The sequence below is a fragment of the Aureimonas sp. N4 genome, assembly GCF_001463925.1.
Taxonomy (GTDB): domain Bacteria; phylum Pseudomonadota; class Alphaproteobacteria; order Rhizobiales; family Rhizobiaceae; genus Aureimonas; species Aureimonas ureilytica_A.
Genome location: NZ_BBWS01000031.1, coordinates 1 through 44,353 on the forward strand (window position 1 = coordinate 1; position 44,353 = coordinate 44,353).

At 66.5% G+C, this 44,353-nt stretch carries 44 protein-coding genes and 1 pseudogene; 14 read left to right on the forward strand and 31 right to left on the reverse strand.

What is annotated here, in order from left to right:
* The 4 genes and pseudogenes from AUL28_RS09900 to AUL28_RS09915 all read right to left on the reverse strand — a co-directional run.
* A pseudogene (locus tag AUL28_RS09900) lies at positions 1-581 on the reverse strand (hypothetical protein); the annotation flags it as partial.
* Positions 582-720: 139 nt separating this feature from the next.
* The gene (locus AUL28_RS09905; RefSeq protein ID WP_062232054.1) at positions 721-2,118 is read right to left on the reverse strand and encodes a L,D-transpeptidase family protein; all 1,398 of its coding nucleotides are present in this window, start codon (positions 2,116-2,118) and stop codon (positions 721-723) included.
* A gap of 147 nt (positions 2,119-2,265) precedes the next feature.
* The gene (locus AUL28_RS09910; protein ID WP_062218082.1) at positions 2,266-3,654 is read right to left on the reverse strand and encodes a chloride channel protein; all 1,389 of its coding nucleotides are present in this window, start codon (positions 3,652-3,654) and stop codon (positions 2,266-2,268) included.
* Positions 3,655-3,810: 156 nt separating this feature from the next.
* On the reverse strand, positions 3,811-4,647 hold the full coding sequence (locus AUL28_RS09915; protein ID WP_062232056.1) for an aldo/keto reductase: 837 nt from the start codon (positions 4,645-4,647) through the stop codon (positions 3,811-3,813).
* Positions 4,648-4,766: 119 nt separating this feature from the next.
* Here AUL28_RS09915 and AUL28_RS09920 point away from each other — a divergent pair, with 119 nt between their 5' ends.
* Positions 4,767-5,150, forward strand: a complete 384-nt coding sequence (locus tag AUL28_RS09920; RefSeq protein WP_244493481.1) for a PRC-barrel domain-containing protein — start codon at positions 4,767-4,769, stop codon at positions 5,148-5,150.
* Between the two features lie 71 nt (positions 5,151-5,221).
* Here AUL28_RS09920 and clpB read toward each other — a convergent pair whose 3' ends face one another.
* The 6 genes from clpB to AUL28_RS09950 form a co-directional block, all read right to left on the reverse strand.
* Complete coding sequence (gene clpB / locus AUL28_RS09925) at positions 5,222-7,837, reverse strand: ATP-dependent chaperone ClpB (RefSeq protein ID WP_062232058.1); 2,616 nt, start codon at positions 7,835-7,837, stop codon at positions 5,222-5,224.
* A 242-nt stretch (positions 7,838-8,079) separates the two neighbouring features.
* Positions 8,080-9,426: a DUF4167 domain-containing protein gene (locus tag AUL28_RS09930; RefSeq protein WP_082640379.1), complete on the reverse strand. Its 1,347-nt coding sequence runs from the start codon at positions 9,424-9,426 to the stop codon at positions 8,080-8,082.
* A 347-nt stretch (positions 9,427-9,773) separates the two neighbouring features.
* The gene (gene prmC, locus AUL28_RS09935; protein ID WP_062232063.1) at positions 9,774-10,670 is read right to left on the reverse strand and encodes a peptide chain release factor N(5)-glutamine methyltransferase; all 897 of its coding nucleotides are present in this window, start codon (positions 10,668-10,670) and stop codon (positions 9,774-9,776) included.
* Between the two features lie 8 nt (positions 10,671-10,678).
* A complete protein-coding gene (prfA, locus tag AUL28_RS09940; protein WP_062232065.1) occupies positions 10,679-11,752 on the reverse strand; it encodes a peptide chain release factor 1 in 1,074 nt (357 codons plus the stop codon).
* A gap of 76 nt (positions 11,753-11,828) precedes the next feature.
* Positions 11,829-14,096: a phosphoenolpyruvate--protein phosphotransferase gene (gene ptsP / locus AUL28_RS09945; RefSeq protein WP_062232068.1), complete on the reverse strand. Its 2,268-nt coding sequence runs from the start codon at positions 14,094-14,096 to the stop codon at positions 11,829-11,831.
* A gap of 91 nt (positions 14,097-14,187) precedes the next feature.
* The gene (locus AUL28_RS09950) at positions 14,188-15,441 is read right to left on the reverse strand and encodes an aspartate kinase (protein WP_058598661.1); all 1,254 of its coding nucleotides are present in this window, start codon (positions 15,439-15,441) and stop codon (positions 14,188-14,190) included.
* 242 nt (positions 15,442-15,683) lie between these two features.
* Between AUL28_RS09950 and ubiG the strand changes: the two genes are divergently transcribed.
* From ubiG to AUL28_RS09965, 3 genes are all read left to right on the forward strand, one after another.
* Positions 15,684-16,430, forward strand: a complete 747-nt coding sequence (ubiG, locus tag AUL28_RS09955; RefSeq protein ID WP_058598660.1) for a bifunctional 2-polyprenyl-6-hydroxyphenol methylase/3-demethylubiquinol 3-O-methyltransferase UbiG — start codon at positions 15,684-15,686, stop codon at positions 16,428-16,430.
* A gap of 119 nt (positions 16,431-16,549) precedes the next feature.
* Positions 16,550-17,026, forward strand: coding sequence for a hypothetical protein (locus AUL28_RS09960; RefSeq protein ID WP_156419949.1), 477 nt, complete (start codon positions 16,550-16,552; stop codon positions 17,024-17,026).
* A 294-nt stretch (positions 17,027-17,320) separates the two neighbouring features.
* Entirely contained in the window at positions 17,321-17,803 is a 483-nt protein-coding gene (locus AUL28_RS09965; RefSeq protein WP_058598658.1) for a Dps family protein, read from the forward strand.
* 124 nt (positions 17,804-17,927) lie between these two features.
* Here AUL28_RS09965 and AUL28_RS09970 read toward each other — a convergent pair whose 3' ends face one another.
* The 6 genes from AUL28_RS09970 to AUL28_RS09995 are packed head-to-tail and all read right to left on the reverse strand — an operon-like array spanning position 17,928 to position 21,007.
* Positions 17,928-18,215, reverse strand: coding sequence for a DUF1289 domain-containing protein (locus AUL28_RS09970; protein ID WP_062232072.1), 288 nt, complete (start codon positions 18,213-18,215; stop codon positions 17,928-17,930).
* A 34-nt stretch (positions 18,216-18,249) separates the two neighbouring features.
* Complete coding sequence (locus tag AUL28_RS09975) at positions 18,250-18,570, reverse strand: DUF1289 domain-containing protein (RefSeq protein ID WP_058598656.1); 321 nt, start codon at positions 18,568-18,570, stop codon at positions 18,250-18,252.
* A gap of 58 nt (positions 18,571-18,628) precedes the next feature.
* Positions 18,629-19,075, reverse strand: coding sequence for a DUF1178 family protein (locus AUL28_RS09980; RefSeq protein ID WP_058634875.1), 447 nt, complete (start codon positions 19,073-19,075; stop codon positions 18,629-18,631).
* On the reverse strand, positions 19,072-19,935 hold the full coding sequence (locus tag AUL28_RS09985; protein ID WP_062232074.1) for a carbon-nitrogen hydrolase family protein: 864 nt from the start codon (positions 19,933-19,935) through the stop codon (positions 19,072-19,074). The genes AUL28_RS09980 and AUL28_RS09985 overlap by 4 nt, the downstream gene beginning before the upstream one ends.
* Before the next feature lie 12 nt (positions 19,936-19,947).
* Positions 19,948-20,205, reverse strand: a complete 258-nt coding sequence (grxC, locus tag AUL28_RS09990; protein ID WP_058598653.1) for a glutaredoxin 3 — start codon at positions 20,203-20,205, stop codon at positions 19,948-19,950.
* 55 nt (positions 20,206-20,260) lie between these two features.
* Positions 20,261-21,007: a ComF family protein gene (locus AUL28_RS09995; RefSeq protein ID WP_082640381.1), complete on the reverse strand. Its 747-nt coding sequence runs from the start codon at positions 21,005-21,007 to the stop codon at positions 20,261-20,263.
* A 208-nt stretch (positions 21,008-21,215) separates the two neighbouring features.
* Here AUL28_RS09995 and AUL28_RS10000 point away from each other — a divergent pair, with 208 nt between their 5' ends.
* A complete protein-coding gene (locus AUL28_RS10000) occupies positions 21,216-22,100 on the forward strand; it encodes a methyltransferase domain-containing protein (protein ID WP_062218119.1) in 885 nt (294 codons plus the stop codon).
* Positions 22,101-22,117: 17 nt separating this feature from the next.
* On the opposite strand, the gene AUL28_RS10005 is transcribed toward AUL28_RS10000, so the two are convergent.
* The 6 genes from AUL28_RS10005 to AUL28_RS10030 all read right to left on the reverse strand — a co-directional run bounded on the left by AUL28_RS10005 (position 22,118) and on the right by AUL28_RS10030 (position 26,316).
* Positions 22,118-22,321 carry a Flp family type IVb pilin gene (locus AUL28_RS10005; RefSeq protein ID WP_082640377.1) on the reverse strand — a complete coding sequence of 68 codons (204 nt, stop codon included), beginning with the start codon at positions 22,319-22,321 and terminating at the stop codon, positions 22,118-22,120.
* Positions 22,315-22,590, reverse strand: coding sequence for a hypothetical protein (locus AUL28_RS10010; RefSeq protein ID WP_058634873.1), 276 nt, complete (start codon positions 22,588-22,590; stop codon positions 22,315-22,317). Before AUL28_RS10010 ends, AUL28_RS10005 begins: the two co-directional genes overlap by 7 nt.
* Positions 22,591-22,697: 107 nt before the next feature.
* Positions 22,698-23,105, reverse strand: a complete 408-nt coding sequence (gene mutT / locus AUL28_RS10015) for an 8-oxo-dGTP diphosphatase MutT (protein ID WP_058598650.1) — start codon at positions 23,103-23,105, stop codon at positions 22,698-22,700.
* A gap of 32 nt (positions 23,106-23,137) precedes the next feature.
* On the reverse strand, positions 23,138-23,926 hold the full coding sequence (locus AUL28_RS10020) for a GNAT family N-acetyltransferase (protein WP_062232076.1): 789 nt from the start codon (positions 23,924-23,926) through the stop codon (positions 23,138-23,140).
* Positions 23,907-25,139 (reverse strand): bifunctional glutamate N-acetyltransferase/amino-acid acetyltransferase ArgJ, encoded by a 1,233-nt coding sequence (gene argJ / locus AUL28_RS10025; protein WP_062232077.1) that lies wholly within the window; start codon positions 25,137-25,139, stop codon positions 23,907-23,909. Before argJ ends, AUL28_RS10020 begins: the two co-directional genes overlap by 20 nt.
* Positions 25,140-25,311: 172 nt before the next feature.
* Positions 25,312-26,316, reverse strand: coding sequence for a peptidylprolyl isomerase (locus AUL28_RS10030; RefSeq protein WP_062232079.1), 1,005 nt, complete (start codon positions 26,314-26,316; stop codon positions 25,312-25,314).
* Between the two features lie 293 nt (positions 26,317-26,609).
* Between AUL28_RS10030 and secA the strand changes: the two genes are divergently transcribed.
* Both secA and AUL28_RS10040 read left to right on the forward strand, forming a co-directional pair.
* On the forward strand, positions 26,610-29,345 hold the full coding sequence (gene secA / locus AUL28_RS10035; RefSeq protein ID WP_062232081.1) for a preprotein translocase subunit SecA: 2,736 nt from the start codon (positions 26,610-26,612) through the stop codon (positions 29,343-29,345).
* A gap of 193 nt (positions 29,346-29,538) precedes the next feature.
* Complete coding sequence (locus AUL28_RS10040; RefSeq protein WP_062232083.1) at positions 29,539-30,051, forward strand: GNAT family N-acetyltransferase; 513 nt, start codon at positions 29,539-29,541, stop codon at positions 30,049-30,051.
* A 3-nt stretch (positions 30,052-30,054) separates the two neighbouring features.
* Here the strand turns inward: AUL28_RS10040 and AUL28_RS10045 are convergent, their stop codons facing one another.
* The 4 genes from AUL28_RS10045 to AUL28_RS10060 all read right to left on the reverse strand — a co-directional run bounded on the left by AUL28_RS10045 (position 30,055) and on the right by AUL28_RS10060 (position 33,748).
* Complete coding sequence (locus tag AUL28_RS10045; RefSeq protein ID WP_062232085.1) at positions 30,055-31,095, reverse strand: L,D-transpeptidase family protein; 1,041 nt, start codon at positions 31,093-31,095, stop codon at positions 30,055-30,057.
* Positions 31,096-31,450: 355 nt separating this feature from the next.
* Positions 31,451-32,410, reverse strand: coding sequence for an acetyl-CoA carboxylase carboxyltransferase subunit alpha (locus AUL28_RS10050; RefSeq protein ID WP_062232087.1), 960 nt, complete (start codon positions 32,408-32,410; stop codon positions 31,451-31,453).
* 172 nt (positions 32,411-32,582) lie between these two features.
* Complete coding sequence (gene xerD / locus AUL28_RS10055) at positions 32,583-33,536, reverse strand: site-specific tyrosine recombinase XerD (RefSeq protein ID WP_062232097.1); 954 nt, start codon at positions 33,534-33,536, stop codon at positions 32,583-32,585.
* 5 nt (positions 33,537-33,541) lie between these two features.
* Entirely contained in the window at positions 33,542-33,748 is a 207-nt protein-coding gene (locus AUL28_RS10060; protein ID WP_062218144.1) for a hypothetical protein, read from the reverse strand.
* A gap of 213 nt (positions 33,749-33,961) precedes the next feature.
* Here AUL28_RS10060 and AUL28_RS10065 point away from each other — a divergent pair, with 213 nt between their 5' ends.
* Positions 33,962-34,546, forward strand: coding sequence for a shikimate kinase (locus AUL28_RS10065; protein WP_058634863.1), 585 nt, complete (start codon positions 33,962-33,964; stop codon positions 34,544-34,546).
* Positions 34,543-35,670: a 3-dehydroquinate synthase gene (aroB, locus tag AUL28_RS10070; protein ID WP_062232089.1), complete on the forward strand. Its 1,128-nt coding sequence runs from the start codon at positions 34,543-34,545 to the stop codon at positions 35,668-35,670. Before AUL28_RS10065 ends, aroB begins: the two co-directional genes overlap by 4 nt.
* A 50-nt stretch (positions 35,671-35,720) precedes the next feature.
* Here the strand turns inward: aroB and AUL28_RS10075 are convergent, their stop codons facing one another.
* Both AUL28_RS10075 and AUL28_RS10080 read right to left on the reverse strand, forming a co-directional pair.
* Entirely contained in the window at positions 35,721-36,434 is a 714-nt protein-coding gene (locus AUL28_RS10075) for a YoaK family protein (RefSeq protein WP_062232091.1), read from the reverse strand.
* A 19-nt stretch (positions 36,435-36,453) separates the two neighbouring features.
* Complete coding sequence (locus AUL28_RS10080) at positions 36,454-36,756, reverse strand: BolA family protein (protein ID WP_058634860.1); 303 nt, start codon at positions 36,754-36,756, stop codon at positions 36,454-36,456.
* Positions 36,757-36,907: 151 nt separating this feature from the next.
* Between AUL28_RS10080 and AUL28_RS10085 the strand changes: the two genes are divergently transcribed.
* The 4 genes from AUL28_RS10085 (at position 36,908) to AUL28_RS10100 (ending at position 41,577) form a co-directional block, all read left to right on the forward strand.
* Complete coding sequence (locus AUL28_RS10085; RefSeq protein WP_058634859.1) at positions 36,908-37,543, forward strand: J domain-containing protein; 636 nt, start codon at positions 36,908-36,910, stop codon at positions 37,541-37,543.
* Positions 37,544-37,665: 122 nt separating this feature from the next.
* Positions 37,666-38,652: a cobaltochelatase subunit CobS gene (cobS, locus tag AUL28_RS10090; RefSeq protein ID WP_058598635.1), complete on the forward strand. Its 987-nt coding sequence runs from the start codon at positions 37,666-37,668 to the stop codon at positions 38,650-38,652.
* Positions 38,653-38,656: 4 nt separating this feature from the next.
* A complete protein-coding gene (gene cobT, locus AUL28_RS10095; RefSeq protein WP_062218155.1) occupies positions 38,657-40,564 on the forward strand; it encodes a cobaltochelatase subunit CobT in 1,908 nt (635 codons plus the stop codon).
* Positions 40,561-41,577, forward strand: coding sequence for an esterase-like activity of phytase family protein (locus AUL28_RS10100; RefSeq protein ID WP_062232093.1), 1,017 nt, complete (start codon positions 40,561-40,563; stop codon positions 41,575-41,577). Before cobT ends, AUL28_RS10100 begins: the two co-directional genes overlap by 4 nt.
* A 19-nt stretch (positions 41,578-41,596) precedes the next feature.
* On the opposite strand, the gene AUL28_RS10105 is transcribed toward AUL28_RS10100, so the two are convergent.
* The gene (locus AUL28_RS10105) at positions 41,597-42,289 is read right to left on the reverse strand and encodes a queuosine precursor transporter (protein ID WP_058598632.1); all 693 of its coding nucleotides are present in this window, start codon (positions 42,287-42,289) and stop codon (positions 41,597-41,599) included.
* Between the two features lie 159 nt (positions 42,290-42,448).
* Entirely contained in the window at positions 42,449-42,748 is a 300-nt protein-coding gene (gene rpmB / locus AUL28_RS10110; protein WP_058598670.1) for a 50S ribosomal protein L28, read from the reverse strand.
* Between the two features lie 271 nt (positions 42,749-43,019).
* Here rpmB and AUL28_RS10115 point away from each other — a divergent pair, with 271 nt between their 5' ends.
* On the forward strand, positions 43,020-43,799 hold the full coding sequence (locus AUL28_RS10115; RefSeq protein WP_062232095.1) for a DUF3108 domain-containing protein: 780 nt from the start codon (positions 43,020-43,022) through the stop codon (positions 43,797-43,799).
* Between the two features lie 105 nt (positions 43,800-43,904).
* Here AUL28_RS10115 and AUL28_RS10120 read toward each other — a convergent pair.
* On the reverse strand, positions 43,905-44,353 hold a 449-nt coding region (locus AUL28_RS10120; protein ID WP_192843432.1), incomplete at its 5' end, for a PhzF family phenazine biosynthesis protein.

Below are 44,353 nucleotides of genomic sequence, written 5' to 3' on the forward strand. Positions count from 1 at the left end.
GCCGGCGTCACCGCCATGTCGGGAACGGCGGGCGCGCCGGGCTCGGGCTCGGTGCGCGCCTTGTCCGGCGGCACATAGGCCGGCTGAGGCTGCGGCTTCGCGGCGGGTGCCTCCTTTGTGGGGTCAGCGGTCTTGTCGGCATCCGGCGCGGGTTTTGCGCCCTCGGCGGGAGATGGCGCTTGACCGCCCGGCTCGGCCGGTTTGGCCTCTTCGGAGAGCTGCGCGCCGGGCTTGGTCTCCGGCACAGGCGCTTGTGGCGCGGGCGTCTCGGAACCCGCCGGAGCCGTATCGGCCGGCGCGGGTTCGGGTCTGGCTTCCGGGATAGGCACGGTGGCTGGGTTCGGCTCGGCGGGAGCCGCTGCATCGCCGCGCGGGTCGCCCGTCGCAGCGCTCCCCGAGTTCACCGTTGCCGGCGTGCCCGCCCGAGCCGGGGCAGCCGATGGAACGGGCGGCTTTTCCTGTGCCCGAGCCGCCGGCGCAGCACCCAGCATCGAACCCGCCGCCAACGCCAGAGCCAGCCCGCGAAGAGTCCGCACGAAGGCCCATCCGCGCGCCTCGGCCCGCATGATCGTCAGTCCCATGGAATCCCCCTCCACCTCGCGCCTCCAACGAGCGCGGCCACGCCGGGGTTCCAGCGAAAGGAGGGTTCGCGCGACCCCGCAAACGAAAAAGCCCCGCCTGTTCGAGCGGGGCTTCGGATCGTCTTCAAGGGCCTTGCGGTCAGTCGATGAACTCGACCACCGTTCCGGGCTTCACCATCTTGGCGAGTTCCGTCGCGTCCCAGTTCGTCAGTCGCACGCAGCCATGGCTGTTGGTCTTGCCGATCTTGGAGGGCTCGGGCGTGCCGTGAATGCCGTAGGTCGGCTTCGACAGGGCGATCCAGATCGTGCCGACCGGGCCGTTGGGGCCGGGGGGAATGGTCAGGATCTTGTCGTTATTGCCCTGCTTGAAGTTGATCTTCGGATTGTAGGTGTAGTTCGGATTGAAGGCGATGCGCTTGACCTCCACCGTGCCCGAGGGCGAAGGCGTCGAGGTCGAGCCGATCGAGGAGGGATAGGCGGCGACGAGATGGCCGCTCGCATCGTAGGCGCGGACCTGCTCGCGGCCCTTGTCGGCAATGATGCGCGTCACCTCACCCGTCACGCCGGGACCCACGGCCATGACCTTGATGATCGTGCCCGGCCGATTGAAGTCCGCGCCCGGATTGATCTCCTTCAGATAGTCCTCGTCCATGTGGAAGCGCTCGCCGAGCATTTCCGTGACGCGCGTATAGGACATGGCCGGCAATGCGGCCTTGTGGGCGTAGTCCTCGGGGATCGAGGCGAGATAGGGGCCTGCCACGTCCTCGTTGGTGATCGTATAGGAGGTGACGGCCGGGCCGCCCGTCTCCATCAGCTCTTCCATTAAGGCGCGCGCGTCGGTCGCGTCGATCGTGCGGCCGGTCTTCTCGGTATAGGCGGCGACGGCCTTGTCCACGTTGGAGCCGAGGCGACCGTCGATCACGCCCGGCGAAATGCCGGCGCGGCTCAGCAGAACCTGAAGCGCGGCGATCTCGGCCTTGGCGTTCTTGCCCTTGGGGCCGACCACCTTGGGCGCGGGATGGCGCTCGATCATGGTGGAGCCCTCGTGCCCGAGGCCGGAGCCGGGCGGCACGTTGCCGTAGCCGCTACCATCGGGCGCGAGAGAGCCGTTTATGGATTGGTCCGGCGGCGCGTAGCCGTCCGTGCCCGGCGCGGGCAGCGGCGCGAACTCGACCGGGCCATCGTTCCAGCCATTGTTGCCGCCCCGCGCATAGGGATCTTCGGCGCGGGCATATTCGTTGCCATTGCCGGCATAGGGATCGTCTTGGGCACCGTTGCCGCGCGGCACCTGATATTCGACGCCCGGCGGGGCGCGGTCGCGGCGGCGCTCCACGCTGCGGGGGCGCTCCACCGCGATGACGCGGCCGTAGGAATCCACGGTGACGATATTGCCGTTCTCGTCCACGAAGCTTTCGGTGCCGGGCCCGTAATCCTCGTATTGAGCGCCATAGCCCTGCTGCGCGTTGGCCGGAGCATGGGACGCGCACAGGCCCGCCAGCGCCAGAGCGGCCGCGACCCAGAGTCTCGTCTTCACCATATCTCGCGTCCTTTCCCGACCGACGGCGTATGCTGCGCAACGCGTCCGAGAGCAGATAGGGCGTCAGACTGGCGCGAAGATGGTTAACAAGTTGTGAACGAAACAAGACGGCGGCTGGGCGATTTCCCGTGCCGCCGCGTTCTGATCTCACCCTGCACGGCCGTTCTTTGCCTGCCCCGCCTCCTGCTCGGCGGCGCGGCTTCGCCGCAGGATCTCGGCGACGAAGTTGCGAGACAGGGTGTGATAGAGCGGTTCGCCGGAAATGAGGCGGGCCGTGCCGAAACCGATCATGGAGGCCACCAGAAGCGGCATGACGTTGTCGCGCGTCGCCGTCATCTCCAGAATGATGACGAAGGCCGTCATGGGTGCCTGCACCACGCCGGCGAAATAACCGGCCATGCCGAGCGTCGCCGCCAGCCCCATGCTGCTGGTTCCAACCAACAGGCCGAGCGAAGCGCCGAGCCCGGCTCCAACCGACAGCGAGGGCGCGAAGAGGCCGCCCGGAATGCTGGAGGCCATGGACAGGAGCGTCGCGAGAAACTTCCACACGAAGTAGAACGGATCGGCGCCCTGCCCTTCGATCGCGCCACGTGCGATCTCGTAGCCCGTGCCATAGGTCGTGCCGCCCGACAGCAAGCCGACCAGAGCGACGCCGAGGCCGCAGGCGCCCGCCACCGCCACCAGACGCCACAGCTGCCCACGCGCCCAAAGGCGGAAACGCCGCATGATGCCGAGCGCCGCCTTGCTGAACAGCGCTCCGAACGCGCCGCCCACCACGCCGCACAGCAGCACCAGAAACCAGTCGCGCGCATCGTGCACGAGGCCGGTGAACTCGCCGAAATAGGAATAGTCGCCGGTGAGAGCCAGCGAGGCGAGACCCGCGAGTATGACGGCCGACATGACCAGCGCATTGGTGCGCGCCTCGTAGCCACGGCCCATTTCCTCGATGGCGAAGACGACGCCCGCTAGCGGCGTGTTGAAGGCGGCGGCGATGCCGGCGGCCGAGCCCGCGAGGATCAAGCCGCGCGCATGGGCCATGCCGCCGATGCGGCCGGCGGCCAGCATGATGGCCGCCCCGACCTGAACCGTCGGCCCTTCGCGCCCGACCGATCCGCCGACGAACAGCGCGAAGATGGTCAACAGAATCTTGCCGACCGCGCCCTTCAGCGACAGCAAAAGGCCGCGCTCGTCGTCCCGCTCCATGTGGCGCGCGGCGATGGCCTGGGGAATGCCGCTGCCTTGCGTGAAGGGAAAGAAGCGAGTGGCCAAATAGGCCGAGAGCGCGAAGCCGAGCGGCGGCAGCAGCGCGCGCAGCATGAGCCCCCATCCTCCCGGCGCGCCCGCCAGGGCGGAGAAGGCGCGCTGCGCTTCGTCGGACGCTTTGGCGAAGACGACGCTGACGAGGCCGATGGCGATCGCACCGGCCCAGAAGATCAGGCGGGGGCGCCAGACCCGCCTCGACAACCAGACCGCGCGCGAACGGCGCAGGGTGCGAAGGTGGCGAAGACGACGGGCCGTGCGGGCGTTCGAGGACATCGGCGGCTCTGATCTGGCGGGGCTGCAAGCGCGGAACGCGCGTCCCGCAAGTGCCCCGTCACGTCGCGCGGGATGAAACCGGCGTCAACCCTTCGTGATCGCCCGTCCCATCACATTCGGTCTCGAACGCCGTTTTCTATTCCGTTCGTCACCCGGTCAGATGATCGCGAGCGGCATCTTGCGCTCGGGCGGCGGAAACGCCTCGTCCAGAAGCGCCCAGTCTTCCGCGTCGAGCCGGATGTCGATGGCCTCGGCATTCTCGCGCACATGCTCCAGCGAACTCGCCTTCGGGATCGCGATCGTGCCGGGGCGGCGCAGCGTGAAGGCCAGCGCGATCTGGGCCGGGGTCTTGTCGTGCCGGTCGGCCACTTCCAGAAGTTCGGGCCGGCGCAGGAGCGAGCCGCCCTGCCCGATCGGCGAATAGGCCATGGTCGCGACGATCCGCTCTTCCAGCCAGGGCAGAAGGTCGAACTCCGTGCCGCGATGGTCGAGATTGAGAAGAATCTGATTCACGGCGCAGCGATCTCCGCCCTCCACCTCCATCAGCTCGTCCATGTCGGACACGTCGAAATTCGACACCCCCCAACGCAGGATCTTGCCGGCGTCGATGAGATCCTCCATCGCCGCGACGGTGTCGCCCAGCGGAAAACGGCCACGCCAATGCAGGAGATAGAGGTCGAGCCGGTCGGTGCCGAGCCGCTCCAGGCTCGCCTCGCAGGCCGCGATCGTTCCGCGTCGCGAGGCATGGCTCGGCGCAACCTTGGACACGAGAAACACCTCGTCGCGCCGCCCGGCGATGGCTTCGCCGACCAGTTCCTCCGACGCGCCGTCGCCGTAGATTTCGGCCGTATCGATCAGATTCATGCCGAGATCGAGCCCGAGCCGGAGAGCGGCCAGCTCCTCATTCAGCCGCGCGCTCGTCTCGCCCATCATCCACGTGCCTTGCCCGAGCGCCGGGACGCTCGTTCCGTCGGCCAGTTCCACCACTCTCATGTCTTGGGTCCTTTCGCGGGGATGCCGTCGGCCCTTCACCTAACGCCCATGCCCGCCAACGGGAACAGGCGCCCTGTCCGGGCGTTGATAGAAAATGTTCAATTCAGGGAGTGGCCAAGATGTCTTCGACAATGGGAACCGGACCGATCTCCGAGTTGCAGGTCGGGGCCGACAACATCGAGGCGAGCCGGGTCAACGGAACGCGCGTCTACAACACGGATGGCGACAATCTCGGTCATATTTATGATGTCGTGATCGGCAAGCGGGACGGGCGCGTAAAGTACGCGATCATGTCCTTCGGCGGGTTCCTCGGCATTGGCGAGGACTACCATCCGATACCTTGGGACGTTCTGAAATACGACGAACGCCAGGGCGGCTATGTGGTCGGCATCACGATCGACCAGTTGAAGAACGCACCGCGTTACGCCTCCGACACCTCGCCGGATTGGGTCGATCCCGCCTATGGCAAGCGTATCGACGATTATTACGGCGTGTCCTACTGACGTTCACGACATTCCGAACCAAAAGGGGGCGGCTCACCGAGCCGCCCCTTTTTTTGATATTACGGCGCAGATCAGGCTGCGACGAGATCGCCGCTAGCCGCCGATTTGGAACCGACGACGTAGAAGTTCAGGCGGTCGGTTCCGCCCGAAATCTTCACATGGTCCTCGTCCTTCACCTGCCCCATCAAGATGCGCTCGGCGAGCGGGTCCTGCACCTCGCGCTGGATGACGCGCTTCAAAGGACGCGCGCCATAGGCAGGGTCGTAGCCACGCTCGGCCAGCCAGTCGCGCGCGCTGTCGTCCAGTTCGAGCACAATCTTGCGCTCTTCCAGAAGCTTCTCCAGACGCTTCATCTGGATGTCCACGATCGCGCCCATGTCCGCTCGCTTCAGGCGGTGGAACAGGACGATTTCGTCCACGCGGTTCAGGAATTCCGGGCGGAAGGCCGTGCGCACCACGTCCATCACTTGGCCCCGAACAGCGTCCACCTCTTCATCGTCGCGAAGGGCGACGAGATATTCGGAGCCGAGATTCGAGGTCATGACGATCAGCGTGTTGCGGAAGTCCACCGTGCGGCCCTGCCCGTCGGTCAAACGCCCGTCGTCCAGCACCTGCAGCAGGATGTTGAAGACGTCCGGGTGCGCCTTTTCGATCTCGTCGAACAGGATCACCTGATAGGGCCGACGCCGGACGGCCTCCGTCAAGACGCCGCCTTCCTCGTAGCCGACATAGCCCGGAGGGGCACCGATCAGCCGAGCCACGGAGTGCTTCTCCATGAATTCCGACATGTCGATGCGCACCATCGCCGTGTCCTCGTCGAAGAGGAACGTGGCGAGCGCCTTGGTCAGCTCCGTCTTGCCGACGCCCGTAGGGCCGAGGAACATGAACGAGCCGATCGGGCGGTTGGGGTCCTGCAAGCCGGCACGCGCCCGGCGCACGGCCTTGGACACGGCCTGCACGGCCTCGCCCTGCCCCACGACGCGCTTGGCGATCGAGTCTTCCATCGAGAGGAGCTTCTCGCGCTCGCCCTGCATCATCCGGTCCACCGGAATGCCGGTCCAGCGAGAGACGACCTGCCCGATATGGTCGGCCGTCACGGTTTCCTCGACCATGGAAACCTTGCCGTCGGCCGCCTCCGCCTCCGTCAGCTCGCGCTCCAGCTGCGGGATCTCGCCATAGGCGAGTTCACCCGCGCGCTGATACTCGCCCTTGCGCTGCGCGATGGCGAGTTCGTTGCGCGCCTCGTCCAGACGCTTCTTGAGGTCGGCCGCAAGCCCGAGCTTGGACTTCTCGGCCTGCCACGAGGTCGTGAGCCGATCGGACTCTTCCTCCAGATTGGCGAGTTCCGCTTCGAGCCGCTCCAGACGCGAACGCGAGCCGTCGTCATGCTCCTTTTTCAACGCCTCGCGTTCGATCTTGAGCTGCACGACGCGCCGGTCGATTTCGTCCAGCGCTTCCGGTTTGGAATCGACGGCCATGCGCAGGCGCGCCGCGCCCTCGTCCACGAGGTCGATCGCCTTGTCCGGCAGGAAGCGGTCGGTGATGTAGCGGTTCGAGAGCTGCGCGGCGGCCACCAGAGCCGAGTCCGAGATGCGCACCTTGTGGTGCTGCTCGTACTTCTCCTTCAAGCCGCGCAGAATGGAGATCGTGTCCTCCACCGTCGGCTCGGACACGAAGACGGGCTGGAAGCGGCGGGCGAGCGCCGGGTCCTTCTCGACATGCTTGCGATATTCATCGAGCGTCGTGGCGCCGACGCAGTGCAGCTCGCCGCGCGCCAAGGCGGGCTTCAGGAGGTTGGACGCGTCCATCGCGCCATCCGCCTTGCCTGCGCCGACCAGCGTGTGCATCTCGTCGATGAAGAGGATGATGCCCCCTTCCGCCGCCGTCACTTCGGACAGAACCGCCTTCAGCCGCTCCTCGAACTCGCCGCGATATTTCGCGCCGGCGATCAGCGCGCCCATGTCGAGCGCCATCAGCTGCTTGTCGCGCAAGCTTTCGGGCACGTCCCCGTTGACGAGGCGTAGCGCCAGACCTTCGGCGATCGCCGTCTTGCCGACGCCGGGCTCGCCGATCAGAACCGGATTGTTCTTGGTGCGGCGGGACAGAACCTGGATCGTGCGGCGGATTTCGTCGTCGCGCCCGATCACCGGGTCGAGACGGCCCTCGCGCGCGTCCTTGGTGAGATCGCGGGCATATTTCTTGAGCGCGTCATAGCCCTGCTCGGCGGAGGCCGAGTCGGCCGTGCGGCCCTTACGCAGTTCATTGATCGCGGCGTTCAGCGCCTGCGGATTGACGCCGGCCTTCGACAGAATCTCGGCCGTCTTGGCACTTTTTTCCATGGCGAGGGCCAGAAGCAGGCGCTCGACCGTCACGAAACTGTCGCCGGCCTTCTTGGCGATCTCCTCGGCGGTCGCGAAGACCTTGGCGGTCGGCGCGGCGAGATAAATCTGCCCATTGCCGCCCGAGACGCGCGGCAGCGCATCCAGCGCCGCGTCGACGCCGAGGCGCACATCCTTCGACCGGCCGCCCGCGCGATCGATCAGGCCCGAAGCCAGACCTTCGTTGTCGTCCACCAGCACCTTCAACAGATGCTCCGGCAAAAACTGTTGATGGTCACGCGAGAGAGCCATGGTCTGCGCGGCCTGCATGAAGCCGCGAACCCGCTCCGTATAGCGTTCCATATCCATTCGTTTCGTCTCCTTATCAGCTCTCCACCCGCTCGGCGGCATGGAGCCCGTATCCTGGGAGTCGGCTGCCATCCGGCCAGCCGCTGATAGAGCATATGGTGGCGTTTCAGCCCGATCAAAGAGGGGGTCGGCCCCGCCCAAGGCCTCCTTCCCATCTTTTTTCACAGCGCTGTGAAGGAACCCGAAACGCGAAAAGGCCCGGCGGATGAGCCGGGCCTTTCGATGCGGATAGAGACGTGCGGTCAGTCGTGCGAGGCGAGTTCCAGATCGGATGCGCCACCCTCGCCTTCGCCGCCTTCGCCCTTTTTCTTGCGCGGGCGGCCGGGCTTGCGCTTGGCGGCCGCATCGGCAGCCTCGGCCTCCGATGAAGCGGCCGGAGCGGCGGCAGCGCGCGGACGGCGCTTGGGCTCCTCCGTGCTGGCGGGCGCCACAGCGGCCTCACCCTCGCTCGGCGCGGCCTCGCGGCGCGCGCGGGGACGGCGCTTGGGCTCGTCCGCGGCGGCTTCGCTGGCGGGCGACACTGGCTCGGACACCGGAGCCGCAGGGGCGACGGTCGCAGCGGGAGCCGGCACGGGATTCGTCTCGACCGGCGCGGGCACGGGAGCCGCGTGGTGCGTCTCGACGCTCTCGGGACGCGGCGCGGCCGGAGCCTCGCCCGAAGCCTGCACTTCGCCGGCCTGCGCCGGGGCACCCTCGGGGCGCTGGTCGTCGCGGCGGCGATCGTCGAACCGGCCGAAGCGCTCTTCGAAGCGGCGCTCGCCGCTGCGATCGTTGCGCTCGCCTCGCTCGTTGAAGCGCGGGCGGTCGCCGCGGTCGCCGCGGTCTCTACGGTTTTCGCGATTGTCCCGGTTGTCGCGGCGCTGGCCCTCGAAACGCTGCCCTTCGCCCTGCGGCGCGGCGCGGTTCTCCTCGCCTTCCGGCGTGGCGAAAGGCTGCGGCCCGGTGCCCGCAGGCCCCTGCTGCTGGCGGTCGCGGTAGCCATTGTCGTTGCGATCGCGGTTGTACGGCCGGTCGCCACGCTCCCCGCGCTCGCCACGAAATTCACGGCGCTCGCCGCGATCGTTCCGCTCGCCGCGATTGTCGCGGTTCTGGCCGTCCCGGCTTTGGCCATCCCGGTTCTGGCCGTCGCGGGACTGGTAATCCCGGTTTTGATGCTCGCGGTTCTGCCCGTCGCGGTTCTGACGCTCGCCGCCATGGCCGTTGAAGCCCTGACCGCCTTGGCGCTCGGCCTGCGGGGCCGCCGGCATCTCGCCACCGGCACCCTCTTCCAGATCGTCCTCGAACTCGTCGAAGTCGCGCTCGGGCTGCGAAGGCTTGAACTCACCCATCGCGGCGGCGACGATCCGGCCGTAATGTTCGGCGTGCTGGAGATAGTTCTCGGCCATCACCCGGTCGCCGGACGCGGCGGCGTCGCGCGCCAGCGTCGTGTACTTGTCGGCGATGTGCTGGGCGGTGCCGCGAATCTTGACGTCGGGACCGTTCGACTCAAAGGAGCGGGACAGAGGATTGGGGCCTTTGCGTCCGCCGTTGCCGCTACCGCCGCGCCCGCGCATCCGCTGCTTGTTCTGCTGCTGCTGTCCTGGCCTCATGACCATCCTGTCATCTGGATATCCGGCTCTGCGAGCCGGTTGGGCTCCATATCGCGAAAGCGCGCTCGGCGGCTTCGCTCGGGTCTTCTAGGGAGTATCTGCCGGGCGAACGGGTAGGTTCGGCCGGCATTCCTCATCTGATGAAGTGTGCGGTCCGTTGCGGCGATCCCCTTCGCCGCTGTGACGGACGGGACGGAGCTTCTTCGAGCGTCCCGCAACCCGGATGGGGGCAATTCCCGTCCGAACGGAGGGGACGTCCCCCTCGGTCATTCCGTCTTTCAGGAACTTGTGTAGTGATCCGCGCGCGATCTCACAAGGGGTTCGCTTGTGTCGCCTCCAAGTTCACGTCAGTTTCCTGCCGATTTCCCCTGTTTTTCCAACGCATCGTCGCCGCAAAACCACAGGGCGCGCGCGATGCCGGACAGGTCCGCGCGGGTTTCGCGCCAGCTCAGGCCCGCTTGGCGTGCCAGCGCCCGCACGTCCCCCTCCTGCGCGATGCCGATTTCGAGGAGCAAATCGCCGCCCGGTTTGAGCTTGGGCGCAGCCGTCGCACAGAGCGCGCGATAGGCCGTCAACCCGTCCGTGCCCCCATCCAGCGCCAGCATCGGGTCGTGCTCGCGCACGCCCGCATCCAGCGTCTCGATGTCGGCGGAGGGAATATAAGGCGGATTGCTGACGATCGCTGTGAGCGAGCCGGGCGCGAGCGCCGCCAGATAATCGCCCCGCAGCGGCCAGAAGCGCGCGCCGACGCCTGCCCCTTCCGCATTGCGCCGCGCCGTTTCGAGCGCGCCCTCGGAGAGATCCACCGCCACGCAGCGGCTTTGCGGAAACAGCGCCAGAAGCGAAACGGCGATGGCGCCCGTGCCCGTGCCGATATCGGCGAACACGAACTCGTCCTCACCGCGCGCGCGAAAGGCGCTCGCCGCCAGTTCCACCAGGATTTCCGTGTCGGGACGAGGCTCCAGCGTTTCGGGCGAAAGCTCGAACTCGTGATCGTAGAAGAACCGCCGCCCGAGAATACGCCCCACCGGCTCGCCCGCGAGCCGGCGCGCGGCGCGCTCGGCGAGCCGTGCCGCCGCCTCGGCTGCGACTGGTTCCCCCTCGCGCAGGATCAGTCCGGCGCTGTCGAGGCCGAGCGTGTCACAAAGAAGAAGCCGCGTGTCGAGATCGGGCGTTGCCAGCCCCGCCTGCCGGAAGGCCTGCCGGAGGCCGCGATGAAGCGCGCCGAGGCTGCTCTCGCTCATGGCCTTCGTCAGGAGCCCATGGCGGCGAGCCGCGCCGCCTGATCGTCGGCCACCAGCGCGTCCACCAGCTCGTCCATCTCACCCTCGATCACCCGGTCGAGCTTGTAGAGCGTCAGGTTGATGCGGTGGTCGGTGACGCGCCCCTGCGGAAAATTATAGGTGCGGATGCGCTCGGAGCGGTCGCCCGAGCCGATCTGCGCCTTGCGGTCGGCGGAGCGCTCGGCATCCAGGCGCGAGCGCTCCATGTCGAACAAGCGCGCGCGCAGAACCTGCATGGCTCTGGCGCGGTTCTGGTGCTGCGACTTTTCCGAGGAGGTCACGACGATGCCGGTCGGCAGATGCGTGATGCGCACGGCCGAGTCGGTCGTGTTGACGTGCTGCCCGCCAGCGCCCGACGAGCGCATCGTGTCGATGCGGATGTCTTCGGCGCGGATGTCGATGTCGACCTCCTCCGCCTCCGGCAGCACCGCGACCGTCGCGGCCGATGTGTGGATGCGCCCTTGCGACTCGGTGGCTGGCACGCGCTGCACCCGGTGAACGCCGGACTCGAATTTCAGACGCGAGAACACGCCGACGCCCTTCACGGAGGCGACGACTTCGCGGTAGCCGCCCGCCTCGCCGTCCGAGGCTTCGAGCACCTCGACCTTCCAGCCGCGACCATCGGCATAGCGCTGATACATGCGGAAGAGATCGCCCGCGAACAGACCGGCCTCCGAGCCGCCCGTGCCGGCGCGGATTTCGAGGATCGCGCCCTTGGCGTCCGCCGCGTCTTTGGGCAGGAGCAGGATCAGAAGCTCGGCCGACAGCGTTTCCAGCCGGGTCTCCACCTCGCCGATCTCGCTCGCGGCGAGATCACGCATGTCGCGGTCGGAGGCGGGATCGTTCAGCATATCACGTAGATCGGCCAGCTCCTGCTCTGCGGCGCGATAGGTGCGGATGCCCGCGACGACGTCTTCCAGGCCGGACCATTCGGTCGCGAGCCGCTTATAGGTCTCATGATCGGGCCCGGAGGCCATTTCGGCCTGCAGCTGGTCCGCCCGCCTCAGGATCTCCGTCATGGTGTTTTCGGGGAGAATGGCCATTCTTTGCCTTCAGTAGGACCGACACGAAAGGGGCCCGGTGTCAGGCCCCCCGTCTCGCTGCGGTCCGATTTTCCGTTCAGCAGGGGATGGAGTTCGCGGCCGCGAACTCCTCAAGCAACTGACGGAAGGTCTGTTTCGGATGCTTCTCGGCCAGATGGGCGGTGATCCGCCGGTTCAAGGCCTCGGCGTCGAGTTCCACCAGCATCGCCTTGACCGGGCCGATCGAGGCCGAGGTCATGGAGATGGAGCGGAAGCCGAGGCCGATCAACGCCATGGCCGAGATCGGACGCCCCGCCATTTCGCCGCAGAGCGTGACTGATACGGAGTTGCGCTTGGCCGCGTCGAGGATTTCGCGCAGCGCCCGCATGAAAGGCGTCGAGAGATCGTCGAAGCGCCCGGCGATCTGCGCATTGCCCCGGTCCACTGCCGAGAAGAACTGGAACAGGTCGTTCGAGCCGATCGACACGAAGTCCACCAGCTGCATCAGCTCGTCCAGCTGGAACAGAAGCGACGGCACCTCGATCATGGCGCCGAGCTTCAACCGGCGCGGCATGACATGGCCGAAGCGCGTCAGATGCTTGAACTCGCGGCTGATCAGGTCGCGCGCCTGCCGAAGCTCGTTGAGATCGGTCACCATTGGGAACATCACGCGCAACTCGCGCCCGCCCGCCGCCTTCAGAAGCGCGCGAAGCTGGGTGCGCATCAGGCCCGGCCGGTCGAGCGCCAGGCGCAGCGCGCGGTAGCCGAGCGCCGGGTTCTCTTCTGGTGACTGGTGGAGATAGGGCAGAACCTTGTCGCCGCCGATGTCGAGCGTGCGGAAGGTCACGGGCTTGCCGCCGGCCGCGTCTAGCACCGCCGAATAGAGCCGCTCCTGATCGCTGGTCTTGGGCATGGTCGAGGCGATCATGAACTGAAGCTCGGTGCGGAACAGGCCGATGCCGGCCGCGCCCGCCGCTTCCAGCTGCGGCAGGTCCACGAGCAGACCCGCGTTCATCATCAGATCGACGTCCTGCCCGTCCTTGGTGCAGGCGGCGACGTCGCGAAGCGCGCGGTAGCGCTCCTGCCGCTTGGCGCGGAACTTCACGCGCTCGGCGAAGACGTTCTCGATATCGACGGGCGGGCGCAGATGGACGCTGCCCTCCTCACCGTCGACGATGATCGCATCGCCCTTCTCCGACATGGAGACGGCGCCCTTGGCCTGCCCGACCACGGGAATGCCGAGCGCGCGTGCGACGATGACGACATGGCTCGTGGGCGCGCCCTCTTCGAGCACGAGGCCGCGAATCTGATCGCGGCGATAGTCGAGAAGCTCGGCCGCGCCCATGGAACGGGCGACGATCACCGCATCGCCCGATGCGCCATCGGCGAACATGTCGCCCGAACGGCCCATCAGCTCGCGCAAGAGGCGGTTGGCGAGATCGTCGAAATCGTGCAGCCGTTCGCGCAAGTAAGGGTCGGTCATGTGCATCATGCGCGCGCGCATGTCATTCTGCACTTTTTCGACCGAGGCTTCGGCGGTCAGGCCGTTGCGCACGGCTTCTTCGAGGCGGCGCACCCAGCCCCGATCATGCGCGAACATGCGATAGGCTTCGAGAACGGCGCGATGCTCGCCCTCGGCCGCCATATCACGGCGCGACAGCATGTCCTCGATGGAGATGCGAAGATTGGACACGGCGCGGTCGAGACGCGAGACCTCGGCCTCGGCGTCCTCATTGAAGAGATTGGTGACAACGACGCGCGGCTCGTGCAAGACGACATGGCCAAGGCCGATACCATCGGCCAGCGCGATGCCGGTGAAGTGAACGGGGCGCGAGAGATCGAGCACCACGCCCGGCCGCGACAGCCCTTCCAGGCTGCCGGCCGCGATCATCTCGGCGACCACCATGGCGACGGTTTCGAGCGCCTCGGTTTCCTCGTCGCGATAAACGCGCTTTTCCTTGTTCTGCACAACGAGCACGCCGAGCGTGCGCCCCGCGCGCAGGATCGGCACGCCGAGGAAGGAGAGGAAAATCTCCTCCCCCGTTTCGGGCAGATAGGTGAAGGCCGGGTGCTTCTGCGCGTCCTGAAGGTTCAGGGCGCGGGCTGTCGCCGCGATCGTGCCCACAAGTCCTTCGCCCAGGCGCAGCTGCGCCAGATGCACGGAGCCGGGATTCAGGCCCTCGGTCGCGTAAAGCTCCAGAACACCGTCCGCTCGCAGGACATAAAGCGAGCAGACCTCCGCCACCATATTGGCGGCGATCTGGCGCACGATCTCATCGAGCCGAGCCTGGGGTTCCAGAGGCTCGGCCATGAGTTCCCTGATCCGGCGCATCAACATGCGCGGTCCCGAGGAGTCGCTTCGCATCAGAGGCGTCTTCCGTCAGCGATGGGCCTTCCCGAACGAATCGCTCCGAGCGGGACGAGGGGACAGGCGCCCGCCGCGGGCGCCGCCGGGATCAAGCTTTGTCGAGACCGTAGACGGAATGCAAGCTCCGCACGGCCAGCTCGGTATATTCGCCGTCGATGAGAATGGAGATCTTGATCTCCGAGGTGGTGATGGCGCGGATGTTGATGCCGCGCGCCGCCAGCGCCTTGAAGGCCGTCGCCGCGACGCCCGTGTGCGAGCGCATGCCGATGCCGATCACCGAGACCTTGGTGAGGCCGCGTTCGGACTGCACCACGTCGAAGCGCATCTCGGTCTTGGCGGCCTCGATCACCTGCATGGCCTTGGCGAGGTCGCCGGCCGGCACGGTGAAGGTCATGTCGGTGCGCGTGCCGTCTTCCGAGACGTTCTGCACGATCATGTCGACATTGACGCCGGCGTCCGCGAGCGGGCCGAAAATGGCGGCGGCGACGCCCGGCTGGTCCTCGACCCGGCGCAGCGAGATCTGCGCCTCATCCTTGGCGTAGGCGATGCCGGTGACGACCTGCTGTTCCACGATTTCATCCTCGTCGCAAATAAGTGTGCCGGGCGGGTTCAGGAAGTCGCCCATGCCCGGCGCGTCCGGGTCCTCGAAGGAGGAGCGCACGAAGGTGCGCACCTTGTGGACCATGGCCAGTTCCACCGAGCGCACCTGTAGCACCTTGGCGCCGAGCGAGGCCATTTCGAGCATTTCCTCGAAGGAAACGCGCGCCATGCGCCGGGCCTTGGGCTCGATGCGCGGATCGGTCGTGTAGACGCCGTCCACGTCCGTATAGATGTCGCAGCGATCGGCCTTGAGCGCGGCGGCGACGGCCACAGCCGAGGTGTCCGAGCCGCCCCGGCCGAGCGTCGCGATGCGATTGTCGGGCGCCAGCCCCTGAAAACCGGCGATCACGGCGACCTGGCCCTCGGCGAAGCGGCGCACGATCTCGGACCCGTCGATCTCCTGGATACGGGCCGAAGCGTGCGCGCCATCGGTGCGGATCGGGATCTGCCAGCCCTGCCAGGATCGGGCGTTGATGCCCATGTTCTGCAGGGTGATCGCCAGAAGCCCCGCCGTCACCTGCTCGCCCGAGGCGACGACCGCGTCGTACTCGCGCGCGTCGTGCATGGAAGAGGCTTCGGTGCACCAGCCGACCAGTTCGTTGGTCTTGCCGGACATGGCCGAAACCACCACGGCCACCTGATGACCCGCGTCGACCTCGCGTTTCACATGGCGGGCCACGTTACGGATCCGGGCGATGTCGGCGACGGAAGTGCCGCCGAATTTGAGAACGAGACGCGCCATGAAACCATCGTGCCAGCTTGGGGCCCCGTCGCCGCCCGAACGGCGCGGCGGACACCCGCAAGATAAAGAAACGCCGGCCGGCGGCGTGTTCCCTTGAATGAAGCGAAGAAGCCGAAGGCAGGCGGGCCGAGTTAACCGAAGCGCCGCCGTTTCGCAAGCAGAGCGCGCAGCGGTCGCGCTTGACAATCGTGCTCGCGGCGGAACATGCCCCTTCACACAGGGACGGCGAGCGGAGACATGAGATGACGGACGCGGCGCGGCAGACGACGGTGGACGCGGACGAGGTCGAGCGTTTCTCGCGCCTTTCGGCCGAGTGGTGGAACCCGACCGGCAAGTTCAAGCCGCTGCACAAGTTCAACCCCGTGCGCGTGGCCTATCTGCGCGAGCAGATCTCGATGAATTTCGGGCGCGAGCTATCCTCGCTGACGCCCTTCAAGGGGTTGCGCATTCTCGATATCGGCTGCGGCGGCGGGCTGATCTGCGAGCCCATGGCGCGACTGGGCGCCGAGGTGCTCGGCGCAGACGCATCCGCGACCAATATCGAGGTGGCCAAGCTCCATGCCGCGCAGGGCGGCCTGTCGATCGACTACCGGGCCGAGACGGCCGAGGCGCTGGATCAGGCCGGCGAGCGGTTCGACGTGGTGTTGGCGCTCGAAGTCGTGGAACACGTCTCCGATGTCGATCTCTTTCTGCGCTCGGCCGCGCGCATGGTGAAGCCCGGTGGGCTCCTGTTCGTCGCCACGATCAACCGCACGATGAAGGCCATGGCCTTTGCAATTGTGGGCGCGGAATACGTTCTGGGCTGGCTGCCCAAGGGCACGCATCAATATTCCAAGCTGGTGCGCCCGGAGGAAATCCGCCGCCCCGTCGAGGGCGAGGGTCTGGCATTCATCGACGAGACGGGCGTCGTCTATCATCCGCTAGCCGACGAATGGCGTCGCTCGCGCGACTTGGACGTGAACTACATGCTGCTCGCGCGCCGGTCCTGATCTCAATATATCTTGCGGCAAATGCCCCTTTCGGTGGCGGCCAAGCTCTGCTAGAGAATGCTTCCATCGAAGGTCATGTTTTCGCGGCCCGGATGGTCGCGAGTGAGGCAGAGCATTTGATGTCCGTTCTGGCAATGCGCGTCACCCCGGCTCAAGACGAGAACCGGGTTCTGGCTTTCCCTCGCTGTCCGACCGCCGAGCGCGTCGCGGCGGCGCGCGAGCTGTCGGATACGCAGCGCCTCGAACTGGAACGGCTGCGCTGGCTGGCGCTGCGATCGCAGCTCGCCCCGAAGGCCGATCTGGAACGCGCCTGCTACCTTCTCGCGGGGCAACCGACCGCCTCGCTCGACCGCTATGCCACGGTCTTCTTCCGGGCGCTGTGCGATCACGCCACCTCCGAGATGACGGTCTATCGCCCCGGCGCTTCGCAGGTCAGCGACGACGAATCCTGGCTGCTGCGCCTCCTCGCGGCCTGGCGCTCGGAGCAGGACGCCGCCGCCGGCGCCCTCGTTTCCTGGCGCGTGCGTCCGCAGGCGCGGCGCTGGATGCGCTTCCTGTCGCACGGCATGGTCCGCGCGCTCGACGCGGCGGCCTGACCCGTCATGGCGCTCGGATCGACCCTGTCGCTCCGAGTCATCGACCGTCGCGCGGCTGGACCGCTGGTCGTCATCCTGACTGTTAGTTCCCTAAACTTACGCTCGTCGGGGCATTGCAATGCCGTCGGTCAGCCGCGTTTCCCGCAGACCGAAAACTCCGCCTCGCAGTTTAGAATGATTCAAAACTAGCTTGCGCCAGCATTCCGGACTCGCTAGTTTAGAACCATTCTAAGGTGGCCTGGCCGCCTTGCCCAGACTCACCATCGACGTCCACCGTCACGAAAGGAGAGACCCATGGGTTTCGTCGCCGCGAAGATCGAACCGACCGCCAAGGAAGAAATCGTCAATGGCCTGACGCAGGCTCTGGCCGAGACCGCCATCGAGACACTGAAGGCGCAGAACTTCCACTGGAACGTGACGGGCATGAGCTTCGGCGCCCTGCATGAGCTGTTCCAGGAAATCTACGAAGATCACTTCGAGGCTCAGGACCTTCTCGCCGAGCGCATCAAGGCGTTCGACGCCCATGCCGAAGGCCGCTACTCGCTCTACCTCGAGCGCTCCGCTGTTCCCGAGCATGACGGTCGCACAGACGCCAAGACCATGGTCGAAGTCCTCATGAAGGATCAGGAGACCCTGTCGTCCACGCTTTCGGCCCTCGCGCAGGTCGCCGAGCAGCATGGCGACTGGGCGACCAACGACATGGCCACCGGCCGCATCGAGAAGCACGACAAGTTCGCGTGGATGCTCCGCGCTCACCTGAAGACGACCGCCGCTTAATTCGGCATTCGTCAGGCAGACAAGAAAGGCCCGCCGGAGCGATCCGGCGGGCCTTTCTCGTCCGTGGCTTCGAAGATAGTCTGATACGCTTCGCTCAAGCCCATCCGGCAGAACCGAACCGGCTTCAGCCGGCCGTCTCTGCTTCTTCCTCGTCCAGCGGACAGGGCATACCCTCGCGCTCGCATTTGCGCTTGTAGGCGATGGCCCAAAAGGCGGGGTTCTTGTGTTCGGAGCGCAGCCGCTCCATCAGTCCGTCGAAGAAAGCCTTCTTGGCCTCGGCGCTGCCCGAGCGCGGAAAGGAATCCTTCTCCGCCTTGGTCATCATGCAGCCGACGCAGCGCCCCGCGCGCTTGTATTTGCACACATCGACACAGGGGCTCGGAGCATCGGCCCAGACCTCAGAAACGCTCATCACCACCGCCTCAAACGAACAACATAGCGTGCAGCTAGGCAGCCACGCGCGGCTTGTCGAGAGCTTCCGTGCCCGGCGCGGCGTCCAGCTTGTCGAGCGGGCACGGCCGATCCTTCTTGTCGCAGCGGCGGCGATACATGCGCGACCAGTAGCCGAGCCGGCCGGACGCTTCCAGCCGTGCCACGAGCAGCGTGAGGAAGCCCTTCTTCTCGGCCTTGCCGCCGAGCTTCTTGAAGCGCTTCTTTTCCGGCTTGGTCATGCCGCAGCCGATGCAATGGCCATTGTCGCGAAACTTGCAGACGGAGATGCAGGGCGACGGGGCCTTCGCCCAGGTCTTGGTCTTGGCCACGGCCATCCTTTCCGAATTGCGATCACGGACGCTCGTGCCTCGCGCGGCGAGGCGAAGTCTGAATTCAGTTCTTGTCTTCGGGCAGCGGCGGCAGGGGGATGGCGGTGATCCCCTCCTCCATCAGCGCGCGCACGTCGCCGCCCGAGGCCTCGCCATAGATCTGGCGTTCCTCGGCCTCGCCGTAATGAATGCGGCGCGCCTCCTCGGCGAACTCGTTGCCGACATAATCGGCCTTGGCGCGAACCTCGCGGGCAAGCTCCTGCAAGCGCGCCATGGCCTCGGCGACTTCACTCGGCACACCCACAGCCGCCGCGCCCTCGCTCGGGCGCGACAGGGCGCGCTCGGAGGTCGAGACCGCCGGGCGCATCAGCGCCTTCGACACATCCTTCGCGCCGCAGACGGGGCATTCCAGAAACCCGCGCGCGGCCTGGGCTTCGAAATCGGCGCCGGATCGAAACCAGCCGTCGAACCCGTGCCCGGCCGGCTCGCAGCGCAGGGAATAGTGGATCATGCGAGAGCGAAGTCCCCGCGCGGGGCCGGCGCGTCGAAACGGCGGCGGTTCTTCAGATTGGGAATCTTGGCGCGAATGGCCGCGACCTCGCCCGTGGCGATTTCGGCGAGCGCAATGCCCGGCTCGTCGCCCGCGACCTCGGCGAGCACCCGGCCCCACGGGTCGATCGCGATCGAATGCCCATAGGTCTCGCGCCCGTCCTCATGCAGCCCGCCCTGCGCAGCGGCCAGCATGAAGCAATTGTTCTCGATGGCGCGCGCGCGCAGGAGAATGTGCCAATGCGCCTCGCCCGTCTGGCGCGTGAAGGCGGCCGGGGCGGTCAGGATTTCGGCGCCCGCCAGCGCCTCGGCGCGGAAAAGCTCGGGAAAGCGCATGTCGTAGCAGACTGCAAAGCCGAGCTTGGCCGCTCCGCCATTCACCGCGATCTCGGCCAGTCCCGCCCGCGCGCCGGGAACATAGGTCGCCGATTCGCGCCAGCTTTCGCCCTTGTCGAGATCGACGTCGAACATGTGGATCTTGTCATAGGTCTCGATTGTCTCGCCATCCGGCCCGATCAGGAAGGCGCGGTTGGCGGCCATGCCATCCGGAGCCTCGATCGCCGTCGAGCCGAGATGCAGCGTGATGCGATGACGGCGCGCAAGAGCCCGCGCGGCAGCCACCACCGGATCGGCCTCGGCCGGCTTCAGATGCTGGCGAAAGACTTGGCGGTCGCGGCAGAGAATGCCGGTCATCTCGGGCGTCTGTACGTAATGCGCGCCCTTTGCCACGGCCTCGGTCACAAGGCGCTCCATCGCCTCGGCATTGCGCGCGGGATCGACGCCGGAGCGCATCTGGACGAGCGCGGCCTTGAAGACGGTCATCGCGAAGCCCTCTCAGGCGGCCAGAAGCGGGTCGAGCTTGCCGGCCCGATCCAGCGCATAAAGATCGTCGCAGCCGCCGACATGCGTCTCGCCGATGAAAATCTGCGGGAAGGTCGAGCGGCCGGGCGCGCGCTCCATCATCTCCTGGCGGAAGGCGGGATTTACGGTCGCGTCCTTCTCGTCGAAGCTCACGCCCTTGGACGAGAGAAGCTGCTTGGCGCGCGAGCAATAGCCGCAGAGCTGCCGTGTGTAGATCGTGACGGGGGGCATGAAGGCTCCTTGGCAAGTCGAGGCAAGACGGTCGGATCAGCCATCCCATATGCGGTCAACCGCGCCCGGCCGCAACCCTTGCGAAGACGAGCACATCGACCTCCCGTGCGCCGCCGCGCTTCAGCGCGCGCACGGCCGCCGAGACGGTCGCGCCCGTGGTGAAGACATCGTCCACCAGAAGCACGCGCTTGCCCTTGATGTCGGGTAGATGGGCGGCCGGCACCTCGAACGCGCCGCGCACATTGGCCTGCCGCTCGGTCGGCCCGAGCCCGACCTGCGAGCGCGTGCGCTTGACGCGGCGCAGCGCCATGGGGGCGAAAGCCGGCTGCCCGCTCGACAGGAGCCGCGCGAGTTCGGCCGACTGGTTGAACCGGCGGCGAAACAGACGCGTGCGATGAAGCGGCACGGGCACGATGAGGTCGGCGTCTGCCAGAAGCTCGGCCCCTGCCCGGCGCATCCATCCGGCCATCAAAGGCACGAGGTCCGTCCGGTCGCCATATTTGAGACGTGAAACCAGTTTGGCCGCCAGGTCCTCGTAAAGAACGGCGGCCCGCAGGCGCGCGAAGACGGGCGGATCGGCAATCGCCTCGGCCGACAGGAAACCCTTGCCGAGATCATAGGAGAAAGGCAGGCCCAGCGCCTCGCAATAAGGCCTCTCGATGAAATGCAGGCTGCGCCAGCAGGACGAGCAAAGGGCTGCCGCCTCGCCCACCGCCACGGCGCAGCCCGCGCAGACGGGCGGATAGAGGAAGCGCGTCAGCGAACGCGACACCAGCGTCCAACCTCGCAAGATCGGCGTCATCGGCTCCATCCCTCCCCGTCCACGGGCCGCGAGCGGCCCGCCCGTTGTCATGGGCAAGCGGGCGCCGCGAATTTCGTTCGCCTTCTTGCCAAGACTTCACGATATAGGCCTGACGGCCACTCGCAAGACCCGCCGCGCCATCCCGCGGCGCTTGCCGGAGACCGTCCCGCCTTTCGCCTGCCGAGACCTTGCCTTTCGAGAGCCCGCCATGACCGAAGCCCCTGCCCCGTTCGACCGCGCCCTTCTCGGCCAGCGCCGCCTGCGTGCCCATGCCAAGGCCGAGCCCGGAGCGGACTTCCTGCTTCAGAATGTCGCCGAGGATCTGGTGGATCGTCTGTCGCTGGTGCAGCGCCGGTTCGCGGTGGGCGTCGATCTTGCCGGCTATTCGGGTCAGCTCGCGAGCCGGCTCGCCGCCGGGGGCCAAGTGGATCGCATTCTGCGCATCGAGCGCGACGAGAAGCTGCTCGGACATGGCAGTGAGGTCGTCGTGGCGGACGAGGAGATGCTGCCGCTGGCGGACGAGAGCGTCGATCTCGTAATCTCGGCCCTGTCGCTGCATCTCACCAACGACACACCGGGAGCCTTCGTGCAGGTGCGCCGCGCGCTCAAGCCGGACGGATTGTTCCTGGCCGCGCTTCTGGGCGGGGACACGCTGAACGAGCTGCGGGCCAGCTTGCTGGCGGCTGAGGCCGAGCTTTCGGGCGGCGCCTCGCCGCGCGTCGCGCCCTTCGCCGACATGCGCGACATCGGCTCGCTGCTTCAGCGCACCGGCTTCGCGCTACCGGTGATCGATCTCGACCGGCTGACGGTTCGCTACGACACGATCTTCCATCTCATGCGCGATCTGCGCGCCATGGGCATGACCAACATGCTGGACGCGCGCTCGCGCCGCCCGGCCACACGCAGGCTGTTTCTGCGCGCGGGCGAAATCTACGCCGAGCGCTTCGCCGACCCGGACGGGCGCCTGCGCGCCACGTTCGACATCGTCTATGTCTCGGGCTGGCGTCCGCATGACAGCCAGCAGAAGCCGCTCAAGCCCGGCAGCGCGAAGATGAGCCTCGCCGAAGCCCTAAAGCCCAAGCCCGACGCCTGAGCCCCCGTCAGACCGGCTCAGTTCGTCAGTGCGGCGCTGACCTTGGTGGAAACGCCGGACATCATGTCGGAGACGGACACGCCCGCCGCCTGGAACCCGCCGATGGCCGCCACCGCGATCAGCGAGGCCAGAAGCGCATATTCGATCGCCGTCGCGCCGGAGCGATCCGTCAGAGCGCGCCTGACGGTGAGGCTCAGGCTGGCGGAAAGGGCGTTCAACATGCGCCCCTCTGCGATCCATCGGGAAAACGCAGGCAGGGATTCAGATAGGAAGGCGAGGACGGCGCGCCCATGGCGAAGCTGAAGCTCGACGGCGCGACCGAACCGGTGATCGACATGTCGATGCCATCGCCGCTCAGGCTGCGCTCGAACCGAGGCGACAGGCCGACCACGATCGCCAAGGCCAGCGGGCCGACGAGAAGCATCGCGCGCAGCAGTGCGGCACCCGCTCCCGAGCGGCGCGTACGGCGTTTGGAACGGGACTTCGACATGCAAGCCTCCTGGCGCGAGGGGACCGAACTTCGTGCCCCAATTTCGCCCGGAAGTGGTAAAGCCCGTTTTAAGGCATATCCTTAACGCAGCGGAATCTGGTCGCGGCTCATAGAAGATCGACCAGAAACGGAATCAGCGGCAAATCCGCCGGCGGCATGGGATAGGCGCGCAGGTCCGCCGCGCGAACCCATTTGATCTGTTGCCCCTCCAGACCGCGCGCAATGCCCTCGAAACGGCGGCAGACATAGAGCGGCATCAGAAGGTGGAAGTCTTCATAGGTGTGGCTGGCGAAGGTCAGCGGCGCGAGGCAATCGGCCTTGGTCTCGACGCCGATTTCCTCACGCAACTCGCGGATCAGGGTTTCCTCGGGCGTCTCCCCCGCTTCCACCTTGCCGCCCGGGAACTCCCACAGGCCCGCAAGGCTCTTCCCCGCCGGCCGCTCGGTCAGGAGAATGCGATTGTCGGCATCGATCAGCGCGCAGGCCGCGACGAGAAGAAGACGAGGCGTGGGCATGAGAGAGGCTCCGGCGAAGGAATGGAAAGGGGTCAGACCGCGACGCCTGGCGGCGCGCGGTAGACATAGCGATAGGCCTCGCGAAAGCCGAGCTTGCGGTACAGCGAAAGGCCGGCCTCGTTGTCGGCCTCGACCTGCAACCAGCCGGTGCGCGCGCCGCGATGCATCGTGTGGCGCAGGGCGGTGGTGACGAGATCGCGCGCCATGCCGCGCCGGCGGGCGGCGGGAACCACGGCCACATCCAGAATGCCGGCGAGATCGTTGTCCGTGATGGCGAGGGCGACGGCCAGCGGCACGCCCGCTTCGTCCTCGCGGATGAAGAACGCGGCGGGCGGGCGGATCGAGTTCAGAACCTCCTCCAAGCCCGGCCGCAGGGAAGCCGGGCGCTCATGCACGATGAGCGAGGCTTCGAGATAGCGCTGGCCGTCATGGATCGGGATGCGATCGACGCCGGGGTCGAGATCGATCGCGGCGAGATCGGCGATATAGACGACGCTTTCCCCGAAGCGCGACCAGCCAGCCTCATCCAGATGCGCCACCAGCTTGGGCGAGCACAGCGGCGACTGGCGAAACAGGAGAGGCCTGCCGACTTCGGCAAAGCGCATGCGCGCGGCCTCGATCCGCTCGTCCAGCCGGTTGTCGTCGGACCGGTCGAGCGGATTGACCGAGTTCAGGCGCTTGGCCGGAAAGCTCGTCGTCAGCCGCACGGCCCATGTGCCGTCGAAAAAGGTCGATGTCGCCGGCCAGGCGCGAAAGCCCGCCGCCTCGAGGCGGCGGACCACGGCCAGGCTTACCGGCGCGTCAGCTCCGGTAGTCGCCATTGATCGCGACATAGTCCTTGGTGAGATCGCAGCTATAAACGGTCCAGCGCCCGGTCCCGAGACCCAGCTCGACGCGAATGGCGATCTCGTCCTTCTTCATTTCGGCCGAAGCTTCGGCCTCGCTATAGGCCGGGTCGCGCTCGCCTTCGACAGCGACGCGCACATCGCCGAAGAAGATCGCGAGCCGGTCGCGCTCGGCCGGCTCGCCCGCCTTGCCGACCGCCATCACGACACGGCCCCAATTGGCGTCCTCACCGGCCACCGCCGTCTTCACTAGGGGCGAATTGGCGATGGACAGCGCGATGCGCTTGGCGGAGGCGTCACTCACCGCGCCTGACACCGTGACCTGAATCTCCTTGCGCGCGCCCTCGCCGTCCCGCGCGACCTGCCGCGCGAGGTCGAGCAGCATGGCGTTCAGCGCCTCGCGGAAGAGCTGAAGGCGCGGATCGGCAGCATCCGTCACCTCGGCGTTGCCGGCCTTGCCGGTCGCAAACAGAAGCAGCGTGTCGGAGGTGGACGTGTCGGAATCCACCGTCACCGAGTTGAAGCTCGGGGCGACGGCGTCCGCCAGCAGCGCCTGGAGCGCGGCGGGCGCGATCTTGGCGTCGGTCGCGAGGAAGGACAGCATGGTGGCCATATCGGGCGCGATCATGCCCGCGCCCTTGGCGATCCCGTTCAGCGTCACCGTGGCGTCGCCGAGCTGGACCGTCCGTGTCGCGACCTTGGGATAGGTATCTGTGGTCATGATCGCGTTGGCGGCCTCGCGCCACAGCGCGCCGCTGACACCCGCGATCAGCGCCGGAATCTGCCGGGTGATCTTGCCCGCGTCCAGCGGCTCGCCGATCACGCCGGTCGAGGCGAGGAACACTTCCTCAGGCTGGCAGCCCAGCGCCTCGGCCATGGCCTTGGCGGTGGCCTCGCAGGTGGCGACGCCCTTCTTGCCGGTAAAGGCATTGGCATTGCCGGAATTGACCACCAGCGCGCGCGCCGTGCCGGCCTTCAGGGCGAGGCGGCAATGATCCACCGGCGCGGAGGGGCACTTGGAGGTCGTGAACACGCCGGCGACGCTGGTGCCCTCATTGAAGCGCATGAGCAGCACGTCGGTTCGGTTGCGATACTTGATGCCCGCTTCGGCGGTCGCAATGGCGACGCCCTCGATCGCGGGCATGTCGGGATAGGTGCTGGGCGCAAGCGGCGAAACGGCGGTGGCCATGACTGTTCCCTCTTGGGAGGTTGGGGCGAACGCGCGCTTCCTGCCCGATGCGCCCCTGCGCCGCAAGGGCCGGCGAGCGAACGGGCGCATGTTGCGAAACGAAAACGCCCGCGAGGGATCGCGGGCGTCTGCAACGGGCTGTCAGGAGCGCACGATATGCGCCCCTGAAATATCAGTTGGCGGGCTTGGCGGCGGCGTCGGGCGTGGCCTGATCGGCCTCGTCGGCGGCCTCTTCCGGGTCGGCGGCAGCGGCGCCCGACATGGCCTTTTCCATGGCCTCGACCTGCGCCTTCAGGGCGGGGTCCTCATAGGTGACCTTCTCGGCCTCGCGGGCGGCCTGCACCATGGCGATATACTTCTCGCGCATGACGATCTGGCGCACCTGATCCTTCACCTGGTCGAAGGCCGGCGGCTGCTGCTTGCGCTTTTCCAGAACCTTGATCACGTGCCAGCCGAACTGGGTCTGCACCGGCTCCTTGGTGTAGGTGCCCGGCTCCAGCTTGAAGGCGGCCTCTTCAAACGGCGGCACCATCTGACCGGGGCCGAAGAAGCCGAGATCGCCGCCCTGCGGGCCGGTCGGGCCGGTGGACTTCTCGGCGGCGACCGCGTCGAAATCCTTTCCGGCGTCGAGTTCCTTGATCGCAGCCTCGGCCTCTTCCTTGGTGGGAACGAGGATATGCTTGGCGTGGATTTCCTCCACCGGCTTCATGGCCGCGACCTCGGCGTCATAGCGCGCCTTCAGCTCGGCATCGGTGATGGCGGCCACGCCTTCTTTCTCGAAATAAGCGTTATGCAGCGCGCGCTCGCGCAGGAAGGCGATGCGACGGGCGACATCGGGCTGGTCCTGCAGCTTGGCGGCTTCCGCCTTTTCGGCCAGCGCCTTGATGTCGATCAATGCCGACAGCACGGCGAGGCGCTGCTGCTCGGGCGGCAGCTGGCCGAACTGGCTGGCGAGATCGGCGGAAGCCGCCTGGAGATCGGCCTCGGTGATCACCTGCGAGCCGACCTTGGCCAGCACCGTCTCGGGCGGCAGGGGCTTGGCGGGCGCCGGCGCGGCCTCGGCGCTAGCGGGCGCGGCCGGCGCGGGCGTGTCCTGCGCCAAGGCGGGAACGGCGACGAGGGCCGTCATCAGGGCGAGGCTGGAGGCGGCGAGCCGGAGGCGGGTCAGGTCGAGCATGAGGCGAAGGAGCCTTTCAGGGAAAGCGGCCCGGGGCGAAGACGAATCGCCCAAGACGGCACAGGTCTCTTGCATACCGCAAAGAAGCGGCTTTGCGGTGTTTTGAGGGCCGCGCGGCACGGAGGTCGCGGCGTTGACATCGATCAGGCCCCCTCTTATCTCTCGCACAATTTAGAAGTCCAGCTGCCTTCATGCCGCCCTGGTGGTGCGGGTGACGGGGCCGATCTCGGCTTTAAGCATCGGACGACGGGCGCGCCGCGCCCGATAGAGAGTTTCCTGGAAGGACGTTACGGATGGTGAGTTTCGCTGGCCTTGCCCGCAAGCTTCTGGGGTCGGCCAACAGCCGCCGGGTCCGCAAGTTCGACCCCACGGTGCGCGCCATCTCGGCGCTCGAACCCGAACTGTCGGCCCTGTCGGACGATCAGCTGCGCGCCCGCACGGACCAGTTCCGCGACGAGATCGCCAAGGGCAAGACGATCGACGATCTTCTGGTGCCGGCCTTCGCCACCGTTCGCGAGGCGGCCAAGCGCGCGCTCGGCCTGCGGCCCTTCGACGTGCAGCTGATCGGCGGCATGGTGCTGGCCGGCGGCTCGATCGCCGAAATGCGCACGGGCGAAGGTAAGACGCTGGTCGGTACGCTGCCCGTCTATCTCGCCGCGCTGGAAGGCAAGGGCGTCCACGTCGTCACGGTGAACGACTATCTCGCACGGCGCGACGCGGCCACGATGGGCCGGGTCTACAATTTCCTGGGCCTTACGGTCGGCGTCATCATGCACGGCATGTCGGACGATGAACGCCGCGACGCCTATAATTGCGACATCACCTACGCGACGAACAACGAACTCGGCTTCGACTATCTTCGCGACAACATGAAATACGAGCGCTCGCAGATGGTGCAGCGCGGGCATCATTTCGCGATCATCGACGAGGTGGACTCGATCCTGATCGACGAGGCGCGCACGCCGCTCATCATCTCCGGCCCGCTGGACGACCGCTCCGATCTTTACCGCACGATCGACAGCTTCATCCCCCAGCTGACGGCCGAAGATTACGAGGTGGACGAGAAGCAGCGTCAGGTCTCCTTCACGGAAGACGGCACCGAGAAGCTGGAGCGCCTTCTGGAGGCGGCCGGCCATCTCGTCGGCGACTCGCTCTACGACATCGAGAACGTCACCATCGTTCACCACGTGAACAACGCGCTGAAGGCCCACAAGCTCTTCCAGCGCGATAAGGACTATATCGTCCGGGGCGACGAGATCGTCATCATCGACGAATTCACCGGCCGCATGATGCCGGGGCGCCGCTTTTCGGAAGGCCTGCATCAGGCGCTGGAAGCCAAGGAGGGCGTCACGGTCCAGCCCGAGAACCAGACGCTCGCCTCGATCACCTTCCAGAACTATTTCCGCATGTACAAGCGCCTCGCCGGCATGACCGGTACGGCGGTGACCGAAGCGGCCGAGTTCGCCGATATCTACAATCTCGACGTTCTGGAGATTCCGACCAACCTGCCGGTCAAACGGTTGGACGAGGATGACGAGGTCTATCGCACGAACGAGGAGAAGTTCCGCGCGATCGCCAAGGAAATCCGCGCGGCCGCCGAGCGCCGCCAGCCGATCCTGGTGGGAACGACCTCGATCGAGAAGTCCGAAATGCTGGCCGAGCGCCTGCGTCAGGACGGGCTGAAGAACTTCCAGGTTCTCAACGCGCGCTATCACGAGCAGGAAGCCTATATCGTCGCGCAGGCCGGCGTTCCCGGCGCGGTGACGATCGCGACCAACATGGCCGGTCGCGGCACCGACATTCAGCTCGGCGGCAATCTGGACATGCGCATCGAGCACGAGCTGGCCGATATGCCGGAAGGTCCCGAGCGCGAGGCCGCGATCGCCGCGATCCGCGAGGACATCCAGCGTCTCAAGCAGGAAGCACTGGCGGCCGGCGGCCTCTACGTGCTCGCCACCGAGCGCCACGAGTCGCGCCGCATCGACAACCAGCTGCGTGGCCGTTCCGGCCGTCAGGGCGACCCCGGCCAGTCGAAATTCTACCTGTCGCTTCAGGACGACCTGATGCGCATCTTCGGCTCCGAGCGCATGGACGCGATGCTGACGCGTCTCGGCCTCAAGGAAGACGAGGCCATCGTCCACCCGTGGATCAACAAGGCGCTGGAAAAGGCGCAGAAGAAGGTCGAAGCGCGTAACTTCGACATCCGCAAGAACCTTCTGAAATACGACGACGTGATGAATGACCAGCGCAAGGTCATTTTCGAGCAGCGCATCGAGCTCATGGACGCCGAGTCGCTGGACGAGACCGTCACCGACATGCGCCACGAGATGATCGAGGATCTCGTCGCCAAGCGGATGCCCGAGCGCGCCTATCCCGAACAGTGGGAAACCGCCGAGCTGACCGAGGAAATCCGCGAGTTCCTCAATCTCGACCTGCCGATCGCCGCCTGGGCGGAAGAGGAAGGCATCGACGATGCGGACGTGCGCACGCGCATTCTGGAAGCGTCCGACAAGGCTTTCGCCGAGAAGGAGCAGCGCTTCGGCCCCGACATCATGCGCTATATCGAGCGCTCGATCGTGCTTCAGACGATCGACGCCCTCTGGCGCGAGCATCTGGTCAATCTGGACCATCTGCGTTCGGCCGTCGGCTTCCGTGGCTATGCGCAGCGCGACCCGCTGAACGAGTATAAGTCGGAAGCCTTCGAACTTTTCCAGTCGATGCTGACGCACCTGCGCGAGCGCACCACGCAGCAGCTTATGCGCGTCGAGATCGTGCGCCCCGAGGAAACCGCCCCGCTCGATATGCCGCCGATGCAGGCCCATCATATCGATCCGCTGACGGGCGAGGACGAGTTCGGCCAGGGCGCCGAGCGCCTGACGGCCGACTTCACACCCGCATCCGAGGCCCCGCTCCAGATCGACCCGAACGATCCGAGCACCTGGACCTCGATCAGCCGCAACGCCCCCTGCCCCTGCGGCTCGGGCAAGAAGTACAAGCACTGCCACGGTGCCTACGAGCAGATCGCCTGAGGCAGACAGCGGACACGAAAAAGGCCGGCGGAGACGCCGGCCTTTTTCGTGTATGGGCTATGGCCGCCATCGACCCAAAGGCCTGGGGGTTCGCATCCGGACCCGCTTGCCAGGGTCCTTACAGGCAACTCCAACGCTTTTCCATCTGCCGAGCCGTTAGCTCGCGAGACAGGCCATTGGAAGGAGCACCAGAATGCTGGAAACGGAACGCCTCCTTTTACGCCCTCCCATGGCTGAGGACCTTCCGGCCTGGAGCAGCTTCTTATCGGACCCAGAGACGACGAGGTTCATCGGTGGCCCGCAGGATGCGACAGCCGCTTGGCGCAATCTCTGCCTTTTTGCCGGTGCTTGGTCGATCCAAGGTTTCAGCAACTTCTCGATCTTGGAAAAGAAGACAGGTCAGTGGATCGGGCGCGCCGGCGCGTGGATGCCGCCCAACTGGCCCGGCCGCGAGATTGGATGGGCTCTCAGCCGAACCTTTTGGGGAAAAGGCTATGCCTCCGAAGCGGCAACCCGGTGCTTGGAATGGGCATTTATCGACCTCGACTGGGCAGAAGCCATCCATGTCATTCACAGGGAGAACGTTGCGTCGATCGCCGTAGCCAAAAGACTAGGCGCACAACTCCAGCTCTCCTTGAGCAGCGATACGGACGTCTATCCCACGACGCGAGATGTCTGGAGAAAGCGTTTGAAACGAACTCGCTAAACCCTACTGGTCTCGCGAAGCGTCGCTCGTGTTCAACACCCGCTTCTGCAACAGGTTCTTGAACATCGAGGTCTTGGCGTTCAGCGGCTTGCCGTCGCGGTCATAGCCCTCGCGGCGGTGTTGTTCGGCGGCATAGGCTTCGGCGGAGATCGGAGAGCCGGTCTTGTAGACGAGGCTCGGTGTCGTCGCGAACTCTTCGGGCGCCATGGTGGAGGCGATCTTCTGTTCGAGCTCGTCGTCGGCCTTGCGCTTGGCGACGAGGTCGGCGGGCTCGGCGACGGCCGGGCATGTGCCGTCGGGATCGAGCACGCGGCCGTCGCTCAGCGTCGCGTCGAAGACATAGCGCTTCTCGCAGGTGGCGACCGCCACCGGCTTCTTGGTCAGCTCGAAGCGGTCCGTGCCCTCTTTCAGCATCTTCCAGAAGGCGTAATGCTCGGAATTCTTGTGCCGCGCCATGTTCTTGGGCGTCATGCGGAAAGGCAGCGCCTGAAACTGGATGGCCTTCTGCCCGCCCTGGAAGGCGTGGCGGGCGAGCGCGTAAAGCTCTTCCATCTGCCAATTGTCCATGGCGTAGCAGCCGGACGAATTGCAGGAGCCGTGCACCATCAGATTCTGGCCGGTGGAGCCGTTGGCGCGGTCATAGGCGTTGGGATAGCCCATGTCGAAGGCGAGGTGATAGTTAGACTTCGGGTTCAGATGGCCGGGCGTGACGGAATAGAAACCCTCGGGCGCCTGCCGGTCGCCTTCTTTCCGCTTGGGGCCGAGTTTGCCGGACCAGGCGCAGATCGGGTAGGTCTTGAGCAGCGCGAAACTGCCGTCGCTCTTCTGCTTCCAGACCTCGAGTTCGGATTCTTCCTTGTAAATCCGCACCATGATGGCGGAATTCTCGCCCATCTGGTTGGTGCGGATGAGCTTGACGAGGCTGGGCGGCAGCGGCGCGTCCGCGCCCATCAGATCGCCGAAGTCGGCGCCGCCCGTGCAGCCCGACAACGCCAGAAGCGAGCCGGCCAGGAAAGCAGCAGCAGCAAGGCGTCGTGCGGACATGTTCCGTCTCATCCCCTCGACCGGCCTCGTCCCTCTTCGGCTCGCCGGCAAACCGATGCATGGATCGGCACCGGAGCGCCGAAGCGAGGCAGCGCCGACTGGATCCACGCCGTCTCGTATCACCTCTTGTCGAGCCGGGACGGTTTCCAATCCCTTAACGCCCGATCAAAAATGCATGTTATTCCCGGTGTCGAACTGACCTTCGCCCCGCCTTTGACGATGGCACGGCATAGCGACGGATGGCCGGAACAAACCATCCGTCTCGCCTTCCCTACAGGAAAACGCACTCGAAAAACAGTCACACCTCGCCCGGCGGCTCGCGGAGCTTGGCGAGCCGACCAAACAAGACGGGAGATCAGACCTTGAGGTCGCGGCCGATGGCGAGGAACTTCTCGCGCCGATCACGCCGCAGCGCCGCTCCGTCGAGCTGTGACAGCTCGGTCAAGGCGGCCTCGACACGATCGGCCGCCATCTCAATGGCAGCGTCCTTATCGCGATGCGCGCCGCCGAGCGGCTCGGGCACGATCTCGTCGATCACGCCGAAACCCTTGAGGTCCTGCGCGGTGATCTTCATCGCCTGGGCGACATCCTTGGCGCGCGCGGCGTCGCGCCAGAGAATCGATGCGCCCGCTTCCGGCGAGATGACGCTGTAGATCGCGTGTTCCAGCATGAGCACGCGATTGGCGGCGGCGATGGCGATCGCCCCGCCCGAGCCGCCCTCGCCGATCACGAGCGAGACGAGAGGCACTTCGAGCTTGAGGCAAGTCTCCGTCGAGCGGGCGATGGCCTCGGCCTGGCCGCGCTCTTCCGCGCCGATGCCGGGATAGGCGCCGGCCGTGTCCACCAGCGTCAGGACGGGAATGCCGAAGCGCTCGGCCATGTCCATGATGCGCACGGCCTTGCGATAGCCCTCGGGCCGCGCCATGCCGAAATTATGCTTGAGACGGGTCTGGGTGTCGGAGCCCTTTTCCTGCCCGATCACGGCGACCGAACGGCCCCGAAAGCGGCCGAAGCCGGCGATCACCGCAAAGTCCTCGGCGAAATAGCGATCGCCCGCCAGCGGCGTAAAATCGGTGATGAGGCGGGAGATATAGTCCACGCAATGGGGCCGGTCCGGGTGACGGGCGACCTGCGTCTTCTGCCAGGGCGTCAGCTTGCGATAGAGATCGACCAGCGCGTCGGAGGAGCGCTTTTCCAGCCGCTGAATGTCCTCCGAAACGTCGAGACTATCCTCGCCCGAGCCGATCTTCTTCAGTTCGAGGATCTGGCTGTCGAGATCGGCGACGGGTTTTTCGAAGTCGAGATAATTGTGCATTCAGCAGCGGCCCGAAGCCGTCCTCGTGGCAGGGCCAGCGGCGCGCGGGCCTGGTTTCGTCGAAGCGCCGGCGATCGGCCGGACGGCGCCGCCATCCCTCCGGGGGTGTTCGCGTCGGCCGGCAAACTGGCGATCCGACCTCATTGTGTCAAGGCCTATGGGGCGGCGCACCCTATTCCTCGGCCGCCAAGGCCGAGAGCGGATGAAGATCGGTGACGAGCCGCAAGAGCCGCTCTTCCAGAACATGGGTGTAGATCTGCGTCGTGCCGATATCGGCATGGCCGAGCAGTTCCTGCACGGCGCGAAGGTCCGCGCCGTTCTGCAGGAGATGGCTGGCGAAGGCATGGCGCAGGACATGGGGCGACACGCGATCGGGCGAGATGCCGGCGCGGGCGGCGAGCGCCTTCAAATCCCGCGCGAAGCCCTGGCGCGTCAGGTGCCCGCTTTCCGACAGGGCCGGAAACAGCCAGGGGCTTTCATAAGCGCCGTCCCGCTCGGCGCTGGGCGAGGCTTTGAGCGCGCTGGCGAAGCGCTGAAGCGCGTCCCGCGCGCGTTCGCCCACCGGCACCATGCGCTCCTTGTTGCCTTTGCCGCGCACCACGATCAACCGCTGGCGCGAGCGCAGAACCGAGCGCGGCAGGGAGACGAGTTCCGACACGCGCAGGCCGGTGGCGTAGAGAAGCTCCACCAAGGCGTGCATCCGCAGCGCCCGCGTCAGCGCCGGGCTGGAGAGATCGGGCGCGGCGGCCTCCGCCTCCGCCCGGTCGATCAGCGCATCCACTTCGGCTTCCGAGAGGATCTTCGGCAGGCTGCGCGCCCGGCGCGCGCCCTCGATCGGCGAGGTCGGATCATCGGGCCGGATCGCTTCGGCATAAAGAAACTTGAAGAACTGGCGCAGCGCGCTGGTGCGCCGTTGCAGGCTGGAGGGCGCAAAGCCTTCCTCGTCCAGATGCTCGATATAGCGGCGGATCGATTCGGTTGATGCCGCGCACAAGGCGACCCGCTCGCCCGCCATAAATTCGCGCGCATGGTCGAGATCGCGCCGGTAGGCCTGGAGCGTGTTGTCGGCCGCGCCGCGCTCCACCGCCATCATTTCCAGAAAGCTCTCGATCCGGGCACCGTCCATGCCGCTCATCGCAGCCCCTCCACGGCAGGAGCGGACGAAGCCGGCGCGGGCGGGGTCACCGGCGCGCGCCGTTCCTGAAGCGCGGGAATCGGCACGTCGATCGTCACCGGCACGATCTCGGGGCGCACGAAGGTGACGAGCGCCCACATGACCGCGAAGACCGCGCCCGCCAGGAGAGCGAGAACGATGAGAAGGCGTGTGAGTGTCGGCATGAACAGGCGTGGCTTTCCCTTCGGAGCGCGCGCTCCGTCTCGTCCCCGTGGGGCAATCTAGTGACACCCGGCGCGAAGCGACAGGTCTTTTCCCGAAGGCAGTGCCTGCGTCTCCGGCCGCCTGTCGTTTCGAACCATCCGGTTCGCTTGACGGCTTGGGGGTTTTCTGGTCTCAGACCATCGCTTTACAAGCATTTTTGAAGCTTTCGTTCCATGACCGGTGCCGACCACGAGCCTCTGAAGCATGACGCCGTCGCCCGGTTGCGCGGTCGCTCGATCGTGCTCGTTGGTCTGATGGGCGCGGGCAAGACCCATGTGGGCAAGCGCCTCGCCGCGCTTCTCGACCTGCCCTTCGTCGATACCGACCAGGAAATCGAAGAGGCGGCGCGTATGACGGTCGCCGAACTCTTCGCCGCCTATGGCGAGCCGGAGTTCCGCGCGCTGGAAGCGCGCGTGGTGGCGCGACTGATCGATGGCCCGCAGCACGTGATCGCGACCGGCGGCGGCGCCTTCATCAACGAGGAAACGCGGCGCATCCTGAAGGAGCGTTCGGTCACGATCTGGCTGAAGGCCGATCTCGACACGCTGATGGAGCGCGTCTCCAAGCGCCCGACGCGCCCACTCCTGAAGACGGCCGACCCGCGCGCCACGATGAAGAACCTGATGGACGCGCGCTATCCGATCTATCGCACGGCCGATATCCACATCCATTCGCGCAATGCCAAGCGGGACACGATCGCACGCGAGATCGTGCAATCGCTCGCCGGGCGCTCCAGCCATCGGAAAGCCGCGTCATGACCGACGAGACCCCTTCGCGCCGCACCGTTCGCGTCGAGCTGGGGCCGCGCTCCTATGACATTCTGATCGGCTCCGGACTGCTGGCCGAGGCGGGCCGCGAGATCGCGGCGCTGATGCCCAAGGCCCGGCTCCTGATCGTGGCGGACGAGCGGGTGGACGATCTCCACAGCAGCGCTCTTCGCGCCTCGCTGGATCGGGCTGGCGTCGGCCACGCGACCATGCGCTTGCCCTCAGGCGAGCCGACCAAGAGCTTTCCCCATTTCGAAGCGGTGGTGGACCGCATTCTGGAAGAGCGACTGGAGCGGGGCGATGCGGTGCTCGCCTTCGGCGGCGGCGTGATCGGCGATCTCGCGGGCTTCGCGGCGGGCGTCGCGCGGCGCGGCATGCGCTTCGTGCAGGTGCCGACATCGCTTCTGGCGCAGGTCGATTCCTCCGTCGGCGGCAAGACGGGCATCAACTCCCCGCGCGGCAAGAATCTCGTCGGCGTCTTCCACCAGCCGGCGCTGGTTCTGGCTGACACGGATGTTCTGGAAACCCTCTCAGCCCGTGAGTTTGCCGCCGGCTATGCCGAGGTCGTCAAATATGGGCTGATCGACCGGCCGGACTTCTTCCACTGGCTGGAAGCCAAGCGGGGCGCGATTTTCGCGGGCGGGCCGGAGCGCGCCGAGGCGATCGCCGCGAGTTGCCAGGCCAAGGCCGAGGTCGTGGCGGGCGACGAGCGCGAGGACGGCAACCGCGCGCTTCTCAATCTCGGCCACACGTTCGGCCACGCGCTGGAATCGGTGGCGCGCTATGACGCCGAGCGGCTGGTGCATGGCGAAGCCGTGTCGATCGGCATGGCGCTCGCCCATCGCTATTCCGTCCGTCAGGGCCTATGCCCGGGGCAGGATGCCGAGCGCGCCGTGGCGCACCTACGCGCGGCCGGTCTGCCGACGCGCATTCAAGAGATCCCGGGCTCCGGTTTCACGCTGGACGCGCTGATGAGCAAGATCGCGCAGGACAAGAAGGTCGTACGCGGCGCGCTGACCTTCATCCTGACACGTGGCATCGGCCACTCCTTCGTCGCCAACAATGTGGACCCGTCCGAGATCACGCGCTTTCTGGAAGCCGAACTCGCGGCTTAAGCGAACTCGCGGCCTGAGCGGGCGCACGGCGCAAAGCCGCTCCTCAATCGTCAGCGAAGCGGAGCGCCGCCATGCGTTTCACGGCGGAAGGGCCGCTTGGCCAGCCAGATGCGTCGCCAGCTCTGCGGAACCACGAGGCTGGCAAGCGCAAGACCGAGAGCCACGCCTGCCACCACGAGGATCGCCGCCCCGCCCGAGCGCTGCGTGACGAGAGCGCCTGTGAGCGCGCCTGATAGCATTCCCGTCCAGGGCACGATCTGCGTCCACCAGCCCTTCGTGTGATGGCCGAGCAGAAAGCGCCCGAGCCCCCGGCCGAAGCGCGATAAGGCACCGGAAACATAGGTGACGCCGAGCGCCTGCCCGTCGACCTCCTCCAGCGCTGCGTTGAGCGCGCCCATGGCGAAGACCAGCGCCGGCACGCCGTGAGACGGCTCGCCGAAGAGCAGCGGCACCAGCGCGAGCAGCCCGACCAGCGCCAGAAGCCCCGGCTGGCTTCCCCGCGTCCAGCGCATGAACAACACGCCAAATGCGTTGCCGACCACAAAGGTCGCGATCACGAGCCCGAGGCGCAGGATCGCGCCCCCCTCGCCCGACGAGAGCGCGATGGCCAGTCGCGTCGTATTGCCGCTCATGAAGGACACGAAATCGCCGGCCAGGAGAAAGCCGACGACATCGGTCATGCCCGCCAGAAAGCTGAGGCTGGCGGCGAATAGAAGGCCGGTGGCGAGGCGAAGACGATTGCGACGGCGAAGCCGCGTGCGCATCGAAGGAAAGCCGCCCGGTTCAGCGGCGCGTCGGTTCGCCCGGCGCGGACGCCTCGATCGCCAGCGCATGGACGCCGCCGGCCAGTTCCTCGGCCAGTGTCGCATTCACGGCGCGGTGCCGCTCCACCCGGCTTTTGCCCGAAAAGGCCTGCGACACGATGCGCACGCGGAAATGGGTTTCGCCCGTTCCGTCGAAGCCGCCATGATGATCGCTGCCGCCATGGTGGTGGCCGGCGTGGAGGTGGCTTTCGTTCACGACCGCCAGGGTTTCCGGGCCGAAAGCCTCGCGCAGCTTCGTTTCGATACGGGCCTGAATGGTCATGATCGCGCCTCACATTTGTTCAAACGGACAAGCGATCCACCACCCGGATCGACAAGCCCGCTCCCATAGGGGACAAGGAGCCTGTTGTGGACGGGTTTTCGCGTCTGTCAATTCTTGTTCGCGCTCCTCCGGGGCCCCATAATCGGCCGTGATGACACTCGACTCCAAACTCTTCGACCAGATCCGCGTCAAACCCGCCGGCAAGAAGGCCGCGGAGAAGGTGCGTGCGCCCGAATGCATGTGGGAAGGCTGCGACCAGCCGGGCACCCACAAGGCTCCGCGCGGGCGCGACCATGAAGGTCAGTATCTGAACTTCTGCGTCGACCATGTGCGCCTCTACAACAAGTCCTACAATTACTTCTCGGGTCTCGGAGACGACGACATCCAGAAGTATCTGAAGGATTCGCTGACCGGCCACCGCCCGACCGCCCCCATGGGCACCAACAATTCGGCAGGCCCGCGCTCGGCCTCCGCGATGCCCTCCTCGCTTCCGAGCGGGCGTCCGCGCCGCGTCAACGCGCGCATCCACGACCGCTTCAACCTGTTCGAGGGCGGCGCGGCAGCGGCCAAGCCCGCCCCCGTCAAGAAGCCGCGCACGTTGGAGTCGAAGGCGCTGGACACGCTGGGCGTTCCTCAGACCGCCGATGCCGAGTCGATCCGCATCCAGTACAAGGCGCTGGTGAAGCAGTATCACCCCGATTCCAACGGCGGCGATCGCGGCTCGGAAGATCGCCTGCGCGAAGTCATTCAAGCCTACAAGCTTTTGAAGCAGTCGGGCTTCTGTTAATCCGGGACGAATCGGATCGTCCGGTCCGCTTTCGCTCCGCCTGGGCTTGTCCCGAAACGCAAGTGACGAAGATTGGTGGCGCACGGCCCTGATGCGGCCTTTCTCGCGCCGTTGGAGGTATGATGAGTGCAGCGGAACTGGAAGTGGCGAACCTCCCCGACGCCATGATCTCCGTCCGCGAGACCTTCGGTTTCGATAGCGACCTGAAGGTGCCGGCCTATAGCAAGACCGATCCGCACGTTCCCGAGATCGATCCCGACTATCTGTTCGACAAGCAGACCACGCTGGCGATCCTGGCGGGCTTCGCCAAGAACCGGCGCGTCATGGTTTCGGGCTCGCACGGCACGGGCAAGTCCACCCATATCGAGCAGGTCGCCGCACGGCTGAACTGGCCCTGCGTGCGCCTCAACCTCGACAGCCACGTGTCGCGCATCGATCTCGTCGGCAAGGACGCGATCACGGTTCGCGAGGGCAAGCAGGTCACCGAGTTCCGCGACGGCATCCTGCCCTGGGCCTATCAGAACAATGTCGCGCTCGTGTTCGACGAATACGACGCCGGCCGCCCGGACGTGATGTTCGTGATCCAGCGTGTTCTGGAATCTTCGGGCCGCCTGACGCTGCTGGATCAGGCCCGTGTCATTCGCCCGCACCCCGCCTTCCGCCTGTTTGCCACCGCCAACACGGTCGGCCTCGGCGACACCACCGGCCTGTATCACGGCACGCAGCAGATCAATCAGGCGCAGATGGACCGCTGGTCGATCGTCACCGTCCTGAACTACCTGCCGCATGACAACGAGGTCGGGATCGTTCTGGCGAAGGCCAAGCATTTCCAGACCGACAAGGGCCGCGCTCAGGTCTCCAAGATGGTGCGCGTGGCCGATCTCACGCGCTCGGCCTTCCGCAACGGCGACCTGTCCACCGTCATGAGCCCGCGCACGGTGATCACCTGGGCCGAGAACGCCGAGATCTTCGGCGATATCGGCTTCGCCTTCCGCCTGACCTTCCTCAACAAGTGCGACGATCTGGAGCGGCCGCTGGTCGCCGAGTTCTACCAGCGCGCCTTTGGCGAGGACCTGCCGGAATCGGCCTCCAACCTGGTGCTCGACTAAGACCATGGCGCGCCCCGGAGACAATTCTGCCAAGGGGCAGCGCCCCAAGACCACCGACCGCGAGCCGTTCCGCCGCGCGGTCGCGGGCTGTATGCGCGCGATTTCGGGCGATGCGCAGCTCGAAGTCACCTATGGCAATGACCGCCCCGGTCTGACGGGAGATCGGGCGCGCCTGCCCGAGCTGCCCAAGCGCGCGGGCCAAACCGAAGTGGCCGTCGTGCGTGGCCTGTCGGACGCCATGGCTCTGCGGAAGGCGCGCCACGACGCGCGCATCCATGCGACGCTCTCGCCCGACGGGCGCGGCGCGCGCGCCGTGTTCGACGCGCTGGAGCAGGCGCGCTGCGAGGCGATCGGCGCCAATGCGATGCCGGGCGTCGCGGACAATCTCGCCTCCATGCTGGAGGACAAGTATTTCCGCTCCAACCTCACCGACGTCACCGACCGCACGGAAGCCCCGCTCGAAGACGCCATCGCCCTGATGGTGCGCGAGCATCTGACCGGGCGGCCCGTCCCCCCGAGCGCGCGGGCGCTGGTGGATGTCTGGCGCGACTGGATCGAGGAAAAGGCCGGCCCGCAATTCGAGCGGCTGGGCGACACGATCGAGGATCAGCGCCTCTTCGCGCGCACGCTGCGCGACATGCTCGTGTCCATGGAGATGGCCGAGGAACTCGCCGACGAGTCGGATGATTCCGACGAGGAGTCACCCGACGAGGCCGGCGACAACCAGACGCGCGATCAGGAAGACAGCGGCGCCGAGAAGGAAGCCGGCCAGGACGAGGCCGAGCCGCAGGAAGCCGAGGGCGAGGCCGAAAGCGAGGATGCGAGCGAGGCCGAGACCTCCGAGCAGACCAGCGACGAGCCGACCGAGGACGAGGACGTCGATTCGGAAACGCCCGGCGAATCGCGCCGCCCGAACCAAGCGCTGCCGCGCGATCTCGGCGACACGGATTATCAGGTCTTCAACGAGAGCTTCGACGAGACGGTGGGCGCGGAAGAGCTGTGCGACGAAGCCGAGCTCGACCGGCTGCGCTCCTTCCTCGACAAGCAGCTCGCTTCGCTGCAAGGCGCGGTCGGACGGCTCGCCAACCGGCTTCAGCGCCGCCTCATGGCGCAGCAGAACCGCGCCTGGGATTTCGACCTCGAAGAGGGCTATCTCGACACGGCGCGTCTGACGCGCCTCGTGACGGACCCGCTCCAGCCGCTCTCCTTCAAGATGGAGCGCGACACGGATTTCCGCGACACGATCGTCACGCTCCTGATCGACAATTCCGGCTCCATGCGCGGGCGGCCGATCACCGTGGCGGCGACCTGCGCCGACATTCTCGCCCGCACGCTGGAGCGCTGCGGCGTGAAGGTCGAGGTGCTGGGCTTCACGACCCGCGCCTGGAAGGGTGGTCAGTCGCGCGAAGCCTGGCTCAAGGCCGGCAAGCCGCAGCGCCCCGGTCGCCTCAACGACCTCCGGCACATCGTCTATAAGAGCGCAGACGCGCCTTGGCGGCGGGCTCGGCGCAATCTCGGCCTGATGATGCGCGAAGGGCTCCTGAAGGAGAATATCGACGGCGAGGCGCTGATCTGGGCGCATAACCGCCTGTTGGCGCGCTCAGAGCAGCGGCGCATCCTGATGATGATTTCGGACGGCGCACCGGTGGATGATTCCACGCTTTCGGTGAACCCCGGCAATTATCTGGAGCGGCACCTGCGCGCCGTAATCGAGGAGATCGAGACACGCTCGCCGGTGGAGCTTCTGGCCATCGGCATCGGCCATGACGTGACGCGCTATTATCGCCGCGCCGTGACCATCTCGGACGCCGAGGAACTGGCGGGCGCGATGACCGAGCAGCTCGCCGCCCTCTTCGAAGACGAAGGCGCCCTGCCTTCGCGCCGCCAGCGTCGCGCCGCGGGCGCTCGTTGAGCCGCGCTCGCCGTCGCGCGGCCTGCGCCCTACTGGCGCTTCTGACGCTCGGTCCCGCCGGGGCCGAACCGAGCGAGACCCTCGTCACCAGCCAGCCGATCACGCGCTTTCGTATCGGCTCCGACGAGACGCGCTTCGGCGCGCTCGATTATATCGGCGGCTTCAGCTACCGCTCAAGCGACCGGCGGCTGGAAGGCGTCTCCTCCATCCGGCTGCGCGAGGGTGGACGGCGCTTCCTGGCCGTGACGGACACGGGCTATTGGTTTCGCGGCGCAATCCGGCGCGATGCGGACGGAAAGCCTCTCGGCATCGACAGCGCGCAGATCGCACCGATCCTCGACCGATCGGGCCGCCCGCCCGCGCGCAAGGGCGATGCCGACGCGGAAGGGCTGGCGCTGGATGGGAGCCACGCCCTCGTCTCTTTCGAGCGGGATGCGCGGATCGAGCGCTTCGACGCCGACGCGCCGGGTCGCGGCAGCCCCGTCGCCATGCCCATCCCGCGCCGCGAGCTTCGCTCGAATGGCGGCTTGGAGACCATTGCCGTCTCGCAGGCCTCCTCCCCTCTGAAGGGCGCGGCCATCATCGTAGCGGAGAATTCGATCGACGCAGAGGGCAATCTGCTGGCGGCGATTCTGGGCCTCGGGGCCAAGGGTCTCTTCAGCGTGCGCCATGACAAGGTCTGGTCGGCGACGGACGGCGCGTTCCTCGACAACGGCGATTTCCTGCTTTTGGAACGGCGCTACGAAGGCTTCGGGCGGATCGGAATGCGCATTCGCCGCATCGATGCGAACGCGATCCGACCCGGCGCGCTGGTGGACGGGCCTGTTATCATGGAAGCCGATTTCGGGAACGAGATCGACAATATGGAAGGGTTGGACGTCTGGACCAACGCGCGCGGCGAGACGATCCTTGCCGTGGTCTCGGACGACAACGGCTCGTTCTTCCAGCGCAATCTCTATCTGGAATTCCGTCTGCGCGACGATACCCCCACAGAGGCGAGCCGGACGCCCTGAGGCATCCGGCTGCATGTCGTCAGGCCGAGACGGCCTGCGTGTCCCGGTAGGGCAACACGCTGTTGATCACCACGCGGTAGGGCACGAGGCCGAAGATCGCAATCGTCAGCTTCACACCGAAATCCCCCAGCGCCCAGGAGAGCCAGCGCGGGGCCTCCACCGGCAGCAGGCCGAAGAGCGGCGCGTGTTCCAGCGAGAAGGCATCATTCGGCCCGAGGAAGACGAAGAGCGGCGCGAAGGCGACGGTGAAGAAGGTGAGCGTGTCCAGCACCGTGCCGAGAATGCCGCTGGCGAGCGGCGCCTTCCACCAGGACATGAGGCGCAGCCGATTGAAGACGAGAATGTCTAGGAGCTGCGCCATCAGGAAGGCCGTGCCGCTGGCGAGCGCGATGCGCAGGAGACGCCCCGCTTCCGTCTCGAACGGCACGAGGCCGAGCCGGTAGAGAATCGGCGGGAACAGGACGGAGCTGACAACCGCCAGACAGAAGCCGAGATACACGACCCGGCGCGCCATGGACGGACCATAGAGCCGGTTGTTCACATCGGTCACGATGAAGGCGAAGGGATAAACGAAGGCGCCCCAGGTCAGAAGATCGGCGAGCTTCAAAGGCCCGATCTCACCCTGCACGGGAAACTGAACGGAGACGTTGGAGAAGAGCACGATGATCGTCATGGCGATCACCGGCAGCACGTAGCGGCGCGAAGAGGTCACGGTTTGGTCCATTTTTTTAGGCTGGGGTATGGCACCAGCGGTCGATGGGAGCCCCCGACAAATCGGAAGCGGCGTCTCGGGACGAAACACCGCCCCAAAAAACAAGAAGCGCCACCGCGAGCGGTAGCGCTTCCCAATCGGTCCCTCAGGATCGAAGGATCAGGCGGCCTGGGCCTCGCCGGCGACCTTCTTGGCGATCTGGCGCTTCAGAAGGCGCGCGCGGGGCGACAGCTCGATCTCGGCGGCCTTCGCGAGGAAGGCGTCGAGGCCACCGCGATGCTCGACCGAGCGCAGCGCATGGGCGCTGACGCGCAGGCGGAAACGCTGGCCGAGCGCGTCGGAGATCAGCGTGACCTGGCACAGGTTCGGCAGGAAGCGGCGACGCGTCTTGTTATTCGCGTGGCTGACATTGTTACCGGACTGGACGGCCTTGCCGGTTAGTTCGCAAGCGCGCGACATGGGATCACCTTTCAAACAAATCGATACGGCCTTGCGGGGCGCGCCGCCGCCGGACGGCAGCGCGATCATCGACCCCATGGCATGATCGGAAAATCGTGGGTTCCTATAGTCTCCGCGCTCTTCTGCGTCAACCCGCCGTCATAAAGCTGTGCCGCCCCCTTGCGCCCGGTCCCCCTCGAATCCCATCCTTTGGGAACGTCTCTCGCCCTGCTCCGGCCACTCGCCCGCGGGCGCGGCTTCTGCTTCCGGCACTCCGGCCAAGGATCACCGTATGTTCGCACGCCTCGCGCTTCTCGGCCTCGCCCTGATGAGCTTTGCCCCAGCGGCTGAGGCCCAGAGCGCCCTGAAGACCGAGTACCGGATTTCGCTGATCGGCCTGCCGGTCGGCCGCGCGAGCTTCGAGACGCGCCTTTCGCCGACACGCTATTCGGTCAAAGGCCAGCTCTCCTCGGCCGGGCTTGCCGAACTCGTGTCTTCGACGCGCGGCACGAGTTCCGTATCGGGCCGCATCACCGGCAACCGGCTTTTGCCCGAGCGATACCGGCTGCAATATACGAGCGACAAGAAGTCCTGGTGGGCCGATGTGCGCTATCGCAACGGGCGCGCCGTCTCCTCCGACATCGCGCCCCCCGCGCAGACACCGCCGCCCTCCGACTTCATTCCGGTGAAGCCTTCGCAGCTCGCCAGCGTCGTCGATCCCCTGGGCGGGTTGATGATCAAGCCGGGCAGCGACCCGGCCGCCATCTGCCGCCAGCCTGTTCCCTTCTATGACGGCTGGTCGCGGCTCGACCTCGTCCTGTCGCCGGGCGACGGCGAGCAGGACTTTCAGGCTGACGGTTTCTCCGGCAAGGCCATCGCCTGCAACGCGCGCATCCGCCCGGTCTCTGGCTATCGGACCTCGTCCAACGGCATCAAGTTCCTGCAAGGGCGCACGATCCAGCTCTGGTTCGCGCCGATCGGCCAAAGCGGCATCTACGCGCCGGTCTATGTTCGCATTCCGACGCAGGTCGGCCCGCTGACGCTGACGGCGACCCGATTCGCCAAACCCTGAAAATCAAGCCTTAGAGCCTATCTAAAAACTCGGTCGGGTCGGCGCGACGGGCCTTTTCCGGCCCTATTTCGTTGCCCCTCCACCGCCGAGTTTCCAAACGGGCTCTCAGAAATCGAGCACGCCTTCGATCAGGATCGACACGTCGCCGCCGATCAGAATGTCCTGCCCACGCGGGGCGACGTGAACGCGGCCGTGGCGCGCGATGCAGCGCCCCTGTGCGGCGACATAGGGTTGGGTCAGCCGCCCCTCGGCCTTCAGCCAGCAGGCGATGGCCGCGTTGAGCGAGCCGGTGATCGGATCTTCCTTCACGCCGTGCCAGATGTCGATCATCCGCACCTCGGCATCGACCTCGGAGCCCGTCGGATACGTTCCCAGAAGACCGATCGCCCGCTCCTCGGGAAAGCTTGCCCCGCTCGCATCCGCGCGCACGACGCAGTCCGCATCGCGCAGTTCCAGGAACTCCCAGACGGGGCCGTTGGTCAGAAGCGCCGAGCGCAGAATATCGGCGGGGTCGATCCGCAGCGCGCGGGCGGCCGATTCGAGCCGGTCCGGCG

Bases quoted from the DNA above. Each gene is read 5' to 3' on its own strand.
- AUL28_RS09905 (WP_062232054.1), bottom strand. From the start codon at position 2,118: ATGGTGAAGACGAGACTCTGGGTCGCGGCCGCTCTGGCGCTGGCGGGC.
- AUL28_RS09910 (WP_062218082.1), bottom strand. From the start codon at position 3,654: ATGTCCTCGAACGCCCGCACGGCCCGTCGTCTTCGCCACCTTCGCACC.
- AUL28_RS09915 (WP_062232056.1), bottom strand. From the start codon at position 4,647: ATGAGAGTGGTGGAACTGGCCGACGGAACGAGCGTCCCGGCGCTCGGG.
- AUL28_RS09920 (WP_244493481.1), top strand. From the start codon at position 4,767: ATGTCTTCGACAATGGGAACCGGACCGATCTCCGAGTTGCAGGTCGGG.
- clpB (WP_062232058.1), bottom strand. From the start codon at position 7,837: ATGGATATGGAACGCTATACGGAGCGGGTTCGCGGCTTCATGCAGGCC.
- AUL28_RS09930 (WP_082640379.1), bottom strand. From the start codon at position 9,426: ATGAGGCCAGGACAGCAGCAGCAGAACAAGCAGCGGATGCGCGGGCGC.
- prmC (WP_062232063.1), bottom strand. From the start codon at position 10,670: ATGAGCGAGAGCAGCCTCGGCGCGCTTCATCGCGGCCTCCGGCAGGCC.
- prfA (WP_062232065.1), bottom strand. From the start codon at position 11,752: ATGGCCATTCTCCCCGAAAACACCATGACGGAGATCCTGAGGCGGGCG.
- ptsP (WP_062232068.1), bottom strand. From the start codon at position 14,096: ATGCGAAGCGACTCCTCGGGACCGCGCATGTTGATGCGCCGGATCAGG.
- AUL28_RS09950 (WP_058598661.1), bottom strand. From the start codon at position 15,441: ATGGCGCGTCTCGTTCTCAAATTCGGCGGCACTTCCGTCGCCGACATC.
- ubiG (WP_058598660.1), top strand. From the start codon at position 15,684: ATGACGGACGCGGCGCGGCAGACGACGGTGGACGCGGACGAGGTCGAG.
- AUL28_RS09960 (WP_156419949.1), top strand. From the start codon at position 16,550: ATGTCCGTTCTGGCAATGCGCGTCACCCCGGCTCAAGACGAGAACCGG.
- AUL28_RS09965 (WP_058598658.1), top strand. From the start codon at position 17,321: ATGGGTTTCGTCGCCGCGAAGATCGAACCGACCGCCAAGGAAGAAATC.
- AUL28_RS09970 (WP_062232072.1), bottom strand. From the start codon at position 18,215: ATGAGCGTTTCTGAGGTCTGGGCCGATGCTCCGAGCCCCTGTGTCGAT.
- AUL28_RS09975 (WP_058598656.1), bottom strand. From the start codon at position 18,570: ATGGCCGTGGCCAAGACCAAGACCTGGGCGAAGGCCCCGTCGCCCTGC.
- AUL28_RS09980 (WP_058634875.1), bottom strand. From the start codon at position 19,075: ATGATCCACTATTCCCTGCGCTGCGAGCCGGCCGGGCACGGGTTCGAC.
- AUL28_RS09985 (WP_062232074.1), bottom strand. From the start codon at position 19,935: ATGACCGTCTTCAAGGCCGCGCTCGTCCAGATGCGCTCCGGCGTCGAT.
- grxC (WP_058598653.1), bottom strand. From the start codon at position 20,205: ATGCCCCCCGTCACGATCTACACACGGCAGCTCTGCGGCTATTGCTCG.
- AUL28_RS09995 (WP_082640381.1), bottom strand. From the start codon at position 21,007: ATGACGCCGATCTTGCGAGGTTGGACGCTGGTGTCGCGTTCGCTGACG.
- AUL28_RS10000 (WP_062218119.1), top strand. From the start codon at position 21,216: ATGACCGAAGCCCCTGCCCCGTTCGACCGCGCCCTTCTCGGCCAGCGC.
- AUL28_RS10005 (WP_082640377.1), bottom strand. From the start codon at position 22,321: ATGTTGAACGCCCTTTCCGCCAGCCTGAGCCTCACCGTCAGGCGCGCT.
- AUL28_RS10010 (WP_058634873.1), bottom strand. From the start codon at position 22,590: ATGTCGAAGTCCCGTTCCAAACGCCGTACGCGCCGCTCGGGAGCGGGT.
- mutT (WP_058598650.1), bottom strand. From the start codon at position 23,105: ATGCCCACGCCTCGTCTTCTTCTCGTCGCGGCCTGCGCGCTGATCGAT.
- AUL28_RS10020 (WP_062232076.1), bottom strand. From the start codon at position 23,926: ATGGCGACTACCGGAGCTGACGCGCCGGTAAGCCTGGCCGTGGTCCGC.
- argJ (WP_062232077.1), bottom strand. From the start codon at position 25,139: ATGGCCACCGCCGTTTCGCCGCTTGCGCCCAGCACCTATCCCGACATG.
- AUL28_RS10030 (WP_062232079.1), bottom strand. From the start codon at position 26,316: ATGCTCGACCTGACCCGCCTCCGGCTCGCCGCCTCCAGCCTCGCCCTG.
- secA (WP_062232081.1), top strand. From the start codon at position 26,610: ATGGTGAGTTTCGCTGGCCTTGCCCGCAAGCTTCTGGGGTCGGCCAAC.
- AUL28_RS10040 (WP_062232083.1), top strand. From the start codon at position 29,539: ATGCTGGAAACGGAACGCCTCCTTTTACGCCCTCCCATGGCTGAGGAC.
- AUL28_RS10045 (WP_062232085.1), bottom strand. From the start codon at position 31,095: ATGTCCGCACGACGCCTTGCTGCTGCTGCTTTCCTGGCCGGCTCGCTT.
- AUL28_RS10050 (WP_062232087.1), bottom strand. From the start codon at position 32,410: ATGCACAATTATCTCGACTTCGAAAAACCCGTCGCCGATCTCGACAGC.
- xerD (WP_062232097.1), bottom strand. From the start codon at position 33,536: ATGGACGGTGCCCGGATCGAGAGCTTTCTGGAAATGATGGCGGTGGAG.
- AUL28_RS10060 (WP_062218144.1), bottom strand. From the start codon at position 33,748: ATGCCGACACTCACACGCCTTCTCATCGTTCTCGCTCTCCTGGCGGGC.
- AUL28_RS10065 (WP_058634863.1), top strand. From the start codon at position 33,962: ATGACCGGTGCCGACCACGAGCCTCTGAAGCATGACGCCGTCGCCCGG.
- aroB (WP_062232089.1), top strand. From the start codon at position 34,543: ATGACCGACGAGACCCCTTCGCGCCGCACCGTTCGCGTCGAGCTGGGG.
- AUL28_RS10075 (WP_062232091.1), bottom strand. From the start codon at position 36,434: ATGCGCACGCGGCTTCGCCGTCGCAATCGTCTTCGCCTCGCCACCGGC.
- AUL28_RS10080 (WP_058634860.1), bottom strand. From the start codon at position 36,756: ATGACCATTCAGGCCCGTATCGAAACGAAGCTGCGCGAGGCTTTCGGC.
- AUL28_RS10085 (WP_058634859.1), top strand. From the start codon at position 36,908: ATGACACTCGACTCCAAACTCTTCGACCAGATCCGCGTCAAACCCGCC.
- cobS (WP_058598635.1), top strand. From the start codon at position 37,666: ATGAGTGCAGCGGAACTGGAAGTGGCGAACCTCCCCGACGCCATGATC.
- cobT (WP_062218155.1), top strand. From the start codon at position 38,657: ATGGCGCGCCCCGGAGACAATTCTGCCAAGGGGCAGCGCCCCAAGACC.
- rpmB (WP_058598670.1), bottom strand. From the start codon at position 42,748: ATGTCGCGCGCTTGCGAACTAACCGGCAAGGCCGTCCAGTCCGGTAAC.
- AUL28_RS10115 (WP_062232095.1), top strand. From the start codon at position 43,020: ATGTTCGCACGCCTCGCGCTTCTCGGCCTCGCCCTGATGAGCTTTGCC.